This is a genomic window from Deltaproteobacteria bacterium, assembly GCA_016875395.1.
GTDB lineage: Bacteria > Myxococcota_A > UBA9160 > UBA9160 > UBA6930 > VGRF01.
In genome coordinates this window covers 1-56,394 of the sequence record VGRF01000017.1, presented here as the reverse complement: position 1 = coordinate 56,394, position 56,394 = coordinate 1, and the positions used below count along the sequence as shown (strand labels likewise).

Annotated in this window: 55 protein-coding genes and 3 pseudogenes (1 of these 58 only partly in view); 36 read left to right on the top strand and 22 right to left on the bottom strand. The window is 70.8% G+C overall.

Annotated features, from left to right (window positions below):
- Positions 1–850 carry the 3' portion of an FAD-binding oxidoreductase gene (locus FJ091_13870; GenBank protein ID MBM4384437.1) on the top strand. 368 nt of this gene lie to the left of the window's left edge, so the window shows 850 of its 1,218 coding nt (coding positions 369–1,218); its start codon lies beyond the left edge, outside the window; it ends in the stop codon at positions 848–850.
- On the top strand, positions 847–2,112 hold the full coding sequence (locus FJ091_13865) for a 4Fe-4S dicluster domain-containing protein (protein ID MBM4384436.1): 1,266 nt from the start codon (positions 847–849) through the stop codon (positions 2,110–2,112). Before FJ091_13870 ends, FJ091_13865 begins: the two co-directional genes overlap by 4 nt.
- A 10-nt stretch (positions 2,113–2,122) precedes the next feature.
- Here FJ091_13865 and FJ091_13860 read toward each other — a convergent pair whose 3' ends face one another.
- The 9 genes and pseudogenes from FJ091_13860 to FJ091_13820 all read right to left on the bottom strand — a co-directional run bounded on the left by FJ091_13860 (position 2,123) and on the right by FJ091_13820 (position 6,963).
- Positions 2,123–2,848, bottom strand: a complete 726-nt coding sequence (locus FJ091_13860; GenBank protein MBM4384435.1) for a dienelactone hydrolase family protein — start codon at positions 2,846–2,848, stop codon at positions 2,123–2,125.
- Between the two features lie 53 nt (positions 2,849–2,901).
- A complete protein-coding gene (bfr, locus tag FJ091_13855) occupies positions 2,902–3,375 on the bottom strand; it encodes a bacterioferritin (protein MBM4384434.1) in 474 nt (157 codons plus the stop codon).
- A gap of 10 nt (positions 3,376–3,385) precedes the next feature.
- The gene (locus FJ091_13850) at positions 3,386–3,601 is read right to left on the bottom strand and encodes a (2Fe-2S)-binding protein (GenBank protein ID MBM4384433.1); all 216 of its coding nucleotides are present in this window, start codon (positions 3,599–3,601) and stop codon (positions 3,386–3,388) included.
- A gap of 248 nt (positions 3,602–3,849) precedes the next feature.
- Positions 3,850–4,245, bottom strand: a pseudogene (locus FJ091_13845) (DUF1801 domain-containing protein).
- Between the two features lie 62 nt (positions 4,246–4,307).
- The gene (locus tag FJ091_13840) at positions 4,308–4,649 is read right to left on the bottom strand and encodes a hypothetical protein (GenBank protein ID MBM4384432.1); all 342 of its coding nucleotides are present in this window, start codon (positions 4,647–4,649) and stop codon (positions 4,308–4,310) included.
- 35 nt (positions 4,650–4,684) lie between these two features.
- Positions 4,685–4,945 carry a MoaD/ThiS family protein gene (locus tag FJ091_13835; GenBank protein ID MBM4384431.1) on the bottom strand — a complete coding sequence of 87 codons (261 nt, stop codon included), beginning with the start codon at positions 4,943–4,945 and terminating at the stop codon, positions 4,685–4,687.
- The gene (locus FJ091_13830; GenBank protein ID MBM4384430.1) at positions 4,942–6,081 is read right to left on the bottom strand and encodes a glycosyl hydrolase; all 1,140 of its coding nucleotides are present in this window, start codon (positions 6,079–6,081) and stop codon (positions 4,942–4,944) included. The genes FJ091_13835 and FJ091_13830 overlap by 4 nt, the downstream gene beginning before the upstream one ends.
- Positions 6,078–6,494, bottom strand: a complete 417-nt coding sequence (locus tag FJ091_13825) for a DUF1801 domain-containing protein (GenBank protein MBM4384429.1) — start codon at positions 6,492–6,494, stop codon at positions 6,078–6,080. The genes FJ091_13830 and FJ091_13825 overlap by 4 nt, the downstream gene beginning before the upstream one ends.
- Positions 6,494–6,963 (bottom strand): annotated as a pseudogene (locus FJ091_13820) (VOC family protein). Before FJ091_13820 ends, FJ091_13825 begins: the two are co-directional and overlap by 1 nt.
- An 82-nt stretch (positions 6,964–7,045) precedes the next feature.
- Here FJ091_13820 and FJ091_13815 point away from each other — a divergent pair.
- Positions 7,046–8,158: a phosphotransferase gene (locus FJ091_13815; protein MBM4384428.1), complete on the top strand. Its 1,113-nt coding sequence runs from the start codon at positions 7,046–7,048 to the stop codon at positions 8,156–8,158.
- A 9-nt stretch (positions 8,159–8,167) separates the two neighbouring features.
- On the opposite strand, the gene FJ091_13810 is transcribed toward FJ091_13815, so the two are convergent.
- From FJ091_13810 to FJ091_13790, 5 genes are all read right to left on the bottom strand, one after another.
- The gene (locus tag FJ091_13810; protein ID MBM4384427.1) at positions 8,168–8,944 is read right to left on the bottom strand and encodes an SDR family NAD(P)-dependent oxidoreductase; all 777 of its coding nucleotides are present in this window, start codon (positions 8,942–8,944) and stop codon (positions 8,168–8,170) included.
- 89 nt (positions 8,945–9,033) lie between these two features.
- The gene (locus FJ091_13805) at positions 9,034–9,609 is read right to left on the bottom strand and encodes a GNAT family N-acetyltransferase (GenBank protein ID MBM4384426.1); all 576 of its coding nucleotides are present in this window, start codon (positions 9,607–9,609) and stop codon (positions 9,034–9,036) included.
- A gap of 8 nt (positions 9,610–9,617) precedes the next feature.
- Complete coding sequence (locus FJ091_13800) at positions 9,618–11,834, bottom strand: hypothetical protein (GenBank protein MBM4384425.1); 2,217 nt, start codon at positions 11,832–11,834, stop codon at positions 9,618–9,620.
- Positions 11,835–11,895: 61 nt separating this feature from the next.
- Positions 11,896–12,852, bottom strand: coding sequence for a hypothetical protein (locus FJ091_13795; GenBank protein ID MBM4384424.1), 957 nt, complete (start codon positions 12,850–12,852; stop codon positions 11,896–11,898).
- A 220-nt stretch (positions 12,853–13,072) separates the two neighbouring features.
- Positions 13,073–14,623: a 2-isopropylmalate synthase gene (locus FJ091_13790; protein ID MBM4384423.1), complete on the bottom strand. Its 1,551-nt coding sequence runs from the start codon at positions 14,621–14,623 to the stop codon at positions 13,073–13,075.
- Positions 14,624–14,785: 162 nt separating this feature from the next.
- Here FJ091_13790 and FJ091_13785 point away from each other — a divergent pair, with 162 nt between their 5' ends.
- The 3 genes from FJ091_13785 (at position 14,786) to FJ091_13775 (ending at position 17,154) form a co-directional block, all read left to right on the top strand.
- On the top strand, positions 14,786–15,727 hold the full coding sequence (locus tag FJ091_13785; protein MBM4384422.1) for an RluA family pseudouridine synthase: 942 nt from the start codon (positions 14,786–14,788) through the stop codon (positions 15,725–15,727).
- A gap of 83 nt (positions 15,728–15,810) precedes the next feature.
- On the top strand, positions 15,811–16,425 hold the full coding sequence (locus FJ091_13780; GenBank protein MBM4384421.1) for a helix-turn-helix transcriptional regulator: 615 nt from the start codon (positions 15,811–15,813) through the stop codon (positions 16,423–16,425).
- Between the two features lie 219 nt (positions 16,426–16,644).
- A complete protein-coding gene (locus FJ091_13775) occupies positions 16,645–17,154 on the top strand; it encodes a porin family protein (GenBank protein MBM4384420.1) in 510 nt (169 codons plus the stop codon).
- A gap of 52 nt (positions 17,155–17,206) precedes the next feature.
- On the opposite strand, the gene FJ091_13770 is transcribed toward FJ091_13775, so the two are convergent.
- The 6 genes and pseudogenes from FJ091_13770 to FJ091_13745 form a co-directional block, all read right to left on the bottom strand.
- Positions 17,207–17,863, bottom strand: a complete 657-nt coding sequence (locus tag FJ091_13770) for a class I SAM-dependent methyltransferase (protein MBM4384419.1) — start codon at positions 17,861–17,863, stop codon at positions 17,207–17,209.
- A 21-nt stretch (positions 17,864–17,884) separates the two neighbouring features.
- Complete coding sequence (locus tag FJ091_13765) at positions 17,885–18,325, bottom strand: excinuclease ATPase subunit (GenBank protein MBM4384418.1); 441 nt, start codon at positions 18,323–18,325, stop codon at positions 17,885–17,887.
- Between the two features lie 9 nt (positions 18,326–18,334).
- Positions 18,335–19,579: pseudogene (locus FJ091_13760) on the bottom strand (beta-ketoacyl-ACP synthase).
- The gene (gene fabG / locus FJ091_13755) at positions 19,576–20,298 is read right to left on the bottom strand and encodes a 3-oxoacyl-ACP reductase FabG (protein ID MBM4384417.1); all 723 of its coding nucleotides are present in this window, start codon (positions 20,296–20,298) and stop codon (positions 19,576–19,578) included. The pseudogene FJ091_13760 and the gene fabG overlap by 4 nt, the downstream one beginning before the upstream one ends.
- Positions 20,299–20,322: 24 nt before the next feature.
- Positions 20,323–20,736 (bottom strand): 3-hydroxylacyl-ACP dehydratase, encoded by a 414-nt coding sequence (locus tag FJ091_13750; protein ID MBM4384416.1) that lies wholly within the window; start codon positions 20,734–20,736, stop codon positions 20,323–20,325.
- Between the two features lie 17 nt (positions 20,737–20,753).
- Positions 20,754–21,086, bottom strand: a complete 333-nt coding sequence (locus tag FJ091_13745; protein MBM4384415.1) for a hypothetical protein — start codon at positions 21,084–21,086, stop codon at positions 20,754–20,756.
- Between the two features lie 32 nt (positions 21,087–21,118).
- Here FJ091_13745 and FJ091_13740 point away from each other — a divergent pair, with 32 nt between their 5' ends.
- The 4 genes from FJ091_13740 (at position 21,119) to FJ091_13725 (ending at position 25,118) form a co-directional block, all read left to right on the top strand.
- Positions 21,119–22,468: a long-chain fatty acid--CoA ligase gene (locus FJ091_13740; protein ID MBM4384414.1), complete on the top strand. Its 1,350-nt coding sequence runs from the start codon at positions 21,119–21,121 to the stop codon at positions 22,466–22,468.
- Positions 22,465–23,658, top strand: coding sequence for a beta-ketoacyl-ACP synthase (locus FJ091_13735; protein MBM4384413.1), 1,194 nt, complete (start codon positions 22,465–22,467; stop codon positions 23,656–23,658). Before FJ091_13740 ends, FJ091_13735 begins: the two co-directional genes overlap by 4 nt.
- Positions 23,655–24,344 (top strand): beta-ketoacyl synthase chain length factor, encoded by a 690-nt coding sequence (locus tag FJ091_13730; GenBank protein ID MBM4384412.1) that lies wholly within the window; start codon positions 23,655–23,657, stop codon positions 24,342–24,344. The genes FJ091_13735 and FJ091_13730 overlap by 4 nt, the downstream gene beginning before the upstream one ends.
- Before the next feature lie 144 nt (positions 24,345–24,488).
- Complete coding sequence (locus FJ091_13725; GenBank protein ID MBM4384411.1) at positions 24,489–25,118, top strand: hypothetical protein; 630 nt, start codon at positions 24,489–24,491, stop codon at positions 25,116–25,118.
- Here the strand turns inward: FJ091_13725 and FJ091_13720 are convergent, their stop codons facing one another.
- The gene (locus tag FJ091_13720; GenBank protein ID MBM4384410.1) at positions 25,119–25,448 is read right to left on the bottom strand and encodes a tetratricopeptide repeat protein; all 330 of its coding nucleotides are present in this window, start codon (positions 25,446–25,448) and stop codon (positions 25,119–25,121) included.
- Positions 25,449–25,537: 89 nt separating this feature from the next.
- On the opposite strand from FJ091_13720, the gene FJ091_13715 reads away from it, so the two are divergent.
- The 11 genes from FJ091_13715 (at position 25,538) to FJ091_13665 (ending at position 34,412) form a co-directional block, all read left to right on the top strand.
- Positions 25,538–26,281, top strand: coding sequence for a hypothetical protein (locus tag FJ091_13715; GenBank protein ID MBM4384409.1), 744 nt, complete (start codon positions 25,538–25,540; stop codon positions 26,279–26,281).
- The gene (locus FJ091_13710) at positions 26,281–27,198 is read left to right on the top strand and encodes a prenyltransferase (GenBank protein MBM4384408.1); all 918 of its coding nucleotides are present in this window, start codon (positions 26,281–26,283) and stop codon (positions 27,196–27,198) included. Before FJ091_13715 ends, FJ091_13710 begins: the two co-directional genes overlap by 1 nt.
- Before the next feature lie 63 nt (positions 27,199–27,261).
- On the top strand, positions 27,262–28,959 hold the full coding sequence (gene sppA, locus FJ091_13705; GenBank protein ID MBM4384407.1) for a signal peptide peptidase SppA: 1,698 nt from the start codon (positions 27,262–27,264) through the stop codon (positions 28,957–28,959).
- A gap of 62 nt (positions 28,960–29,021) precedes the next feature.
- Positions 29,022–29,444, top strand: a complete 423-nt coding sequence (locus FJ091_13700) for a hypothetical protein (GenBank protein MBM4384406.1) — start codon at positions 29,022–29,024, stop codon at positions 29,442–29,444.
- Positions 29,445–29,571: 127 nt separating this feature from the next.
- Entirely contained in the window at positions 29,572–30,390 is an 819-nt protein-coding gene (locus FJ091_13695; protein ID MBM4384405.1) for an alpha/beta fold hydrolase, read from the top strand.
- 193 nt (positions 30,391–30,583) lie between these two features.
- Complete coding sequence (locus tag FJ091_13690) at positions 30,584–31,195, top strand: sigma-70 family RNA polymerase sigma factor (GenBank protein ID MBM4384404.1); 612 nt, start codon at positions 30,584–30,586, stop codon at positions 31,193–31,195.
- Positions 31,192–32,013: a hypothetical protein gene (locus tag FJ091_13685; GenBank protein ID MBM4384403.1), complete on the top strand. Its 822-nt coding sequence runs from the start codon at positions 31,192–31,194 to the stop codon at positions 32,011–32,013. The genes FJ091_13690 and FJ091_13685 overlap by 4 nt, the downstream gene beginning before the upstream one ends.
- On the top strand, positions 32,013–32,684 hold the full coding sequence (locus FJ091_13680) for a DUF3106 domain-containing protein (GenBank protein ID MBM4384402.1): 672 nt from the start codon (positions 32,013–32,015) through the stop codon (positions 32,682–32,684). Before FJ091_13685 ends, FJ091_13680 begins: the two co-directional genes overlap by 1 nt.
- Before the next feature lie 89 nt (positions 32,685–32,773).
- Positions 32,774–33,334: a pyridoxamine 5'-phosphate oxidase family protein gene (locus FJ091_13675; protein ID MBM4384401.1), complete on the top strand. Its 561-nt coding sequence runs from the start codon at positions 32,774–32,776 to the stop codon at positions 33,332–33,334.
- Positions 33,331–34,005: a spermidine synthase gene (locus tag FJ091_13670; protein ID MBM4384400.1), complete on the top strand. Its 675-nt coding sequence runs from the start codon at positions 33,331–33,333 to the stop codon at positions 34,003–34,005. The genes FJ091_13675 and FJ091_13670 overlap by 4 nt, the downstream gene beginning before the upstream one ends.
- A 32-nt stretch (positions 34,006–34,037) precedes the next feature.
- Entirely contained in the window at positions 34,038–34,412 is a 375-nt protein-coding gene (locus FJ091_13665) for a hypothetical protein (GenBank protein MBM4384399.1), read from the top strand.
- Here FJ091_13665 and thiI read toward each other — a convergent pair.
- A complete protein-coding gene (gene thiI, locus FJ091_13660; GenBank protein MBM4384398.1) occupies positions 34,409–35,869 on the bottom strand; it encodes a tRNA 4-thiouridine(8) synthase ThiI in 1,461 nt (486 codons plus the stop codon). The two genes, FJ091_13665 and thiI, sit on opposite strands and share 4 nt — an antisense overlap.
- A gap of 261 nt (positions 35,870–36,130) precedes the next feature.
- On the opposite strand from thiI, the gene FJ091_13655 reads away from it, so the two are divergent.
- The 15 genes from FJ091_13655 to map all read left to right on the top strand — a co-directional run bounded on the left by FJ091_13655 (position 36,131) and on the right by map (position 56,133).
- Entirely contained in the window at positions 36,131–36,916 is a 786-nt protein-coding gene (locus FJ091_13655; GenBank protein ID MBM4384397.1) for an enoyl-CoA hydratase/isomerase family protein, read from the top strand.
- A gap of 220 nt (positions 36,917–37,136) precedes the next feature.
- Positions 37,137–37,613 carry a peptidoglycan-associated lipoprotein Pal gene (gene pal / locus FJ091_13650; GenBank protein MBM4384396.1) on the top strand — a complete coding sequence of 159 codons (477 nt, stop codon included), beginning with the start codon at positions 37,137–37,139 and terminating at the stop codon, positions 37,611–37,613.
- Between the two features lie 160 nt (positions 37,614–37,773).
- A complete protein-coding gene (locus FJ091_13645) occupies positions 37,774–39,420 on the top strand; it encodes an acetolactate synthase (protein MBM4384395.1) in 1,647 nt (548 codons plus the stop codon).
- Between the two features lie 164 nt (positions 39,421–39,584).
- Complete coding sequence (locus FJ091_13640; GenBank protein ID MBM4384394.1) at positions 39,585–42,386, top strand: hypothetical protein; 2,802 nt, start codon at positions 39,585–39,587, stop codon at positions 42,384–42,386.
- Positions 42,387–42,480: 94 nt separating this feature from the next.
- On the top strand, positions 42,481–43,248 hold the full coding sequence (locus FJ091_13635; protein MBM4384393.1) for an SDR family oxidoreductase: 768 nt from the start codon (positions 42,481–42,483) through the stop codon (positions 43,246–43,248).
- A gap of 344 nt (positions 43,249–43,592) precedes the next feature.
- Positions 43,593–44,546, top strand: a complete 954-nt coding sequence (locus tag FJ091_13630) for an SDR family oxidoreductase (protein MBM4384392.1) — start codon at positions 43,593–43,595, stop codon at positions 44,544–44,546.
- Positions 44,465–45,544: a ketoacyl-ACP synthase III gene (locus tag FJ091_13625; protein ID MBM4384391.1), complete on the top strand. Its 1,080-nt coding sequence runs from the start codon at positions 44,465–44,467 to the stop codon at positions 45,542–45,544. The genes FJ091_13630 and FJ091_13625 overlap by 82 nt, the downstream gene beginning before the upstream one ends.
- Positions 45,505–46,272 carry a 3-oxoacyl-ACP reductase FabG gene (locus FJ091_13620; protein MBM4384390.1) on the top strand — a complete coding sequence of 256 codons (768 nt, stop codon included), beginning with the start codon at positions 45,505–45,507 and terminating at the stop codon, positions 46,270–46,272. Before FJ091_13625 ends, FJ091_13620 begins: the two co-directional genes overlap by 40 nt.
- Entirely contained in the window at positions 46,265–46,723 is a 459-nt protein-coding gene (locus tag FJ091_13615) for a beta-hydroxyacyl-ACP dehydratase (protein ID MBM4384389.1), read from the top strand. Before FJ091_13620 ends, FJ091_13615 begins: the two co-directional genes overlap by 8 nt.
- Positions 46,720–47,997, top strand: coding sequence for a beta-ketoacyl-[acyl-carrier-protein] synthase family protein (locus FJ091_13610; GenBank protein MBM4384388.1), 1,278 nt, complete (start codon positions 46,720–46,722; stop codon positions 47,995–47,997). Before FJ091_13615 ends, FJ091_13610 begins: the two co-directional genes overlap by 4 nt.
- 29 nt (positions 47,998–48,026) lie before the next feature.
- Positions 48,027–48,272 (top strand): acyl carrier protein, encoded by a 246-nt coding sequence (locus FJ091_13605; protein MBM4384387.1) that lies wholly within the window; start codon positions 48,027–48,029, stop codon positions 48,270–48,272.
- A 12-nt stretch (positions 48,273–48,284) separates the two neighbouring features.
- Positions 48,285–49,037: a 1-acyl-sn-glycerol-3-phosphate acyltransferase gene (locus tag FJ091_13600; protein MBM4384386.1), complete on the top strand. Its 753-nt coding sequence runs from the start codon at positions 48,285–48,287 to the stop codon at positions 49,035–49,037.
- Complete coding sequence (locus FJ091_13595; GenBank protein MBM4384385.1) at positions 49,024–49,617, top strand: 4'-phosphopantetheinyl transferase superfamily protein; 594 nt, start codon at positions 49,024–49,026, stop codon at positions 49,615–49,617. The genes FJ091_13600 and FJ091_13595 overlap by 14 nt, the downstream gene beginning before the upstream one ends.
- Positions 49,614–55,190, top strand: coding sequence for an ATP-grasp domain-containing protein (locus FJ091_13590; GenBank protein ID MBM4384384.1), 5,577 nt, complete (start codon positions 49,614–49,616; stop codon positions 55,188–55,190). The genes FJ091_13595 and FJ091_13590 overlap by 4 nt, the downstream gene beginning before the upstream one ends.
- 109 nt (positions 55,191–55,299) lie before the next feature.
- Entirely contained in the window at positions 55,300–56,133 is an 834-nt protein-coding gene (gene map / locus FJ091_13585; protein MBM4384383.1) for a type I methionyl aminopeptidase, read from the top strand.
- Positions 56,134–56,394 lie beyond the last annotated feature (261 nt).

The window sequence follows — 56,394 nt, the reverse complement described above, 5'->3', positions numbered from 1 at the left end:
GACGCTCGGAGGAACTCTCGCGTCGGCCGCGTTCGGCCCGCGCTTCGGTCACCCGCGCGACTTCGTGCTCGGCCTGACGCTCGCGCTCGCGAGCGGAGACGTCGCGAAGTGCGGCGGTCGCGTCGTGAAGAACGTCACCGGGTACGACCTGAACAAGCTGTTCGTCGGGAGCGGCGGCGCGCTCGGAGTGATTACGGCCGCGTGGCTCCGCCTGCGGCCGCGGCCGGAGCGCACCGACGTGCTGCTCGCGCCGGCGCCGCAGGACACCGCGCTCGCGCTGGGCGCCGCGCGCGCTTCCTCTGCGCGCGCCTGCGCGCTGCTCGATGCGACACTCGCTCCCGAGCTCGCAGCGCAGCTCGGCGGCACGCGCGCGTTCGTGCTCGAGCTCGCGGGCGACGCGGCGGCCGTAGAGGCGGATCGCGCAGTGTGGGCGGCAAAGCTCGGCGCGCTCGACGCGCCCGCGAACGCGGTCGAGCTCGTGCGCGCGGCGCAGGGTGGCGGCGCACTGCGCTTCCGCGTTGCCGCGCTGCCGAGCGAAGCGCCCGCGCTGCGCGAAGCGCTGTGCGCCGCCGGCGCGAGCACGCTCGTCTACCCCGCGCGCGGCCTCGTCTCCGCGCGCTTCGAGGCGAGCGACGCGCGCGCCTTCGAGGCGCAGCTCACGGCGGTACGCGAAGCCGCGAAGCGTGCCGGCGGCACGTGGCGGCTCGAAGCAGCACCGCTCGCACTGCGCATCGGCCGCGAAGTATCGGGCGAGGTCGACGCGACGCTCGCGCTGCAGCGTGCACTGAAGCGCGCGTACGATCCTGCGAACGTGCTCAACCCGGGCAGAGAATTCGGCGTGACGCGATGACAGAGAGCGAGCTCACCGGCACTCAGAAAATGCGCGAGCTCTATCCCGCCACGCTCGATTGCGTGCACTGTGGCCTCTGCCTCTCCTCGTGCCCGACGTACCGCGAAACCGGCCGCGAGACGTCGTCCCCGCGCGGCCGCGTGTACCTGATGCGCGGCGTCGCCGAGGGCAAGATCGCGCTCGGCGACGTCGTCGCGGAAGAGGCCTCGCTCTGTCTCGGCTGCCGCGCGTGCGAGACGGCCTGCCCGTCGGGCGTGCAGTACGGCGCGCTGCTCGAGCAGACGCGCGCCGCAGTCGCGGACGCAGGGCTTCGCAGCGGCTTCGCGTACTCGCTCGAGCGCTTCGCGTTGCGCCACGTCGTCCCTAACAAGGGCGTGCTCGGCGCGCTCGTCTCGCTGCTCGGCGCCGCGCAGTCGCTGCGCCTCGATTCGCTCGTGGCGCCGCTCCTCCCCGCGCGCCTGCGCGAAATGCACGCGCTGTTGCCTGCGATCCCGCCGCGGCGCGAGCGGAGACGCCTGCCCGCGCTCAGACCCGCGATCGGAGCGAAGCGCGGACGTGTCGCGCTGCTCGAGGGCTGCGTCATGCCCGAGCTGTTCGGCGCCGTGAACGCGGCCACCGCTCGCGTGCTCGCGCGCACCGGCTTCGACGTGCTCGTGCCCGAACGCCAGGGCTGCTGCGGCGCGCTGCACGCGCACAGCGGCGACGCTGCGAAGTCGCGCGAGCTCGCGCGCTTCAACGTCGCCGCGTTCGCGCTCGAGGACGTCGACGCGGTCGTCACCAACTCCGCCGGCTGTGGCGCCGCGCTGCGCGAGCTCGGGCACTGGCTACCGGGCGAGGGCGATGCGCTCGCGGCGAAGACGCGGGACATCTGCGAGCTGCTCGACGCGGTGGGCATCCCCGAACCGCGGAGCGAGATCGCGGGCACCGCTTGTTACGACGACCCCTGCCACCTCGCGCACGGCCAGCGCGTCGTCGATGCGCCGCGCCGCCTACTCGCGAAGATCCCGGGCCTGCGCGTCGTCGCGCACGACGACCCCGCGAGCTGCTGCGGCGCCGCGGGCATCTACAACCTGACGCAGCCCGAGATGTCGCGCGCCGTGCTCGCGCGCAAGATGGACTCGCTCGCGGCGGCGAGCCCGGACTACATCGTCACGGGCAACCCCGGCTGCCTGATGCATCTCAGCGCGGGCGCGAAGCAGCGAGGCCTAACAGCTCGCGTGGTTCACCCCGTCGAGCTGCTCGATCGCGCGCTCGCCGAGTGATCGCGCGCGGTCAACTCGCGCGCAGGTTCGCCGCGAGAAACGCCTCGAGCTTCGCCCACGCGTCGCGCGCGGCTTCCGGGTGATACGACTCCGCGCGCTCCTCGCAGCAGAAGCCGTGCACCGCGCCCGCGTAGTTCTCGAGCGCGAAGGTCTTGCCGAGCGCGCGCAGCCGCTGCTCGATCGCGCGCACTTCTTCCTGCGGAATGAAGTAGTCGAGCTGCCCGAAGAAGAGGTGCAGCGGGCACGAGATCTTCGGCGCGCGATCGAGCAGCGCGCCGATGCCGCCGCCGTAGAACGGCGCGCTCGCGCGCAGCTCGGGCAGCTCGCACGCGGCGAGGAAGCTGAGCCGCCCGCCCATGCAGAAGCCCGCGACACCGATCGGCCGCGCGCCGACCTCGGGCGATGCGCGCAGGTGCGCGACCGTCGCGCGCATATCGGCGAGGAACTCCTCGTCCTTCAGATTGCGCATCAGGCCGATGGCCTTCTTCAAGTCCGCGTAATCAGCGCGGTTGTCAGGCGCCTGCCGGTGGTAGAGATCGGGCGCGACCGCGACGTAGCCCATTCGCGCGATGCGCTCGACGTCGCGCTCGAAGTTGGCGACGAGCCCGTACGCCTCCATCAGCACGATCACCGCCGAGCGCGCGCCGCCCGCGGCGGGCTTCGCGACGAACGCGGGCATGCGCGCCGCGCCGACGGGGATCTCGATGCGGGAGGTGCTGAGCTGCATCCGTGCCATCGCGATCTCGGGTAGTGGCTCGCTGAGCGGGCGGGGCTCAGCGAAGTGCGCCTCTACTCGTCGATCTGCTCCGCGAGGTAACGCTCTCGACCAACCTGCTCGACGAGGCTCAGCTGCGTCTCGAGCCAGTCGACGCTCTCTTCCTCGTCGATGAGGTGGCGCTCGAGCAGCTCTCGCGTGCCGTTGTCACCCTTGGAGCGCGCCAGCTCGATCGCGGCGTTGTATCGAGCGACCGCGCTCACCTCGAGCTCGAGGTCGAGCTTGTGCTGCTCGATCGCATCCTCCCCAACACGCACGGGGAACAGGCGCTGCAGATTCGGCGTGCCGTCGAGATAGAGGATGCGCTCGATCAGCCGATCCGCGTCCTTCATCTCGCCGATCGACTCCTCGCGCTTCTTCTTCGCGAGGCGCACATAGCCCCAGTTCGCGCACATCTTGGCGTGGATGAAGTACTGATTGATCGCCGTCAGCTCGGCCGTGAGGATCTCGTTCAGGGCTTCGAGGACTTGAGCATCACCGCGGGGCATCCGACCTCCTTCAGGCGTTCGCCGCAGGTTGACCCGCGCTTCCGTTCGCGCGAGCCGCGTGCCGTGCAGTGTGCTCCGCGAGCATCTCCTCGATCAAAGGAACGCAGCCGCCGCAGCGATTCCCGGCGCCGCAGCTCCGCGCGACCTCGCTCGATGTTTCGGCGCCCTGCGCGATCGCCGAACGAACCTCCCTGTCGCGGATCGCGAGGCAGTGGCAAACGAGCATGCACGGGCTCCTTGGGTCGGGGAGGGTGGAGCATAGGTGAAACTGACATTCATTTTCAAGATGGCCGGAAAGCTGATCCGGGCAGGCACGCCCGCCGCCAAACCGGGCGCCGCGCGTGCGGAAGGCCAGCGACTCCGTGGGTCCGCGCGACGGGTGGGATCTGGGTCAGCGCTCCCGGTCGCTCGCGCGCCGCGAGACCGGGAGCCCGCGCTGGGCACGCGAGTTTCTCGGCACGCCTCACGCTCGCCCTCGACGCGGCGCCGCATGTCCGCGTAGGCATCCTCGATCAACCGGCGTAGCGCCTCTTCGTCCACATCACGCCCGGGCCTCAGCTTCACGTGGCGCATGAACTTGCCCGTGCCTTCGAGCAGCCGCGCGGGATCGGCGAGCGATGCGCCGCGAAAGAAGCCCACGTTCACGTGCGCCGTGAACGCGTTCACGTAGGCGAAGCCCGCGTCATCGACGCACGCGGTCGGCGCGCCGTCGTGAATCAGCTCGCGCACGTCGTCGCCGCAGCCGCGCATCAGCTCGAACCAGCGCTGCGCGATCGCGCCGAGCTCGCCGCGGTGTGCGCGCATCCAGGCGTCGACGGCGGGCGAGCGCTTCGCGGCGCTCGGGTAGCGGAGGAGCTGCGTCTTCTTCATCTCGGGGGCACCTCCGCGCACGATCGACCGGATTGCCGGGGGGCCTCGCGTTCCGCGCGATGTCACGACTCCGGGTCGTACATGATCTCGCGAACTTCCTGCGCGCAGCGACACGAGGCGGCGATCCGAGCGGCCCAAGCGAGCGCCTCTTCGCGGGAGGCGACCTCGATGATCGAGAACCAACCGATCACGGCCTTCTTCTCCGGCACGGGCCCCGCCGAGATTGCGCCGTCCGTCGCGACGATGCTCGATCGCTGGCGCTGAATGCCGCCGCCGAAGATCCAGATGCCGGCAGCCTTCGCCTCGCGGACGACGCGATGAGATGCCTCGCCCACCGACGGCCAATCGGCAGCGGGGATGTGGTCCATCGAGCCGTCGTCGAATGAGATCAGGTAGCGAGGCATGGCGCCCATCCTTCCCTGCTCGGTCCCCTCCGCGCTCATCCCCCCGACAGCGCCTGAAAGATGTGCACCTCGTCCCCGCTTGTTAGGGCCGTCGCCAGCGCGCGCGTCTCCACCTTGTTCACGAACAGCCGCATGTGCGGTCTGAGTCGGTCCTGCTCGTCGATCATGCGGAAGCGGATGCCGGGGTACTGGCGATCGAGGTCCGCGAGCAGCTCGGCGAGGCTCGCGCCGCTGGCTTCGACTTCGCTCTTCTGCGCGGTGTAGCTGCGCAGCGGCGACGGGATCGCGACTCTCACAGCTCGAACGCCTCCACGGCGTGGATCTGCGGGAGTTTGCGGCGCAGGCACTGCCAGCTCGCGGCTTCGTCGAAGCTCGCCCACAGCTCACCGTGCGTGGTCGCGAAGTAGAGGCCCACCGGATCGTGCGCGTCGCCGGTCATGGCTTGGCGGCGCACCGTCATCCACGCCTGTTCGCGCGGCAGTCCGGTGTCGCAGCGCGTCCAGCTCTTGCCCGAGTCGCTCGTCTTGTAGACGGCGGGCTTCCCGCCCGGGCTCACGCGCGGCCACACGTCGCTGCCGTCCATCGGGAAGACCCAACAAGTCGCCGGGTCGCGCGGGTGCAGCACCATCGGGAAGCCGATGTCGCCGACGTCGCGCGGCATGTTGTCGCCGATGCGCTCCCACTTTTCGTCGGGGCGATAGAGCCGGTAGATGCCGACGTGGTTCTGCTGGTAGAGCACGTCGGGCCTGAGTGGATGCAGGCGGACGCAGTGCGGGTCTTGGCCGACCTCGGGATACGGGTCCGGTTGGAAGTCGACTCTCACGCCCTTGTTCACTGGCCTCCAGGTCGCGCCGGCGTCGAGGCTCTCGAACGTGCCGCCGAGCTCTCCCGAAACGGAGAGATACATGTGATTAGGGTCTCGCGGGTCGACGAGGATCGAGTGCAGCACCGGCCCGTCGGGTGTGCCGCCGACTCCGGCGACGCCCTTCGAGTAGACGGGGTGATCGTTGTAGCCAGGCATCGGCTCCCACGAGACGCCGCCATCGCGCGTGCGGAAGAGACCCTCGGGCGATGTGCCCGCGAACCACGTGCCGGGCTCGGTCGCGTGCCCCGGCGAGAGCCAGAACACGTGATTCACCGCGAGCGCGCGCTCCCCCTCTGCTGCTTTCCGAAACGCAGGCGGCTGCGCGGCCTCCTTCCAGGTCGCGCCGAAATCCTGCGAGCGAAACACGGTCGGCCCGAGGTGCCCGGTTTTCGCAGCAACGAGCAGCGTGCGCTTGTCGCGCGGATCGAGCACGGCGTGATGGATCTCGTGGCCGAGGAAGTGCGGGCCTTCGAGCTGCCAGTTCGAGCGCGCGGCGTTCGCGCGGTAGAACCACAGGCCTTTGCGCGTCGCGATCGTCAGGAGAATCGGGCCGTTGGCGGGGGTCATCGGGAGCCTCCTCGAGTTTTGGATTTTCTCACGCGCCGCGCGCTCCGTGCGCTGCGGATTTCAGCGATGCGCGCGTGCACGATCCTGCGTACCAGCGCGCTCGGCAGCGGGCGATCGTGCGCGAAGCGAACCGTGCCCTTCGAGAGCGCGTGCTTCGCGAGCGCGGGGCCGAGCGCGCGCCGCACGCCGTGCGTGATCGGGTAGAGCGCCGCGTGCTCCGCCCAGCCGGCGTACCAGAGCAGCGCGCGGTCGCTCCAGCGCAAGCCCGGAATGCCATAGCTGAACACCTCGATCGCGTCCGGCGCCGCAGCGCGCACGAGACTGCGCAGCGACTTCGCGCGGCGGCGCGCGAGCGGTGGCAGCGCCGCGAAGTAAGCGCGCACGCGCGCGGCGTCGATGCTGGGTACGGCCACTACGGCTCACCGCGCGCTGCGCGCTCGAGCGTCGCGAGGTCGAGCTTTTTCATCGGCATGAACGCGGCGACGACGCGCGCCGCATTCGGGCCCGTCATCCACGCGCTCATCTGCCTGGGCACGATCTGCCACGAGAGGCCGAAACGATCGCGCAGCCAGCCGCACTGACTCTCGGCGCCGCCGTTCGCGGTGAGCGCGTTCCACAGCCGATCGATCTCGGCTTGTGTTTCGCAGGCGACGGAGATCGAGCACGCCTCGCTGAGCTTGAAGAAAGGACCCCCGTTCAGCGCCTGATACGGCACGCCGTCGAGCGTGAATTGACGGTCATGACCGAGCCCGCGGGCATCTGCGCGCCTTCGCCGTAATGGCTCGTGGCGGTGATGCGCGAGTTCGCGATCAGCGACGTGTAGAGCTGCACCGCGATCTCGGCGTCGCGTTCGAACCAGAGGCACGTGGAGACGCGCGGCATCGTAAACACCTCCGAACGCAGTCGACGCGATTCTCACACGCGCACACCCACCGCGCGCGGGATCTCCGCTTATCGTGCGCCGATGGCTCCTCACGAGAGCGCGCGCCTCCCGATTCCCGCAACCCCCGACGACGTCGACGCCGCGTGGCTCGAGGCCGCCATGCGTGGCGCGGGCCTCGACGTCGCGCTGCGCAGCGCGCACATCACGCGCATCGCGGTGGGCAAGGGGATGCTCTCGAGCCTCGCGCGCGCGCGCATCGAGTACGCGCGCGGAAGCGGCCCGGCCTCGGTCGTGCTGAAGCTGCCCGCCGCGAACGAGCAGAACCGCGCCGTCGCGATCACCTTCAACAACTACGAGCGCGAGACGCTCTTCTACAAGCTGGCCGCGCAGCGCTCGACGATGCGCACGCCGCGCGTCTTCCACGCGGACCTCGACGGCCGCGAGCGCTTCGTGCTCGTGCTCGAGGACCTGGGCGACTGGACACAAGGCGATCAGGTGCGCGGCTGCACCAGCGACGAAACGCTCGCGTGCATCGACTCGTTGGCGCAGCTGCACGGCGCGTTCTGGGGCAAGGTCGACGGCGGCGACTTCGACTTCGTGCCCAACAGCGCGAACTCGCTGATGTCGCGAGGGCTCTCCGCGGGCGCCGAGGCGATGTACGGGAACTTCATGCAGCTCTTCGGGACCGGCGCGCCGCCGTCGATTCGCGCGCTCGATCATGGCCGCTACTGCGCTGCGCTTCCGCGCATGCAGGCCCTCATGGACTCAGCGCCGCGCACCTGGATCCAGGGCGACTTCCGCCTCGACAATCTCTTCTTCGGAAGCCAGCCCGAGCACGCGCCCGTGGCGGTGGTGGACTGGGGCGGCAGCCTGCGCGGGCGCGGCATTCACGACATCGCGTACTTGCTGACCGGCAGCGTGCCCATCGAGGGCCGCCGCGCGCACGAGCGCGCCTGGATCGCGCGCTGGTGCGCCGAGCTTGCGAAGGTCGGTGTGCCCGCGAGCGACCTCGCGGACGCCTTCGACGACTACCGCCGCGCCGTGCTCTTCATGTGGTGCTACGTCGTGGTGACGGCCGGCAGCCTCGACCCGAACAACCGCCGCGGCCAGGAGTGGATCGACGCGTGGGTCGAGCGTTACTTCGCCGCGTTCGAAGATCTGCGCTGCGCGGAGTTGTTACGGGAGTTCGAGTAGCCCGCGCGACTAGAGAATGCTCCCGCCGTGCACGTCGAGCAGCGCGCCGGTGATGCCGCCGCCCGCCTCGGACGTGAGCAGCAGCGCGACGGCGGCCATCTCTTCCACCGTGTTGAGGCGCTTGATCGCGGCGTCCTGCGCGTAGTTGTCGAGGAACTTCTCGTACGTGATGCCTGCGACCTTCGCAGCCGCTGGGCCCGCTTCCTTCATCAAGTCCGTCTCGACCGCGCCGGGAAGGATCGCGTTGCAGGTGATGCCGATCGGCCCGTACTCGAACGCGACCGCCTTGGTGAAGCCGTTCAGCGCGTGCTTGTTCGTGATGTAGTGCGAGACCGCGGGCTTGTTCGCCTGCTTGCCCTCGACGGAAGAGATGTTGATCACGCGCCCCCAACGCCGCGGGATCATGTCGCGCAGCGCGCGCCGCGTGGCCCAGAACGCGGAGTTGAGGATCCAGTTCTGCGCGTCGAGCCACGCTTCGTCACTGAGGTCCGCGACCGGCGCGTAGCCGGAAGAGCCGCCCGCGTTGTTCACGAGAACGTCGATGCGCCCGAAGCGCGCGATCGTTTCGTCGACGACGCGCTCGACGTCGCGCTGCACGCGCACGTCGCCCGCGACGAAGTGCGCGCGCTCGCCCGCGCCGATCTCGGCGAGCGTCGCCGCGCCCTTCTCGGGCGAGCGCCCGTTCACGACGACGCGCGCGCCCTCGCGCAAGAAAGCTTCTGCGATGCCGCGGCCGATGCCGCGCGTTCCGCCGGTGATGGCCGCGACGCGTCCTGCGAGCTGCACGGGAGGGCTCCGATCGAGGTGAGAGAGCGCCGAGGGTTCCACGGCGCGAGCGGCGACGAAAGCCGTGAGCGAAGCAATCAGCGCGTCCGTTACCGAGTGCTCGCTGCCTTCTTTCTCACGGTCTTCTGCACGACCCAGTTGTTCTTCCCGATTCGTCGATCGCGGTGAAAGCCCTGCTTCTCGAACATTGCGACGGAGCCGTTGTGGAGGAACGACCAGATCGAGCGGCCGCTGATGTCTTCGGGGTAGCTCTCGACTTTGCCGCCGCCGAGGCGAGCGATCTCTTGCAGCGCGCCGCGGAGTGCCGCGGCGGCGACACCCGCGCGACGACGCTCGCGGTCGACGAAGAAGCATGTGATGCGCCAGTCGGGCAGTTGCGTGAGGCCATCCGCATAGGCGCGCTTGTGCTTGATGTTCGGCAGCTCCTCCGTCGGCCCGAACTGACACCAGCCGACGCAGTCGTCGCCGGCGTAGACGAGCGCCGCATGCGCGCGGCCTTCGCGCACGCGCTTCTCCTTCAACGAGCGATTCTTCCCCGAGCGAATGCCCTCCGCGTGAAACGCCATGCACCAGCAGCCGCCCCAGACGCCTTTGTGCTTCTCGACGAGGCGCGCGAAGTCGGGCCACGTCGCGGGAGTCAGCGGCTGAGTCGCGTAGCTCGGCATGGTGCTCCTCACCGATACAAAATCTGATCCGGCGTCTCCTTCGGCATGCGAATGCGCGGGAACGCGCCGAAGCCGAAGTCTTCGAGCCCGCTCTGCACCACGAGCTCGACGGGCAGGATCGATTCGCGCCCGCGCACGATGCCGTACAGCTCGCGCATGCCGCGGAAGGCGTACTCGCCGTCGCCGCTCTGCGCGGGATCGTTTGCGAGGCCGAGACGCGCGCGCTCGAAGAAGCTCTCGCGCTTGGCGTGCGCGTCGAAAGTGGCGTCGCGGTCGACGCGCGCGCGGTGAATCGCGCTCTCTTCGAGTAGCGCGACGATGCGAGCGAGGTGCTCGCTGCTCACTTCGGTGCGGCGAATCTCGGCCGCGCCGTCTTTTCCTTCCGTGCCGACGTACGCGAGCTCGATCCAGCGCCCGCCGATCAGCGTGATGCCGTCGGCGTGCAGCTCGCCGTTCGCGTAGCTGCCGTCGAGCGTGCCCTGCGCGAGCGCGAAGCCGCGCGGGCCCGCGAGCTCGGGGTTCTCGACGAGGTACTGCCGGCTCACCTGAATGCGCTGCGGCGTCGCACGCTCGATCATCTCCTCGACGGTCTCTCGCGCTTCCTTTGCCGCTTCGGTCTCGGGGAAGCGCTCCGCGGCCATCAACAACAGCCGCCCGCGCCCGCCGCGCGTGCGCTCGCGCGCGGACGCGGCCACGAGCTGCTCGGCGGCGCGCTCGCGCAGCTTCAAGAGGTCCTTCTCGCTCAGCTCGCTCATGCCCTCCGCGAGCTCGACCGCCGCGACCGCGTTGCCGCGCGCGTCTTCGTACTCCCGCAGCCACGTGCGCACCTCGCCCGCGTGCGCGCCTTCGGGGTGATGCTCGAGGTAGCGGCGCGCGAGCGCGGCGGCGGCGCGCTTCTCGCTCTTGCCGTACGGGAACGCCATCAGGCGCGAGGGCAGGCCGAGCACGACGCTCGTGAGCATCGGCACCTCCGCGAGCCACTCGATCGGGCGCGGCAGATCGTGGTCGCGCGCGCCGTAGGCGAGCGGGCCGAACAACAGCTGCTTCGCGCTCTCCTTGGTCTTCTCGCGCCGCGCGAGACGAAACGCGCGATACGGGTTCGCGTCGAAGTCGACCAGCATGGCCGCCGCGTGCCGGCCCATCGCGCTGTCGCGCTTGGCGAGCGCCTCGATGCGCTCCAACGCGTCGACCTCGCGGCCCGCCTCGCGCGCCGCGAGTGCCAGCGCGAGCTCGGCCGCCTCACGCGAGAGCGCGTTCGCGCTCGTGAGCAGTGGCTGCGCGACAGCTGTTAGGTCCGCGCCGGGCGCGACGAGCGCGCGCGCGAGCGCCCACTCCTCGGGCGCGAGCGGCGCGACCGCGTCGGCAGCGCGCAGCGTGCGCGCGCGGTTCTCCGTCCACGCTTGGCCCGTCTCGGTCGCGCGCTGAAGCAAGTCGACCGCCTCGGCGTCTTCGCTGCGATAACGGAGCGCGCGCTCGGCGAGGAACGCGGCGAGGATGGGCTCGCCTTGCGCCATCGCCGCTTCGCCTTGGCGCACGGCGCGGTCGACTTGCATCTCGATCCAGCGCAGCTGCGCGGCCTCGATCTTGTCGATCAGCTCGGCGGCCTGCGGCGCGTCGGGCTGCTCCTCGACGAAGTCCTTCCAGTGCTTCAGCGCCTGCCGCTCGCGAGCTGTCAGGGATTCCTCGTCGTGAAGCGCGAGAGCGACGCGCACGAGCGATTGCGTGAGGCGAATCGGGACGAAGAACGGCGTCACGATCGAGCCGCCCATGCCTTCGGCCACCTCGTTCGCCGCGCCGCCCCAACGCTCCATGCGGTCCTCGCGCAGACGCTTCTTCGCGAGCAGGAGCGGATCGTCCGCGATGTCTTGCTCGATGCGCGAGCGCAGCTCCGCCGGCACGTCGCCGCGCTCGAGCACGCGCGCCTGCGCCGTGCGGCGCGCGGGGCCCGCAGGCAGGAGCGCGGCCTCGGCATCGCGCGCGGCGGCAGCGAGGCCGGTGGGCGCGAGCTTCTCGCTCTCGCGCGCGGCCTCGATCGCTTCGAGGCGCTCCACGCTGCGCGCGAGCGCGGCCCCGTCGTTTCGCCAGAGAGATCGCGCGGCGTCGCGCGCGGCGAGATCGGCGTCATCGGGAAGCGGCGCGGAGAGGCGCGGCGCAGGCTCGAGCAGATTGCGCGACGGCGGCGCCGAGGTCGTGCAGGCCGTGCCCAACAAGCAGGCGGCGAGCATTCCAGCGGGATGCCACGACCGGCCCCCGCTCCGGGAGCCTCGAGAGCTCGCAAAGAAGTGCCTAGGGCGTGAAGCGATCACGATCCACCTTCAACGTGAATGCGAGGAAGGCCTCGAGCCGGCGCGCGGCTTCGAGCTTCTCCGTCGCGCCGTCTTGGTTCGAGACGGTCTCGTAGAGGCGCGCTGCGGAGTTCACCAGCTCCTCGAAGCGCTCGGGCTCGAAGCCCGGCGACTCGGGCGGGTACTCCTCGACGTACTCGCGCGCGAGCGTCGCGTACAGCTCGGCGAGCTCGAGCACGTGGCTGTTCGCGAGCTTGCTCTCCTTGTGATCGATCGCGAGTCGCTGCAGCGCGGCGAGTGCGCGCACCGCGCCGTCCGCGAAGAGGCGCCGCGTCGAGACGAGCACCCGCGCCCGCTCGCGGTCGTTGCGCTCGATCTCCTCGCGCACGACCGCGGCGTAGTGTGTGCCTTGCGCGGTCTCGAGCAGCTCCTCGAGCTTGGTGCGCCGCGCGCCGATCTCCTCGATGCGCGCCTCGCGCGCCGCGAGCAGCGCGTCGTCGGAGCCCACCGCGGGCGGCGCCTCGCCGCGCTTCGTCGCCGTAACGAGTGCGTCGCACACGGCGGCGCTGCGCAGCGCCTCCTGCGCGAGCTCGCCCTCGGCCGCCGCGGCGCGGCGATAGCTCTCGGCCGCGACGTCGTAGGCGCGCAGCCGCTCCAGCGCGCGCCCCTTCGCGAAGGGCAACACCTCCGCCCACGCACCGGCGCGGAGCGAAGCCTCGTGCGCGCGCTCGAGATTCTCGAGGCGCAGCAGCGAGCTGCGGTAGACGTTGCGACCCGTGAAGTCGCGCGCGGGCGCGAAGCGATACGTGTCGTCCGAGATGTGGCGCCGCAGCACGGCGTTCACTTCGAGCAGCGACTGCGTCGGCTGATAGCGCGGGTCGGGCTCGTCGCTCTTCGCGAGCGCGGGCGGCGCGAGGCACAGCGCCGAGAGCAAGAGAAGCGCGGGGACGTTCCGCAAGAAAGCAAGGAGGGTTCCGGATCGCGGAACGCTGCTTGACTTACTTGCGGAACGTCCCCGGGCGCGGAGGCCGCAGGCGACGGCGAGCGAGCGCACCCCAAGTCGCGTCACGTCGGAGCGGATCAGCCGCAGCGCACGGCGCCGCCGGCTGCATGCGCCGAGCGCGGAGCAGCGGAGCCAGCGGGGTTCTTGCTCGCGCCCACTCGATGGCCGCGCCTCGTCACGACCGTCTCCGATGATCCGCGAGGAGCTGGTTCAGCATTTTCTCCGTCGCGAGCACGGCGGCGGCGAGCTGGTCGGAGTCGACGCCCATCGTCGACCAGTTCTCCGCGCCGCCTTCGCCGCGCCACGAGATGATCGTCTCGACCAGCGCGTCGGTCTCGCCGCCGGGCGCGATGCGCACGCGGAAGTCGCGCAGCTCCGGCAGCGCGAGGCCGAACTTCTTCGCGGCCTTCGCGAGCGCCTTCATGAACGCGTCGTAGCCGCCGTCGCCCGTCGCGCTCGCGGTCGCGCGCTGCTTGCCGTACGCGAGCGTGAGGTGCGCGCTCGGCGTGGCGTCGCTGCCGACCGTCACCTCGTACGACGCGACGCGCATCAGCTGCTCGCGCGGCGTCTTCAGCACGTCCGCGATCAGAAAGCGCAAATCCTCGGGCATCACCTTGCGCTTCTTGTCGCCGAGCTCGACGACGCGCGCGAGCACCGCATCGCGCGCTTCGGTCGAAAGCTCGATGCCGAGCTTCGCGAGGTTCTGGTCGATCGACGCTTTGCCCGAGAGCTTGCCGAGCGCGTAGGCGCGCTGGCGCCCGAAGCGCGCGGGCGCGAGCCGCGACTCGTAGAGATCGCCCTTCGCGTCGCCGTCGGCGTGAATGCCCGCGGTCTGCGTGAACACGTCGGCGCCCACGATCGGCGCGTTCGCCGAGACCTCTTTGCCCGTCGCAATTTCCACGAGTCGTGAGACAGCCACGAGCTTCTTCTCGTTCACGCCCGTCTTCCACGGTCCGTGGTCGTGCAGCGCCGCGACGACTTCCGCGAGCCGCGTGTTGCCCGCGCGTTCGCCGAGGCCGTTCACGCTGGTGTGCACGCCGCGCGCGCCGGCCTCGACCGCGGCGAGGCAATTCGCCGTCGCGAGGCCGTAGTCGTTGTGGCAGTGGAACTCGAAGTGCACGTCCGGCCAACTCGCGACCATCAGGTCCACGGAGCGCGCGGTGTCGCGCGGTGCCTGGATGCCGAGCGTGTCGGCGAGGTAGACGCGCGCGACGTCGTGCTCCACGAGCGTGCGCATCATCGAGAAGACGTAGTCGGGCGAGTCCTTCACGCCCTGCGACCAGTCTTCGAGGTAGACGTTCATCTTCACCTTGCGCTTGCGCGCGTAGGCGAGCACGTCGGCGATGCGCTTGCGGTGCTGCTCGGGCGGCATGCGCAGCTGCTGGAGACAGTGCCGCTCGGAGCCCTTCGTGAGCAGGTTCATCACGCGCCCGCCCGTCGATTCGAGCCAGTCGATCGACTGCGTGCCGTCGACGTAGCCGAGCATCTCGATGCGCGGCAGCAGATCGCGCTTCTTCGCCCAGGCGCAGATCTGGCGCGCGGCTTCGCGCTCGCCTTCGGAGACGCGCGTGCCCGCGATCTCGATGCGGTCGACGCCCACGTCTTCCAGCAAGGTCTGCGCGAGCTGGAGCTTCTCGGCGGGCGTGTACGAGATCTCCGGCGTCTGCTCGCCGTCGCGCAGCGTCGTGTCCATCACCTGAATGCGCGTGCGTGCGGAGCTGGGCATGGGGGCCTCGGCGTGCGGGAAGCGAGCCAGGGTATCGGGCGCGCGGGCGGACGCGCACCCGGGCTCGCGCACAGGGGACGTACGTGCACCAAAGCGCGCACCTGGGACGTACGTGCACATCGGTGCACATCGCTTCCCAGCTGCGCGTGTGGAGGGCTGCGCGTGAGTCGCCTATGCACGCCGCGCATGCCCGCCGCCCCGCGCACTCTCGAGGTCACGCCGGAGCACGCCGGCGCGCGGCTGGATGCGTTCCTCGCGGATGGGCTGCGCGTCTCGCGCGCGGAGGCGCGGCGTCTGCTCGAGCGCGGGGCGGTCGAGGTCGACGCGCGCGCGGTGGGGCTCGCGGACAAGGGTGCGCCGCTCGCGGCGGGGCAACGCGTCGCGGTGCAGCGCTTCGCGGGGCGCGCGCACGCGGAGCCGATCGCGCAGCCCGAGCTGGCGCTGCCCGTGCTCGCGCGCGGGGCCGGCTGGCTCGCGGTCGCGAAGCCCGCGGGCATGCCGGTGCATCCGCTCGATCCCGGCGAAACGGGCACCGCGCTGAACTTCGTGGCCGCGAAGTTCCCCGAGATCGTGGGCGTGGGCGAAGCGGGACTGCGCAGCGGGGTCGTGCACCGACTCGACGTCGACACGTCGGGCGCGCTCCTCTTCGCCACGGAGCAGGGCCGCTGGGAGCAGCTGCGCGGCGGCTTTCGCGCGCACCGAGTCGAGAAGGTCTACCGCGCGATCGTGCACGGCGGGCTCAGCGGAAGCGGGGAGCTCGCGCTGCCGCTCGCCGTCGCGCAGCACCGGCCCGCGCGCGTGCGCGTCGTCGCCGCGGGCGATCCGCGCTCGCGGCACACGCGCATGACCTGGCGCGCGCTCGAGCGGCTGCGCGACGCAACCCTCGTCGAGGCTCGCCCGGCGACGGGCTTCCTGCACCAGATCCGCGCCAGCTTCGCGCACCTCGGGCATCCGCTCGTGGGCGACTCTGCCTACGGCGCGCCGGCCTCCCCGCACGCCAAACGCCATCTGCTCCACGCGGCATACGTCGCGTACCGCGACGTCGAGGCCCGCTGCCCCGACGCGGAGGATTTCGCTGCGGCGTTGGAAGCGTTCGCGCCGTAGGCGAGCGAGGCGGGCGGCTCGATGCCGGGGGGTGTGAACTCGTTCACAGCGCGATGTGTGATCGAGAACGCAATCTTGCTTGCATGGCCCAGCCGCTCCGATCGTTCCTCTCTCGGCCGTCGTTTCGGGCCCCAGCGGGTGGCCGCTTCGCGACTCCGCACAGCGACTTCAGCTCCGCCTGCTTCGAGTCGCATCCGGACGCCCAGTTCGTGGTCCGCTCGGACGGCGAAATCCTCGGCGCCAACGCCGCCGGGCGGCGATTGATGGCGTCGACGATGGGCGTCGCCGCGATGAACGGTCGCCTTTCCGAGAGCGCCGGCCCGAAGCTGGCCGCGTTGTTCGAGGGGGTGCGCGACGCGATTCGCGATCAGCGCGCGACGGACGAGATGGAGCTCTCGCTCTCGCAGACCGCGGTGTTCGCGATGCGCGCCCTGCCGCTCGGGCCCGCGCTCGATGCGGCGCTGCTCATCGTTCGTCCGCGCGAGCCGCACGTCATCGTTTCGGCGCGCGTGCGCTTCGGGTTCACGGCCTCGGAGTCGCTCGTCGCGGAGCGACTCGCGAGAGGCCTAACAGTTCCGCAGATCGCGCTGCAGCTCGGCATCTCGATCGAGACCGTGCGCTGCCACCTCAAGCAGGCTTTCGTGAAGGCGGGCGTACACCGCCAGGCCGAGCTCGTGGCCGTGATGCTGGGTGGATGAGCCCTCGCAGGTGACGCGCCGCACGTCCGCCCATCTGCGGCGGCCGCGCTTTGTGACGACCGTCGCTCTCCGCGCGCAAATTCATCCCTAACGAGTCGCGCCGTTCGTCCGAAACCTCGGACGACGCCGGCCAGCGTGAACTTCTCGAGCCGCCGAACGTCGTAGCCAACGCGCCGCAATCCGCGGCGACAAGGGGGACCCATGAAGAAGATCTGATTACTGCTCGCAGCTCTCGTCGCCTTCGCGGCGCAATCGGCCTTCGCGCAGGACTACGCACGGCCCGGCGTCTACGGGCAACTCGGCGTCGTCGGCGCGTTCCTCAGCGACTCGGACGAGGCCGCAGTCGGCGCCTCGGGCCGCCTCGGCTACCGGATGACGCCGAACCTCGCGCTCGAGGGTCAGGTCGACTACTCGGGCGACTTCGCGGGCTCTTCGAACGTGAAGCTGAAGTCGACCCTCGTCACGCTGAACGGCAAGTTCTTCCTGATGCAGGAGCAGATCCAGCCGTACCTAATGGCTGGCGTCGGCGGCATGTTCGCGAAGGCGGGCATCACCGGTCTTGGCTCGGGTGACGAGAGCGCGTTCGTCGCGAAGGTCGGTGGCGGCCTCGACTTCTACTTCACGGAGAACGCCGCGTTCAACGTGGAGTCGGTCTACAACATCGGCACCGGCGATCTCTCGGACCTCGACTATCTCGGTCTGAGCCTCGGCGTCAGCTACCGCTTCTAACGTCGGCCCTGTTCGACGCTGCGCCGCTGGAGCGATCCTCCAGCGGCGCTTCTCATTTCTTGCGCAGCAGCGTGAGCCCGTCCGAGATCGGCGTCATCACGCAGTCGACGCGCGTGTCTGCAGCGACCGTGTCGTTGAAGGCGCGAATCGCGCGCGTGTTCTCGTCCTGCGCCGACGCGTCGATCACCGCGCCGTTCCACAGCACGTTGTCGACGCAGATCAGGCCGCCCGAGCGCGTGCGCTTCAGGATCTCTTCGTAATAAGTCGCGTAGTTCACCTTGTCGGCGTCGATGAAGGCGAGGTCGAAGCGCGGCGTCTCCGGCAGCGCGCGCAGCGTCTCCGCCGCTGGCGCGATGCGCAGCTCGATGCGATCCGCGACGCCCGCGCGCTCCCACGCCTTGCGCGCGAGCGCGGTCCACTCGTGCGAGACGTCGCAGCAGAGCAGGCGCCCGCCGGCCGCGAGACCGCGTGCGATCGCGAGCGACGAGTAGCCCGTGAACGTGCCCACCTCGACCGCCTCGCGCGCGCCGATCAGCTTGGCAATCAGCGTGAGAAACGCGCCCTGCTCCGGCGCGACCTGCATGATCGAGATCGGCCCGAGCTTCGCGGTCTCCGCGATCAGCTCACGCTGCACCGCATCCGGCGGCGTCCCGTGCGCGACGAGATAAGCGTGCAGCTCCGGCGAGAGCCCGAGCGATTTGAGCAGCAGATCGGACACGAGGCCTCCTGACTACTTCGCGAGTTTCACCATGCGCCCCGAGAGCGCGACGCTCGCGACGAATGCGCCCGCGACGCAGCGATACTGCGTCGCGCTCTCGAGCTCGCGCCGCTTCGTGATCGAACGCACGTCGACGACCGAGTCGGCGCCGAGGGCACGCGCCTTCGACTGCAGCGCGATCAGCGCAGAGAGAAACGCGATCTGACAGGCCTTCTCGTCCGACTTGTTCGCCGCATTCGTGCTGCGGTTCGCGGGGAAGACGCCGAGGTCTTGCGCAATCGGCGCGTGCACTTCACCGGCCATGAACACCGGCACGTCGAGCACGTTCTCGCGACCAGAGCCCTCGGCCTTGGCCCTCGCGACATCGAGATCGTGGAATGTGTTGCGAGCGCTGGCGGGCGCGGCGGCAAGGCTCCACACGAGTGCCAGCGCGAGGGTCGTCGTCAGGTGCATCGTCGCCTCCTACTCGCGCCACCGGCGCAGGATCAGCGACGTATTCACGCCGCCGAACGCGAAGTTGTTGGTCATCGCGTACTCGCAGTCGAGCGCGCGAGGCGCGCTCACGATGTAGTCGAGCGGCGCGCAGCGCTCGTCGACGCGCTCGAGGTTCAGCGTGTGCGCGAACCAGCCTTCGCGCTGCATCTAGAGCGTGAGCCACGCCTCGAGCGCGCCGCACGCGCCGAGCGTATGGCCGAGCGCGCCCTTCAGCGAGCTGATCGGCACGCGCCCGAGGGCCCCGAACGTGGCTTGGCTCTCGGCGATGTCGCCCGCCTCGGTCGCGGTCGCGTGCGCGTTCACGTAGCCGATCTCGCGCGCGCTGAGCCCTGCGCTGCGCAGCGCGAGCTCGATCGCGCGCTGCATGCCGCCCGCATCGGGGTTCGTGATGTGCACGCCGTCGCAGTTCGTCGCGAACCCCACGATCTCCGCGTGAATGCGCACGCCCCGGGCGCGCGCGCGTTCGAGGCTCTCGAGCACGAACGTCGCCGCGCCCTCGCCGACGACGAGGCCATCACGCTCCGCATCGAAGGGGCGCGGCGTGCGCGACGGCTCTTCGTTGCGCGCGGACGTCGCGTAGAGCACGTCGAAGACCGCAGCGTCGAGCGCGTGATACTCCTCCGCGCCGCCGGCGATCATCACTTCCTGCAGGCCGAATCGAATCGCTTCCACTCCGTAGCCGATGCCCTGGCTGCCTGACGTACACGCGGTGCACGTCGCCTGAATCCGCCCGCGCACGCCGAAGAACTGCGCGAGGTTCGCCGCGACGGTGTGGCTCATGTGCTGCACGTAGTCGTTGGGGCGAATGCCCGAGAGCGTGCGTTCGAGCATGAACTTGCGCGCATAGCTCTCGACCGCAGGCGGGCTGCCCGAGGTCGAGCCGTACGAGATGCCCGTCGCGCCGCTCCCCAACACCTCGTCGCCGATCAGCCCCGCATCCTGCAGTGCGAGCTCGGTGGCGCGCGTGGCAAGCAGCGCCACGCGGCCCATGCTGCGCGTGCGCTTGCGGTCGTAGTGCGCCGGCGTCGCGAAGTCCTTCACGCGCGCCGCGAGCTGCGTGCGCATCCCAGCGATCTCCGCGAGCTCCGGCACGCGCTCGACGCCCGAGCGCGACTCGCGCAGCGCGGCGCTCACGTCTTTCCAGCACGCGCCGAGCGGCGAGATGCCGGCGACCCCCGTAACAACCACGAGACGGGGGGTAAGGCTCGTCACGCGAGGCCACCGTTCACCGAGATCGTCTGCCCGGTGATGTAGGCCGCCTCCGGCGAGAACAGGAACGAGACGAGCGCCGCGACTTCCTCGGGCCGCCCGACGCGCCGCATCGGGATCAGCTTCTCGATCTCCTCGCGCGGCGCCTTCTCGATCATCTCCGTCTCGATCAGCCCCGGCGCCACGCTGTTCACCGTGATCTCGCGCTTCGCGAGCTCGAGCGCGAGCGAGCGCGCGGCGGCATTCAGCCCGGCCTTCGACGCGGCGTAGTTCACCTGCCCGCGATTCCCGATCACGCCCGAGGCCGACGACATCACCACGATCCGCCCGCCCTGATGCGCGCGCACCATCGGCATCACGAGCGGCTGCACCACGTTGTAGAAGCCGTCGAGATTCGTGCGCAGCACGCGGTCCCACGCCTCGGGCTTCATCGCCGGAAACGGCGCGTCCGCGTTCACGCCCGCGTTGCACACGACGCCGTAATAAGCGCCGCCCGCGGCGAGATCCTTCGCCAGCGCTTCGCTCGCCGCCGTGCGATCCGCCACGTCGAACGGCAGCAGGCCGGCCTTCCCGCCCGCCGCGGCGATTTCATCCGCGACGCGCTCGGCGTCTTCGCGGCGACTGCGGAAGTTCAGCGTGAGCGCGTAGCCGTCGCGTGCGAGACGCAGCGCGACAGCGCGGCCAATGCCGCGACTCCCGCCGGTGACGAGGACGCGTCTCACGCGATGACAACCCCGAGTCCGCGATCAATCGCTCGGAGTGAAGCAGCTGATGCGCCCCGCAGCTAGAAGCGTCCCGCTCGCTGCGTCGCGCACCTCGCTGTCGAACGAGACGGGGCCGGTCGCCGCGCCCCACTGGCGCTTCACGCGCACTCGCAGCAGCTGACCGGGTGCGAGCTCGGGCGCGTGCACCTGGAAGCGGCGCGCGCCGAGCAGGAAGCCGATGCGCGGCGCGCCGGCGTCGCTCGCGAAGAGGCGCGCGTGAGCGGCGACGCACTGCGCGGCGAGCTCGAGCGTCGCGTAGCCGGGCACGGCGCCGCGTGCGTCCTGCAGCAGCGCGAGGTCGTCGGCGCACGCCTCGCACACGGTCTCGTCGCCGGCATGCGCGACCACGCGCCGGAGCCAGCGCATCGGCGTTGCGTGCGGGACGAGCGCTTCCATTTCGCGCAGCTCGCTCGTCACGGCCGCGGCGCTTCCCAGTAGTCGAAGAAGTTGAACCACTGAAGCGGCGCGCGGCGACAGAGCCCTTCGAGCCAGCTCGCGTATTGCTGCGCGTAGCTGGCAAGCGCTTCACCGCGAGCATCGCGAGGCAGCTCGATGCGATCGGCGAAGGGGCGCACCTCGACGCGATAGCGGCGCGGGCCGGCGGGCAGCGCACTCATCGTCACGACGGGGCAACGCAGCAGCGCGGCGAGGCGCAGCGGGCCCTCGGGGATGCGCACGGTTCCGCCTAACAGCTGCGCAGGGACGCCCTCCTCGCGCGCGCCGGGTGGGAGCCGGTCCGCCAGCACCGCGACGACGCCGCCCGCCGCGACTTGTTTGCGTGCTGCGATTACGTGCGCGAGCGAGCCCGGAGCTCGAGATCGCGACCTGCGCGCTCGCCGTGCGCTTCGCGGCACTCGGGCCGCGCGCGCGCGTGATCGTCGTCGCGCACAACGGGCCGGCGCTCGCGTGTGCGCTACTCGCCGCGCTGCGCTCGGGCGCCGAGGTGTTAGGGGTCCCGCCGCGCACCCCGCCGGCCGCCCTCGCCGATCTCGCGCACCAGCTTGGCGCGAAGCTCGTGCTCGCGGAGCCGAGGCTCGGCGGCGGGGAGTCGCTCGCGTTCGACGCACTGCTGCGCGCGCCACGAACGATCGACGGCCCGCGCGACTTCTCCGGTGCGGTGCTGCTCACCACCTCGGGCACCACGGGCTTCCCGCGCATCGTGCGCCGCAGCGTGCGCGCGGTCGACTTCATCGCACGCACCTCGGCGGAGGCGCTCGCGCTCGGTCCGGGCGACCGCTCGCTGCTCGCGATTCCGCTGTTCCACTCGTACGGGCTCGATCAGCTGACGGCAGCGCTGCTTGCGGGCGCGCGCGCCGTACTTCACGCGGGCTTCAATCCCGCGCTCGTGCGCCGCGAGCTCGCAGAAGGCGGCATCACGCACCTGCCCGCCGTGCCGACGATGGTCGACGCGCTCGCTCGCCTCGCTGGCGACCAAGCAGCCAGCGCAGTGCTGCGCTGCGTCGTCTCCGCCGGCAGCGCGCTGTCGGAGCGAGTCGCCCGAGCGTTCGAGGAGAAGCTCGGTGTCGCGGTGGGGCAGGTGTACGGATCGAGTGAGCTCGGCACAGTCACCGCGACGCGCGCGGGCGATCCGCTCGGCTGCGTCGGCCGCGCGCTCCCGGGGGTGACGCTTCGAGTGCTCGATCGCGCCGCGCCGAATCCAGAGAAGCCGGTCGCGATCGGCGAGGAGGGCATCGTGGCGGTGGCCGCGCCGTCCCGCTTCGACGGCTACGTCGGAAGCGCGGATGCGCCGGCCGAGCTCGTGAACACGGGCGATCTCGGCCGACTCGACGACGCGGGGCGGCTCTGGCTGAACGGGCGCGCGAGCCTGCTCATCGACGTCGGCGCGGTGAAGGTGAACTCGCTCGAAGTCGAGGCGTTGTTGTTAGGGCATCCCGACGTGCGCGACGTGGTCGTGCTGCCGCTGCCGTTCTCGGATACGGGAGCGCGGCTGCGCGCCGTCGTCGTGCCCGAGCCGGGACGCACGCCCACGCGCGATGCGCTGCGTCGCTACGCGCGCGAGCGGCTGATCGACTACAAGGTGCCGCGCGTGTTCGAGATTCGGGAGGACGTGCCGCGCTCGCCGACCGGGAAGATCCTGCGCGGCGAGCTGTTGCGGGAGCCTCGATGAGCGCTGTCGGCGTGCCCGCGCTCGGTCTCGTGTGCGCGCTCGGCGACTCCGCGGATGCGGTGTGGCGCGGCCTCGTCGCGGGCGACTCGAGCGCGCTCGCGTGGCGCGAGGACCTCACGCCCGGCGCGCGCTTTCGATTCGGCAGCGTGACGAGCGCGCTGCCCGAGGTTCCGCGCGCGGTCGTGCAGCACGACACGCGCGCCGCGCAGCTCGCGCTCGCCGCGCTCGCGCAGATCGAGCGCGAGGCGCGCGCCGCGGTGCTGCGCTTCGGCGCGCTCCGCGTCGGTGTCGTGGTGGGAACGAGCACGGGGGGCATCGGCGAGACCGAGGCCGCGTTTCGCGCGCGCGCCGCAGACGGCGCGCTGCCGCCAGGCTCGCACCTTGAGCGCATCGAGTTCGGCGGCGTCGCCAAAGTGATCGCACACGCGGCCGGCGCCGCGGGGCCTCGCTTCGCGATGTCGACCGCGTGCTCTTCCGGCGCGAAGGCGCTCGCGAGCGCGCGCGCACTCATTGCGAACGACTGGTGCGACGCCGTGATCGCGGGCGGCAGCGATGCGCTCTGCGGCACGACCGCGAACGGGTTCCGCGCACTGCAAGCGCTCGCCGCCGACCGCACGAACCCGATGACCGCGGGGCGCGACGGCCTCGTGCTCGGCGAAGGCGCGGCGCTCTTCCTCGTGACTCGCGAGGCGGCGCCGCTCGCGTTGTTGGGTGCGGGCGAGGCGATGGACGCGCATCACATCTCGGCGCCGCATCCCGAAGGCGCAGGCGCCGAGGCCGCGATGCGCGCGGCGCTCGCGGACGCGCGGCTCGCACCGGGCGACATCGCGTACCTGAACCTGCACGGCACGGGCACGCCGCACAACGACGCGATGGAGAGCCTCGCCGTGGCGCGCGTGTTCGCCGCGCCGCCGCCGTGCAGCTCCACCAAGCCGCTCACGGGGCACACGCTGGCGGCGGCGGGCGCGCTCGAAGCCGCGTTCTGCTGGCTCGCGCTCGCGCGGCGCGAAGGCGAGCGCATCGCGCTGCCGCCGCATGTCGCCGCGGGCGCGCGCGATCCGGCGCTGCCTGCGCTGCCGCTCGCGCAGCGCGGCGAAGGGGTTGCGGCGTCGTGGCCCGCCGCACTGATGTCCACCTCATTCGGCTTCGGCGGCAGCAACTGCGCACTCGTGCTCGGTCACGCGCGATGAAACGCGCGCTCGTGCGCCAGGTCGTCGCGTGGAAGCCGGACGCTGGCGCGCAGGCCGGAGCGCCGGATGCGCGCTTTCTGCCGCCGCTCGTGCGCCGCCGCTGCGACGACGTGACGCGCGCGATGCTGCACGTCGCGCACGAGTGCGCGAGCGCGGCGCAGATCGAGGCATGCGCGTGCGTGTTCGCGAGCCGCCACGCATCGCTCACGGCGCTGGTCGAGCTGCTCGATTCCATAACAACCGGAAGGGCGCTCTCGCCCAACACCTTCAGCCACTCCGTGCACAACGCGCCCGCGGGCGTCTTCTCGGTGTGGGCGAAGAACCGAAGCGCGTGCAGCTCGATCTCCGCCGGGCGCGAGAGCTTCGTGTGCGGGCTCGTCGAGGCGCTCGGCCTGCTGGCGCGCGAGCCCGAACGCGACGTGTTGCTCGTGTGTGGCGACGAATTCCCGCTCGCACCGCTCACGCCGCACGCGGACGTGCTCGCCCCGACGCACGCAGTCGCGCTGCTGCTCGGGGAGAGTGGCGATGGCGCGCCCCTCGTTCTCGCTCTCGACTCGGTGACCGAGCGGGCGGAGAGCCCTGCCGAGCCCGACGAGCTCGCCTTCGTGCGCTGGTGGTCCGGGCCAGAGGCGTCCCTGACTCTCGTTCACGAGACGCGCCGGTGGCTGCTTCGGCGCAGCGGATAGGAAGGAGATTTCCCTTCGCGGAACGCACGTTCCGTTTTGAGGCGCGGTGGACCTGGGAATTTCTCTGCATTTTCAGACGCTTACGAGCCCGGCCTGCTTGGCACCGGGATTGCTGTTGTTCCGAGACGACCAAAAGGGGTTCTCGTGAAGGCAATCGCTGCGCTCGCGCTCGCGTCGTTCCTCTTACTCGGCGCGGGCGCCTCGGCCACCACGCTCAGCTTCGGGACGTGCGTGTCCAACAACAACGCAGGGAACTGTGCGATCGGATCCGCGCAGCTCGCGGTGAGCGTCGCTTCGACCGGGCCGAACCAGGTCTCGTTCACCTTCACGAACGTCGGCCCCTCGGCGTCCTCGATCACGGACATCTACTTCGACGACGGCACGCTGCTCGGCATCGCGAGCATCTCCAGCAGCGCGGGCGTCAGCTTCTCGCAGGGCGCCAGCCCCGGAAATCTCCCGGCCGGCAACAACGCGTCGCCGGCGTTCGTCGCGACGGTCGGCTTCACTGCGGACTCGGATCCGCCCGTACAGCCGAACGGCGTGAACCCCGGCGAGAGCGTGACGATTTACTTCGACCTCCAAGCGGGCGGCACGCTTCAGGACGTGCTCGATGAGCTGGCCGATGGCCGACTCCGCATCGGCGTGCACGTGCAGGGCTACGCGAATGGCGGGAGCGAGTCGCTCGTGAACACGCCGCTGCCCGAGCCGGGCACGCTGGCGCTGCTCACGCTCAGCAGCGTGGGATTGCTGCGCGCCGGCAAGCGCCGCGCGTAGCTACTTCTTCCCCGCCGCCTTCATCGCGAGCTTGGTCGCGAGCGCCTTCTCGTCCTCGGCGCGCTGAATCCAGCCCTTGCGCTGGTAGAAGCGCGAGAGACTCGTGTGCGCGAGCGGGTCGTCCGGGTCGAGTGCGGCGAGGCGCTCGGCGGCGGCGATGGCGCCGTCGAGGTCGTTCGCACGCTCGAGCACCATCGCGAGGCCGTTCCACGCGATCGCGAGCTGCGGGTCGAGCTCGAGCGCGCGCCGGTACGCCGCGGCGGCCACGTCGAGCCGCCCGGCGACGAAGTGCTGAAACGCTTCCTTCTGAGCTGCGCGTGCGTCGGACATGGCGCGCATCCTAGGCGGCGAAACGCAGATCGCTCCGCTGCCTCGGCCGATTCGCGCGCCTAGACTCGTTTTCTTTCGGGGAGTGCGACGTGGCGCAGGAAGTGATCGAGGTCGGCGACTTCGGATGCATCGTCGAGGGCGAGCCGCGCAGCTGGGCGCCGGGCTCGTTCCCGATGCCCGACGGCGGCAGCTGGGTGTATCAGGAGCCGAACGCGAGCGTGATCATCCAGAACGGCGGCCTGATGGTGTCCGCGCTGCCGTTCACGCGCAGCAACGACCACGTGCAGTTCTTCGACAACGCGAAGCACATGTACTTCTCGACGCGCACGTTCGGCGCGCCGGAAGGCGGCAAGCTCACGCTCGAGTGGGAGCAGGCGGCGCGCATCGTGGGCGCGAAGCCGGGCGATCTCTACGACGGCTTCGTGAGCTTCCACCTGCTCGATCTCGCACGCGGCGTCGCGATCAACTTCTTCGTCGGCAACGACCAGTTCGCGACCGTGCACGCGCATCTGCCCTTCCCTGGCACGACGGCGCCGCAGCGCTCGAAGGGGCCGAAGTTCTTCTGCTGGTTCGATGAAAAGAGCGGGCTCGAGCCAGGCGCCTTCCACGAGTACGCGATCGAGCACGACCGCGCGGCGCAGACACTCACTTGGCGCCATCAGGGCGAGGTGGTGAAGCGCGCCGAGAACGTGGGCGAGCTCGGGCCGTTCACGATCGCGCTCGGTCTGATGACCGAGAAGGACATCCAGCCCGGCAAGGGCAGCGTGTCGTGCCACGGCCAAGGCGCGGTCGGGAAGTGGCGGAACATCCGCGCCGTGCTGGAGCGTCCCTGATGGCTTCGTTCGCCACGTTCGTGCGTGCGACGCGCGCGCCGAGCTTGTTCGCGGGCGCGCTGCCCGCGCTCGTGCTCACGGCGCTGGTCGCGGCCGAGGGCGGCGAGATCCACTGGGACCGCTTCGCGCTCACGTTCCTCGGGCTGATCGCGCTGCAGGCCGGCGTGAACGTGGTGAACGATCTGTTCGACGACGCCTCGGGCCTCGACGCGGACCCGACCTTCGCGAAGAACGCGTTCCCGCTCGGCAGCCGCGTGATTCAGTCCGGCGTGCTCTCGCGCCGCGGCATGTGGGCGCTCGCGGCGGCGTGCTTCGGCACTGGGCTCGCGTGTGGCCTTGCGCTCGATCGAATTTTCGAGGGGCACGTCGTGCTCGCGATCGGCGTGGCGGGCTTCCTGTTCGGCTTCTTCTACACCGCGCCGCCGTTCAAGCTCGCCTATTACGGCGCGGGCGAGCCGGTGATCTTCCTCTTGTTCGGCCCGCTCGCGGGCCTCGGCACTTATTACGTCCAGACGGGCCAGTTCAGCACGGCGGCGCTTCTGCTCGCGTGCGTCGTCGGCCTGCTCGACACCGCAATCCTCTTCCTCCACCACTTCCCGCAGCGCGAGGCCGACGCGAAGCACGGCAAGAAGACGCCGATCGTCCGGCTCGGCGCCGAGGGCGCGGCGAAGCTCGTGCCCTGGCTGCTCGCGCTGCCGTTCGCGGTGGTGGGCGCGTCAGTCGCGTTCGGCGAGATCTCGCCTTTCGCGCTGGCGATCTTCACCGCCGCGCCGCTGGCGCTGCGCGCGGCCCGCACCGCGCTCGCGTACGCGCACGATCCGCGGCAGATGATGACTGCGTTCGCGCAGACGATGAGCTTCGCGCTCAGTGGCGGGCTCGCACTGACCGGCGGGCTCGCGCTCTCGTCATTGCTCTGAAAGCGCTGCGCCGGTAAGCCGATGCATTGCGAATGCGCCGCAACCGCGGCGCGCGGAGGAAGCATGCGCCGTTCTCGCCTCGCCCGGATTGCCGGCATCTCGCTGATCGCCGTGCTCGCGCTCGCGAGCTGCGGCGGCGGGCCGCGCATCGAGCAGAACAGCACGCTCGTGCTCACGCTCGAAGGCGCTTACACGGACGGCAGCGACCTCGGGCCGCTCGCGCGCTTCTTCGGCGGCGACGGGCAGTCGCTGCTCGGGCTCTACTCGGCGCTGCGCAAGGCGGAGCTCGACTCGCGCATCGAGCGCGTGGTGGTGCGCGTGCGCGGCCTCGGCGTGGGCTGGGCGAAGGCGCAGGAGATGCGCGGAGCGATCGAGCGGCTGAACGCGGCAGGCAAGCAGACCGTGGCGCTGCTCGAGGTCGAGGGCTTCGGCGCGGGCGGCTACTACGTCGCGAGCGCTGCGAAGAAGGTCGTCGCGACGCCGGCTTCGCGCAGCCCGCTGCTCGGCCTCGCCGCGGAGTACCTCTACTTCGCAGGCCTGTTCGAGAAGCTCGGCGTGATGGTCGAATACGAGCGCGCGGGCGACTACAAGAGCGCGGTCGAGCCGTACACCGCGGAGAAGATGTCCGACGCCTCGCGCGAGATGACGAACGCGCTGCTCGACTCGACGGAGGCTGCCTTCGTCGCGGATGTCGCGAAGGCGCGCGGCCTCGAGCCCGCGCGCGTGCGCGAGCTGCTCGACGAGGCGCCGAGCTCGGCGGAGGAGCTGCTCGCCGCGAAGCTGATCGACCGCGTCGCGCACTACGAGGACGTGGTGAAGGACGAGACGGTCGTGAGCGCCGAGGACTGGGCGCTGATCGAGCCGGCCGCGAAGCCCGCGGCGACCGTCGCCTTGATCCAGGGCGTGGGCATGGTGGTTACGGGCAGCGGCGAGATGACGCCGACTGGCGAGCGCGTGATGGCGGCGGACACGTTCGTCGATGCGGTGCGCGACGCGGTGGAAGATGCGGACGTGAAGGCGCTGCTCGTGCGCATCGACAGCCCCGGCGGCTCGCCGCTCGCGTCGGACCTGATGTGGCGCGCGCTGCGCGATGCGCGCGCGGCGGGCAAGCCCGTGATCGTGTCGATGTCCGATCTCGCGGCCTCGGGCGGTTACTACGTCGCGTGCGCCGCGGACACGATCGTCGCGCAGCCGACGACGCTGACCGGCTCGATCGGCGTGTTCGTGATCCGCCCCTCGCTCGGCGGGCTGCTCGAGAAGGTGGGCATCAGCACGGAGACGATGCAGCGGGGTGCCCGCGCCGACTTGTTATTCGGCAGCGCACCGCTCAGCGAGGGCGCGCGCGAGGTGCTGCGCAAGGACGTGACGGGCGTGTACGACCAGTTCGTGGCGCGCGTGGCCGAGGGCCGCGAGCTCGACGCCGACGCGGTCAAGAAGATCGGCGGCGGGCGCGTCTGGACTGGCGCGCAGGCGAGAGAGATCGGCCTCGTCGACGAGCTCGGCGGCTTCTATGAGGCGGCGGCCGCGGCGAAAAAGGCGATCGGCGTCGACGAGAAGGCGACCATCGCGCTGAAGCCCTTCCCCGCTGCGCCGACTCTCGCCGAGCAGCTCGCGAAGCTGATGCGCGGTGCGCGGATCGAGTCCGCGAGCGCGCCGCTGCGCGCCCTGCCGCGAGAGCTGCGCGAGCTGCACACCCTCGCGACCGAGTTGCCGCTCGGTGCGCCGCTGCTGATCGCCCCCGGCACGCTCGTCCTGCGCTAGCGGAGGAGCGCGCTTTCGCGGCACGCCGCGCGCGTGACAGAATGCGCGGCGGAGGCACCCCCATGCGACTCACCAAGGAGTTCGAGGTAGCGCGCGCGCGCAGCGACGCGGCGGCCGTGCTCGCCGACGAGCGCACGATCCTGAGCTTGTTCGACGGCGCGAAGACCGAGGTCGTGAAGCGCGACGCCAACAAGCTCACCACGCACTCGAAGTTCCGCGCGCTCGGCCGCGACAGCGACGCGACGTTCCACTTCACGTTCGGCGCCGACGGCAACGTCCGCTTCGAGAAAGTCTGCGACGGCAACGTGTGGAAGAAGCTCGAGGGCAAGATCACCTTCGAGGAGCGCGGTGCGCGCACGCGCGTGCGCTTCGAGATGGACGGCGCGACCAAGGGCTTCGTCCCCGAGTTCACGATCAAGCTGCCGCTCGAGCAGCAGCTCGACTCGATGGCGCGCGCGCTGCGTGCGCGCATCGAGAAGGCGTAAGCGCGCGGGAACGGGGCACCGGGGACGTTCCGCAAGTAAGTAAAGGAGCCGCGCTTTCTTTACTTGCGGAACGTCCCCGCATCGCGGTGTACACATCCCCGCCCCGTATCCCGAGGAGCTCGCCGCAATGTCCTTTGTCGCCGCCGCTGACGGCACCCAGCTCTACGCCGAGGCGCACGGCGCCGGCGAGCCGATCATCTTCTCGCCCGGCTACGTGCAGACGCACGAGAACTTCCGCGAGCAGGTAGAGCCGTTCGTCGCGGCGGGGTATCGCGTCGTGCTGTGGGATTACCGCGGGCACGGGCGTTCGCAGGCGCCGGAGGCAGCCAGCGCGTACTCGATCGCGCACGTCGTCTCCGATCTCGGCCGCGTGCTCGACTGGGCGGCGCCGGGCCGGCGCGCGATCTGCGCGGGCCTCTCGTTCGGCGGCCTCGCCTCGCAGCACTTCGCGCTCGCGAACCCGGAGCGCGTTTCGGCGCTGGTGCTGATCGCGACCGGCCCCGGCTTCAAGAACCCCGAGGCGCAGGCGGGCTGGCTCGCGCAGATCGAGCGCATCGCGGTGCGGCTCGAGAAGCATGGCTTCGCGGGCTACGCGAGCGGTCCGGCGCAGCCGCTCTGCATCGGGCTCAGGCCCGAGCTGCCCGCGGCGCAGCGCGCGGGCCGCGAGATCGAGGCGCAGTCGGCGCGCGGCGTCGCCGCGTTCGGCCGCAACGTCTCGGGCCCGGCGCCCGCCACGATCGACCGCCTCGGCGAGATCGCGGCGCCCGCGCTCGTGCTCGTGGGCGAGCTCGACAAGGCCTACCTGCGCGCCGCCGACGTGATGAGCGCGAAGATCCGCAGCGCGAAGTCGGTGACGATTCCGGGCGCGGGCCACTGCGTGAACATCGAGGAGACCGCCGCGTTCAATCGCGCGGTGCTGGAGTTCCTGAACGCGAGAGGCGCCTGAGCGCGGCTTGAGGCGTGGCACGGATCCGCGCCGCTTCGTGCCAGGCCCGAACCGCGTGCGCAGCGAGGCGGCACGTCGTCGCTCCTCTTCCGCGTCACCTCGACTGTTTCCGGGCGCCCGCTAGCTCTCCGGGCACGGCCGAAACCACTCCGCATTCGCGGGGTTGCAGGCTGTGGGCGGAGGACGCGACGCAGTGCACGACGAGGACGTGCGGCTCATGCTCGCGTTCCGCGGCGGCAACGACGCGGCCTTCGAGGCCTTGTTCGAGCGCTGGGCCGGCAAGCTCCTCCGCTTCCTGGAGCGCATGGTGAGAGACACGGCGGTCGCAGAGGAGCTGGTGCAGGAGACCTTCCTGCGCGTCCATCGCGCGCGCTCGCGCTACGAGCCCGACGCGAAGTTCTCGACCTGGCTCTACACGATCGCCTCGAACGTGGCGCGCAACGAGCTGCGGCGTCCCTTCCGCCGCGCGCCCCACGACAGCACCGACGCCGAGCGCGAGGGGGCGCCGCTCGAGCTGGCCGCGGAGGAATCGCCCGTGGACGAGATCGTGAACGCGCGCCGCGAAGGCAGCGAGGTCGAGGCCGCGCTGCAGAAGCTGCCCGAGCGGCAGCGCGCGGCGCTGTGGCTCGCGGCGGTCGAGGGGCTGCCCTACGCCGAAGTCGCGCAGGCGCTCGAAACGAGCGAGTCCTCGGTGAAGGCGCTCGTGCATCGCGCGCGCGTCGCGCTCGCAGAGCAGCTGGCGAGCGCGCGTGAGAAGCTGACCGAGGCGCCGAAGCCTGTGGCTCTACGCGGGGTGACCCGATGACGACCGCTCGCGACGAACAACTCTGCGCGCTGCTCGATGGCGCGCTCAGCGCAGCCGAAGAGCGCGCGCTGCGCGACGAGATCGCGCGCGACCCAGCGCTCGCGGCGCGGCTCGAGGAGCTTGCGCGCGTGGACGCGGCGCTGCGCGCGATTCCGGCTCGGCCGGTTCCGGCCGACCTGCGCGCGCGGCTGCAAGCCAAGCTCGACGCCGACGCGCACGCTCGCCCGCAGCTCAGCGCTCTCCGCGGCGGCGCGCCGCGGCGCCCGCGCATCTCCCTGCGCGCCTGGGGCGCGGGCTTCGCCGCAGCGGCTGCGGCGGCGCTCGCAGTCGTGATCGGGCTTCCCGACGCGGGCCTCGAGCAGCGCAGCGATTCGCCGCAAGTCGCGGATGCGACGCCTCCGCGCGCGAGCGAGCCGAGCACGCCAGCCGAGGACACCGCAGCGCCTGCCGAGATCGCCAAGGAGACGACACCGGAGGCGGCGCCGACGGAGGAAAGCGAGCCGGTGAGCGCGCCGCCCACCCAGAAGATCGCGTCCGCGACGCCTGCACCGAGCGCACCCGAGTCGATCGCAGCCGACGCACTCGGCGAGCAGTCAGACCCGAGTGAAATCGATCTCGAGGCCGAATTCGCCGAGACGGAGATCGCTGCAGAGCCCGTCGAAGAAATCGAGATCGAGGGCGGCCCGCTCACGCTGCTCGTCGAGATGAACGAGGACGAGCACGCCGCGCTTGCGTCGCTCGCGCTCGAAGATGCAGGCGTGGTAGGCGTACTCGACGTGCTGGGTGCGCTCGACGCGCTCGAGGCGGGGGCGTCCTGATGCGCGGGCTCGTCTCCATCGCACGCATCGCGCTCGCCGGCGCGTTGATGCTCGGTGCGCTCTCGGAGCCGCTGCGCGCGCAGGAAGGCGATGCCGCTGCGGGACCGCGCGGCGACGTGCGCGGGAATGCGGCGGAGCCCCGAGCGGGCCGCGTGATTCGCCCGCTCCGAGACGGCCGCGAGCTTCCGCCGCGCCTCGATCGTTCACTCCGCGAGCTGAGCCACGCCGAGCGGCGCGTGGTGCTGCGCAAGCTGCGCCGCATGCCTCCGAGCGAGCGCCTGGATTTCTTCCGCGACTTCGAGCGCAACTCGGAGCACGAGCGCCGCGAACAGGTCGATGCGCTGCGCCGCCGCCCGCGTGAGTTGCCGGAGGCGCTGCGGAATCCCGAGATGCGGCAGCGCCTGCGCGAGATGTCGCCGCAAGAACGCCGCGCCTTCTTCCGGCAGGCGCAGGAGTGGCGCGAGATGTCGCCGCGCGAGCGCGGTCGCATGCGCACGCGGCTCGAGAAGTTCGGCGCGCTCAGCGACTCCGAGCAGCGCGCGCTGGTCGACGAGAAATTCGGCGCGCACAGCCCCGAGCAGCGCGACAAGCTGCTGCGCGACCTGCGCAGTGCCGCCGAGCGCATGCGCGAGCGCCGCGCGCAGCGCGAGGCCGCGCCCGAGACGCCGTAGCGCAGAGGCGGGGAGTCCCGCGGCTCTGGGCCCGGCACGATCGGCGCTCCCGCCATCGCCTACGCTCGCGCCTCCGAAGCGAGGTGCGCATGGCGAAGAAGTTCGATGGGATCGACGACGCGCTCGCGGAATGGATCCGCGCGCAGAAGATGTTCTTCGTGGCGAGCGCGCCGCTCGCCGCGAGTGGCCACGTGAACCTCTCGCCGAAGGGCCTCGATTCGCTCGCGATCCTCGGCCCGCGCGAAGTCGCGTACCTGGATTTCGTGGGCAGCGGCGCCGAGACGATCGCGCACGCACGCGAGAACGGGCGCATCACGCTGATGCTCTGCGCGTTCGAGGGCCCGCCGCGCATCGCGCGCCTGCAAGGTCGCGCGGGCGTGGTCGAGCCGGGTGACGCCGACTTCGCAGGGCTCGCGGCGAAGTTCCCGCCGCGCGAGGGCGTGCGCGCCGTGATTCGCATCGCGCTCTCTCGCATCGCCGACTCGTGCGGCTACGGCGTTCCGCTGATGCGCTTCGAGGCCGACCGCAAGCAGCTGGACGCGTGGGTCGATCGCAAGGGCGCGGACGGCCTGCGCGAGTACCAGCTCGCGAACAACACGCGGAGCCTCGACGGCCTGCCCGCGCTGCGCGCCGAAACGCTGCGCTCGTGAGCAGCCTCGACTTCGAGGTGCTCGCGGCGGAAGAGACCGAAATCGGGCTGATCTGGCTGCGCGATCGCGCAGGCGCGGTCGAGCTCTCGCTCGACCACGAGTTCCTGATGAGCAGCGCGACTACCGCCTCCGAGCGCGCGCTCGCCTCGCGCGCGGTCGCGCTGCACGGCGGCCCCGCGCTGCGCACGCTCGTCGGCGGCCTCGGGCTCGGCGCCACTGCGCACGAGCTGCTCGCGTCGCCGCGCGTTGCGAGCGTGCGCGTGGTCGAGCTGCTCGCGCCGGTGCTCGACTGGCACTCGCGCGGCCTCGTGCCCCTCGCCTGCGAGCTGCGCGCCGACGCGCGCTTCTCCGCCGAGCGCGGAGACGCCTACGCGCTGCTGCTCGCCGAGCCGACGAGTCACTACGACCTGATCCTCGTCGACGTGGATCACTCGCCCGAAGAGCGCCTCGGCCCGAGCAGCGACTCGTTCTACGCCGCGGAGAACCTCGCCGTCGCAAAGCGCTGGCTCGCGCCCGGCGGCGTGCTCGGCGTGTGGTCGTTCGCCGCGAGCCCACGCTTCGAGGCGGAGCTGCGCGCGGTGTTCGCCGATGTGCAGGTCGAGCGCATCGCGTTCGCAAATGGCGTCGACGCCCGTAGCGAAGAAAACTGGCTCTACTTCGCGCGGGCGTAACAAGTGGCGCTGCGCCGACCGATGAAGTGGCGATGCCCGCGCCCGCCGCGCTCCAAGAACTCGCGCACGACCTGGCGCGCAGCTTCCTCGGCTGGAAGCTGCGCGAGGACTACGACGCGCTCCTCGCTCTCGGCGAGGGCGCGCTGCGCATCGACTTGCTCACGGGCGAGACGTGGTGCGACGACGAGCCGCTGCCGCCGCTCTTCATCGCGGGCGAGCTCGCGCGCGAAGTCGCGAAGCGCACCGCGAACGCGCGCCCCGAGCTTGCGCAGCTCGACGCCGCGTTCGCACCGAGCGAGTCGCGCGGTGGCAGCCCGCGCCGCCCGCTGCTCGCGATCAGCTGCCGCGTCACACTGCGCGCGCGCGGCGAGGTGTTCTCGGCGGGAGCGAACAACGGCGGCGCCTAAGGAGTGGCCCGCTCCGCCCAGTTCTTCAGCGCGGCGGTGCCGCCGCGGAAGTGGTACGCGTCGAGGCCCTGCTTGCGCATCAGCTCGGCGAGGTGCGCGCTCTTGAGGCCGAACGCGCACACCGCGACGTAGCGCTGCTCGCCCGAGAAGGCGTGCAGCGCTTCGAGCGCGCGCGCGAAGTCGAGCTGCACGGAGCCCGCGAGACTCCACTGCTTGAACTCGTCGCGCGAGCGCAGGTCGATCACGACCGCGCCCGGCGGGATCGCCTCGACCGCCAGCTCGGGCAGCGCGCTCGCTTCGGGATCCGCGTCGCGCACGTCGACGATCTCGCGAGTCGCGACTGCCCGCGCGAGCAGCGTCGCATCGAGCTTCGCCTCCTCGGCCTCCACCGCCGCGAGAGTCGCGGCGGTCGCGGGGCGGCGCGGCACGAGCGCGCAGTACTCGGCGACCGTCGCGGAGATCGGGCCGGTGCCGATGCGGTGCGCGAGGTCGATGATCTCGTCCTTGTTCGCGCCGACGAGCGGGCGCAGGATCGGCAGCTGCGTCGCCGCGCTGATCGTCGCGAGGTTCACCAGCGTCTGCGACGAGACCTGACCCAACGCTTCGCCCGTAACGAGTGCCGGGCACGCGAGCTCGCGCGCGAGCGCGTCCGCGGCGCGCAGCATCAAGCGCTTCAGGATCACCTGCCAATAGCGCGGCTCGGTCTTCTCCTGCAGATCGCGCGAGACGGCGTCGAAGTCGACGCAGTGCAGGCGCGGGTGCGTGCCGTAGGCCCAGCGCGTCGCGAGCGCGTGCATCACGCGCTGCGTGCCTGCGCGGTGCGAGCGGCCGCCGAGGTTGAAGAACGCGAGCTCGAGCGCGAGGCCGCGGCGCATCATCTGCCACGCGGCGACGGCGGAGTCGAAGCCGCCGGACACGAGCGCGAGCGCGCGCCCCTCCGTCCCGAGCGGGAGGCCGCCCTCGCCGCCGAACGACTCGCTGAAGAAGTACGCATGGCCCTCGTGTACTTCGACCGACGCGGTGACCTCGGGCGTGTCGAGGTCGACGCGCAACGCGTGCGCGCCGAGCTTCGCACCGAGCTGGATCAGCAGGTCGCGCGAGCTGAAGCCGAGATCTTTCGGTTTGCCGACCAGCCGCGCGCGCACGGCGAAGCGCTTGTTACGGACCTTCTCGGCGAACACCTGCTCGCCCCGCGCGACGATCTCTTCGAGCGATTTTCCCGGCCCGCGAATCGCGACCGACACCGACTGCACGCCGAACAAGCGCGCCAGCACCTCCGCGCCGCGCGCATCGGCGAGCTCGACGAAGATGCGGTCGTGCTTGCGGACCAGCGTGTACGCGATGCCCTCGCTGCGCAGGGCATCGCGCAGGTTGCGCAGCAGCTGCGACACAAAACGCCACCGCGTCTCGCGCGCTTTCGTCGAGACTTCACCGGAGAGGCGTAGGAGTACCTGCATGGGTGCAGGTTACGGAGTTGGGAGAGGCGCGCTTTCTCCACGTTGACTTCGCATCGGCCTCGAAGACTCGGCCGCTGCTGCGCGCTCCGCTTGCGGCCTCGGCCGACATGCTCAGGAGGAGCGTTCGACAGCGAGGTTCATTCCAGCGATGTCGCGACTCGTGGCTCCCTTTGGACAGCTCGACGTGCGTGCGACGCAGCGAGGTGAAGGCGAGCGAAGTACACAAGGAGAGAAGCTGAACCTCGACCCTTCGGAGCCACGATGCCCGGAAGAATCCTCAGCCAACTCGAAGCCCCGCTCGCCTGGATCACGATCGACCACCCCGAGCGGCGCAATGCCGTCTCCGCGCACATGTGGGCGGAGCTCGCGGACGCGGCCGTGAAGCTCGACGCGGACCCGGCGGTGCGCGTGATCGTGCTGCGCGGCAGCGGGGAAGTGGCCTTCATCTCGGGCGCGGACATCTCCGAGTTCGAGTCGCGGCGAACGGGCGGCGCGGCGGCGCAGGTGTACGAGGACGGCACGCAGCGCGCGTTCGGGGCGCTCGGGGCGGTGAGCAAGCCCGTGATCGCCATGATTCACGGCTTCTGCGTGGGCGGCGGCGTGGCGACCGCGCTCGCGGCGGACCTCCGCTACTGCGCCGACGACGCGGTCTTCGCGATCCCCGCGGCCCGGCTCGGGCTCGGCTACCACGCCAGCGGCATCGAGGCGCTGACGCAGCTCGTCGGCCCCAGCACCGCGCGCGAGATTTTCTTTACGGCGCGCAGGTATCGCGCGGAAGATGCATTGCGACTCGGGCTCGTGAACGCGGTCTTTCCGAAGGCCGAGCTGGAAGCGCGGGTGCGCGAGATCGCGGCCCAGATCGCCGCGAACGCACCCCTCACCGTGCGCAGCGTGAAGCGCATCAGCCGCGAGCTCGCCCGCGACCCTGGGCAGCGCGACCGCGAGGCCATCCGCGCGTCGATCCAGGAGTGCTTCGACAGCGAGGATTACAAGGAGGGTGTCCGCGCATTCCTCGAGAAGCGCCCGCCCAAGTTCGAGGGGCACTGAGGGTCGCCCCTCGCGCGCTGGCAACGCCGGCGCAACTCAGGCAATTCGGCCTGAGGTGGCCCCGCAACGCCCCCTAATTCGTGACCCGCCTCACGAAAAAACCCTTGCGGCGCTTCGGGTCTGCGTTCATCTTCCGCGCCCGATTCATCCCCGGCAGCGGCACCTCTCAACCCAACCCGCCGCGAGAATCGTCCGGGTTCACCAGGAGTTCCGAAAAGTCATGCGCGTACAGAGTTTCTTGTGGACCGCAGCCCTGATCGTGTCGGTGTCGTTCACCGGTGCGTGTGCAGCGAAGAAGACCGAAACCGCCACCGCAGCGCCGACGGAGTTCACCGAGGATCGCGGCACAGCGCCCGCCCAGGAGACGCCGATTGCCGGCCTCGACGCGGTGTACTTCGACTACGACCAGTCGGTGATTCGCGACGACCAGAAGGCGACGCTCGCGAGCAACGCGACCGCGATCAAGAACATGAGCCTCGGCCGCGTCGTGGTCGAAGGCCACTGCGACGAGCGCGGCAGCGACGAGTACAACCTCGCCCTCGGCGAACGCCGCGCGAACGCGGTGAAGCAGTACCTCGCGGACAGCGGCGTGTCGGCGACGATCGACACCGTCAGCTACGGCGAGGCGCAGCCGGCCGTGCAGGGCAGCGACGAGTCGGCCTGGCGCATGAACCGCCGCGCCGAGTTCAAGAAGTAGTCAGCGCCTAGGCGCTCACTTCGAGCCGGCGCTGGGAGCGATCCCAGCGCCGGTTTCCTTTTGCAGGTTCGACTCTCCGATCGCCTTCGGCTCACTGCGCGTGCCCTGCGCCGCGATCGGTCGCGACGCTGTATCGTCGCCCGATTCCCAAGGAGTCCCCATGCCCGTTCACGGCGGAAAGCTCGCGGCGCGCGCACTCAAGGCTGCCAACGTCGAAGTGATCTTCACGCTCTCCGGCGGCCACATCATGCCGATCTACGACGGCTGCCTCGACGAAGGCATCAAGGTGATCGACGTGCGCCACGAGCAGGCGGCCGTGCACGCCGCCGACGCGTGGGCGCGCTGCAACCCGGGCAAGATCGGCGTCGCCGCGATCACCGCGGGCCCCGGCGTGACGGACGGCGTCACCGGCATCGCGAACGCGTGGCGCGCGAACTCACCGATTCTGATCTTCGGCGGCCAGGGCCCCTTCGAGAACCTGCGCCGCGGCTCGCTGCAGGAGATGGATCACCTCGGCGTGGTTCGCCCGATCACGAAGTACTGCGACGCCGTCTACCAGACCAAGCGCATCCCCGAGTACATCGAGCTCGCGATTCGCCACGCGGTCTCCGGCATCCCCGGCCCGGCGTACCTCGAGATTCCGATGGACGTGTTCATGGGCCAGTGCGAGTGGGCCGACGCGCCGGTGCCGCGCATCAAGACCGAGCCGCCGCGCCTCTCGCCCGATCGCAACGAGGTGCGCGCTGCGCTCGACATTCTGCGCGGCGCGAAGCGGCCCATGGTGATGGCCGGCACGTCGGTGAAGTGGTCGCGCGCGAGCGGCGAGCTGAACCGCTTCCTGAACGAGACGCACATTCCCGCGTTCACGAACGGCATGGGCCGCGGCACGGTGCCGCCGAACTCGCTGCAGTTCGGCAATCGCTCGCGCCGCGACGCGCTCAAGAAGAGCGACTGCGTGATCCTCGCCGGCACGCTGCTCGACTTCCGGCTCGCGTTCGGCAAGACGATCCCCGCCGACGCGAAGATCATTCAGCTCGACATGGACGCGACGCTGATCGGCCAGAACCGCCAGAGCGATGTCGGCCTCGTCGGCAACCTCGCCTGCTCCTTCGACTTGTTACTGGAGGAGATGAAGAACCAAGGTGTGCAGCTCGACTTCAGCGCGTGGCGCGACGAGCTGCGCGCGATCGAGGTCAAGGAAGAAGCGAAGGTCGAGGCGGCGCTGAACTCGAACGAGGTGCCGGTCGATCCGCAGCGCATGTGCCGCGAAGTGCGCGACTGGCTCGCGACGCTCGACGATCCGATCGTGATCGGCGACGGCGGCGACATCGTGGCGACCGCGGCGAAGATCCTGCCCGTGCGCCGCGAAGGCGCCTGGATGGACCCGGGCCCGCTCGGCACGCTCGGCGTGGGCGCGCCCTTCGCGCTCGCGGCGCAGCTCGCGCACCCGAACAAGCGCGTCGTGATCGTGTACGGCGACGGCTCGTTCGGCCTCAACGGCTTCGAGTTCGAGACCGCCGTGCGCCACAAGCTGCCGATCATCGGCATCGTCGGAAACGACGCGGCGTGGGGTCAGATGATGCGGCCGCAGGGCAGCATCTACGGCTGGGATCGTCTCGCGGCGACCGAGCTCGCCTACACGCACTACGAGAAGGTGGTCGAGGCCTTCGGCGGCCACGGCGAGTTCTGCGATCGCCCCGAGCAGATCCGCCCCGCGCTCGAGCGCGCGGCGGCGTCGGGCAAGCCGGCGTTGATCAACGTGATCATTCGCCAGGATCGGGCCTACAAAGGTGGGATTTACGTTTGATCACGCGCCTGGTTGCGCGGGCTCATCCGGGACTCGGTGCTCGGCGGATGCAGCGGGCGGGCTTCGCCCGCCGCTGATCCGCTCGCGCGAATTGCGGCGTGGGGTGCACTCGGTCGTCGTTCGCGGCTGAACGAGTTGAATCGCGCGCCTATCGTGTCGCGCTGATGGGCTCCTCGCGCGACAGCTCTGCCTCGGATTCGCCGCGCCTCGCGCGCAGCGAGGCGATGCCCGAGTCATTAGGGATCGCGCCCGGTGTTCTCGCGCGCTTCGCGTCGCGACTCGGGCCGATCGCGATCGTCGACCTCGAGACGACCGGGCTCGCCGTCGAAGCGGGCGCGGAGATCCTCGAGTTCGGCGCGCTGCTCGTCGATCCCGGCGTGGAGCCGCTCGTCACGCTGACGAGCCTCGTGAAGCCGCGCGGCTCGATTCCGCGGCCGGTGAAGCGGCTCACCGGCCTCGACGACGCGGACCTCGAGAGCGCCCCCGTGCTCGAAGCGCTGCAGGGCGAGCTGCGCGCGGCCCTGACAGGTCGAAGGATCATCGCGCACAACGCGAGCTTCGAGCGCGCGTTCCTCTCGCACTACGTCGAGCCGGCGCTCGCGCACACCGAGTTCCTCGACACGCTCGACCTGCTCGCGCTGACGCACCCCGACGCGCCCGATCTGCGCCTCGAGTCGTTCACGCGCATGCTGTTCGGCACCGAGGAGCGCCATCGCGCGCTCGACGACGCGCTCGACACCGCGCGCGTGATCGCGGCTGCCGGTGAAGGCGCGCGCACCGGCACGGCGCGCTTCGCGGTGGCTCGCGAGGCGCTGGAAGCGTTCGCGCCGGACTCGCCGTGGCTCGCGCTGCTCGAGAAGCCCGAGCGCGCGGTGGAGGTGCGGGTCGAGCCGCCCTTCGTCGCGATCGGCGCGAGCGAGGAGGAGCCCGTCGCGTTCGACGAAGCGGCCATCGCGGCCGTGCTCGCCGACGAAGCGCGCGGGCGCCGCAGCTTCCCGCGCTTCGTCGTGCGCGAGGGGCAGATCGAGCTGGCGCGCCGCTTCGCGCAGAACTTCGAGCGCGACGAGTTGTTGTTGGCGGAAGGCGGCACCGGCGTCGGGAAGTCGCTCGCGTATCTCGCGGCGGCGATTCCGTTCGCGACCGCCGATGGCGACCGAGGGCCGGTCGTGATCTCGACGCGCACGAAGCTGCTGCAGGATCAGCTCGTCGAGAAGGACATCCCCGCGGCCGCGCGCATGCTCGGTCACCCCGAGCTGCGCGCCGTCTCGATCAAGGGCCGCGCGAACTATGCGTGTGCTCGCCGTCTCGGGCAGGTGCTGAGCGAGGGCAGCGACCCGCAGATGTTCCCCGAGGACCGCCTCGCGTACGCGGTGCTCGAAGCGTGCGCGAAGACGCGCCCGCACGGCGAGATCCAGAGCGTGCCCGGCGCGCTCGTGCGCAGGTACCCCGTGCTGCGCGACTTGTTGCGGCGCTCGGTCGCTGCGCGCGCCGAGCAGTGCTCGCGCGAGCAGTGCGCTAAGGAGCGCGACTGCCCGCTCGGCCGCCGCCGCGCAGCGCTCGCGCAGGCGCACCTGATCGTCGCGAACCACGACTTGTTATTGCGCTGGCCGCCCGACTACCCCGCGTTCGCGCACGCGATCGCCGACGAGGCGCACGAGCTCACCGGCGTGGTCGACGAAGTGCTCGCCGTCGCGGTCGAGCCGAACGCGTTGCTGGAGCGCTTCGACGACCTGTTCGGTCGCCCCGCGAGTGGGCGTCGCCCGCGCGGCGAGGCGCTGCTGCCGCCGAAGGAGCGCCGCGAGCTCGACGCCGACGCGCGCGCGTGGCGGCGCGAGCTGTACATGGAGCTGACCGCGCTCGGGAAAGCGCTCTCGGAGCACGCGGGCGAGTACGGCGACGTGCAGCTTCCGCTGCCCGACGGCGCGGACGCCGCCGCCGCTGCGCGCATCGCGCGCCACATCGCGGACACGCTCGACGCGATCGCGGACAAGGTGCCCGAGCTGCCGGAGCCCGCGGTGGGCCGCGCGGCCGACGATCTGCGCGAGCAGGCCCACGCGCTGCGCACCGCCTTCGACGAAGCGCCCGAGCACGTCGCGATGGTGGAGGACGTGGAAGCGCCGTTCGACGCGTGGCGGCTCGTGGTGCGCCCGGTGTCGCCGGCCAAGGAGTTCCACGAGCGCTTCGTCTCCCAGATGCGCTCGTTCGCGGCGGTGTCGGCGAGCCTGTTCGTGCGAGGCGACGCGTTCGCCGCTACCGGCGAGCTCGAGCTCGAAGAGCGCGCCGGCGAGCGGGCGCAGCGCATCAGCGTGCCGAGCCCGTTCAACTACCGCGACCACATGCGCGTCGTCGCGCTGCGCGGAGGCGGCGAGGAGCTCGTGCGCCAAACGAGCGACGTGCTGGCGCTGCTCGCTCGCGAGCTCGGCGGCCGAACGCTCGGCCTCTTCACGAGTCTGCGTCGAATGAACGACGTCGCCGACGAGCTTGCGGCGCGCCTCAAGGAGGACGGGCTCGAAGTGATCGCACCGCGTAGAGACGGCGACGACCCAACGGCCCTGATCACTCGCTTCGCGAACGGCGGCAGCGTGCTGCTCGGCGCGCGGCGCTTCTGGCAGGGCATCGACATCCCCGGCGACGCGCTGCAGGCCGTCGTGATCGAGAAGCTGCCGTTCGAGGTGCCGACGGAGCTCCGCAAACGCCGCGAGCAGCGCCTGTTCGAGCGCGGCATCTCGCCGTTCGAGCGCGCGACGCTCGGCAAGATGCTGCTGCACCTCAAGCAGATGGTCGGGCGCCTGATCCGTACCGAGCACGACCGCGGCATCGTGGTGATCGTCGAGGGTCGCACCGACAAGAACTACTTCCGCCGCCTCGGCGAAGCGCTGCCCGAAGGCTGCAGCGTGCGCGTCGCGCGCTTCGCGGAGCTGCCGAGCGTTCTCGAAGAAGTCGGCATCGTGGGCCGGGCGCGGTAGCGAGGCGCGGCGCGGCGCAGAGCTGCGTCTAGGCCCGGCCTGAGTGCAGCCGACCGTTCGCGTTCAGGGATATCGTCGCAATCCGGAGGCGCTCATGACCGATCTCTCCCGCCGAGTCGCAGTGGTGACGGGCGCCGGCACCGGCATCGGGCGCGCGATCGCGCTGCGCCTCTCTGCGTGCGGCGCGTCGGTCGCGCTGCTCGGGCGCACGCGTGGGACGCTCGAGGCGGTCGCGGGCGAGGCGAAGGGCAAAACGCGCGTGATTCCGTGCGACGTGCAGGAGCGCGCCTCGGTCGACGGCGCTTTCGCCGAAGTCGCGCGTACGCTCGGTCGCCCGCACGTCGTGGTCGCGAACGCGGGCATCGGCGGCCCGAACGATCTCGGCGGCGGCGACCGCTGGGACGCAATCGTGCGCACGAACCTCGACGGCGCGTACTTCACGCTGCGCGCGTTCGAGGCGCAGCTCGCGGCGAGCGCCGGCTACACGCACGCGATCGTGATCAGCTCGTGCGTCGCGCGCTTCGGCGTCGCGGGCATCTCGGCCTACAGCGCGGCGAAGGCCGGGCAGCTCGGGCTCGTGCGCTCGCTCGCGGCGGAGCTCGCGCCCAAGAAGGTGCTCGTGAACGCGATCTGCCCCGGCTGGGTCGAGACGCAGATGGCCGTCGACCGCATGACCGAAATCGGCGAGGGCATGGGCAAGGACTACCGCGCCACCAAGGCCGAGCTGCTCGCCGGCGTCCCGCTGCAGCGCATCAGCGAGCCCGAAGAAGTCGCCGCGCTCGTCGAGTTCCTGTGCGGCCCCGGCGGCGTCTCGTTCACCGGGCAGGCCTTCGACCCGAACAACGGCGCGTGGATGGGCTGACGGCCAGCGGCCATTTGGGGTCTGGCACGAAATGGCGCCGATGCACCGTGTCTACCTCGCGGGCACGCCGTGCTCCCTGGAGGCGCACCGACAGCAGGCGCTCGGGGCCACAACGTGTGCAAAAACCCGAGAAGTTCCGCGGGCCTTCTCGTATCGTCGCGCTCGTTTGGGCGCGCGGGTGCGGGCGGGTACGCAGCTTGCTCTGCTCGCGAGCTGGTTGACACGCGAGTCGCCTCGGCAAATCTCCCGCCTCTTCGCGCCTGACTTCGGGTCAAAATGCGCGGATTCGCGGCGGAGCCGGCCGGCTCGCGCGAGGGATCGCGGCAGCGCAGGCGGAGGGAGCAATGTCCGGACGTTTCTCCGGCGATGACTGGGGCGTGATCCTCGGCGGATCGAGCGGCTTCGGCCTCGCGACCGCGCAGAAGCTCGCGGCGCACGGCATGAACCTCTGCATCGTCCACCGCGACCGCCGCGGCGCGATGAAACGCATCGAGCCCGAGTTCGAGAAGCTGCGTGCGACGGGCGTGAAGCTGATCATCGAGAACGACGACGCACTCGACGCCGAAGTGCGCGGCCGAATTCTCGGCCAGCTCGGCGAGCAGCTCGGCGCGAGCGGGCGCGTGAAGATGCTCCTCCACTCGATCGCGTTCGGGAACCTGAAGCTGATCGTGCCGGAGGTGGCGAAGCCCGGGGCCGGGCTCGCGGTGGCGAAGCTTGCGGAGTCGCTCGGCGTCGCGAAGGAGGCGCTCGCGGGCGCCGTCGACAAGCTCGCGAGCGAAGGCTTCGACGAGCTCGCCGAGCTCTCGACCGCGCCCGCGTATCCGACGCACTCGCTGCTCGATGCCGAAGACTTCGCGCGCACGATTCACTGCATGGGCACGAGCCTGCTCGACTGGGTGCAGGACATCTTCCAGCGCGGGCAGTTCGCCGCCGATGCGCGCGTGTTCGGCCTGACGAGCGAGGGCAACGAAGTCGCGTGGAAAGGCTACGCCGCGGTGTCGGCGGCGAAAGTCGCGCTCGAGGCGACCGCGCGCTCGATCGCGACCGAGTTCGGCCCGCACGGGGTTCGCTGCAACGTGCTGCAGCCCGGCGTCACCGACACGCCCGCGCTGCAAGCGATTCCCGGCAGCGACCGGCTGAAGGCGCACTCGCGGCTGCGCAATCCGCTGCGCCGCATCACCACGCCGCCCGACGTCGCGAACGTCCTCTACTTGTTATGCCTGCCCGAAGCGGCGTGGATCAACGGCACGGTGATCCGCATCGACGGCGGCGAGCGCATCGCGGGGAGCACCACGTGAGCCTCTACATCCACGCCATGGGCCACTTCCACCCGGAGGTGGTGATCACGAACAAGTTCCTCGAGTCGCTCGACATCGGGACGAACGACGACTGGATCGTCGAGCGCGTGGGCATCCGCGAGCGGCGCAGCGCGCTGCCGCTCGAGTACCTCGCGGCGACGAAGAATCGCGACGTGCGCGAGGCCGAGAGCGCGCTGCTCTACACGAACGCGGACCTCGCGCAGCGCGCCGCCGAGATGGCGATGCAGCGCGCAGGCGTGACGCGCGAGCAGATCGGTCTCGTCATCTCGGGCAGCTCGGCGCCGCGCATCTTGTGCCCCGCCGAAGCGAGCTTCGTCGCGAAGCAACTCGGCATCGAGGCGCCGTGCTGGGACGTGAACAGCGCGTGCTCCACGTTCCTGATGCACCTCTACAACTTGTCGCTGATGGATCCGGCGAAACTGCCGGAGTTCATCCTGATCACGCAGACCGAGCAGCTCACGTCGGCGATGGACTACTCGGACCGCTCTTCCGCGGTGCTCTTCGGCGACGGCGCCGCCGCGGCGGTGATCTCGACCAAGGTGCCCGCGCGCGTCGAGGCGTTGTGGCCGGCAGTGGCGTCGGATCCGAGCGGCGCGGACAAGGTGCTGATCCGGCGCACGAGCGTGTTCTCACAGGACGGCCGCGCAGTGCAGATGTTCGCGATCAAGCGCACGCGCGAGGGCTACGAGAAGCTGAAGGAGCAGCTCGCGGAAGAAGGCGGCGATCGGCCGCTCTACTTCGTCGGTCATCAGGCCAATCTGCGGGTGCTCGAGCAAGTGGCGCAGCGCTGCGGCGTTCAGCCCGAGCGGCACTTCTCGAACGTCGAGTGGTTCGGCAACACCGGCGGCGCGAGCTGTCCCACCGTGATCTCGCAGCACTGGGACAAGGTGCCGGCGGGCGCGGATCTCGCGGCGGTCGTGGTCGGCGGCGGTCTCACCTGGGCGCGGGCGCTGCTTCGGTTCGGAGCCGCGGCGTGAGCGACGCGCGCGTCGCACTCGTGACGGGCGCCGGCACCGGCATCGGCGCCGCCTGCGCGCTCGCGCTCGCGGGCGCCGGCTTTCGCGTCGCAGTGCACTACCGCTCCAGCGAGGAGAAGGCGCGCGCGATCGCGGACAAGTGCGGGAGCGAGGCGTTCCTACTGAAGGCGGACCTCGCGGACTCCGCGCAGATCGACGCGCTGATCGCCGAGCTCAAGGACAAGGCCGGCCGCCTCGACGTGCTCGTGAACAACGCCGGCTTCAACGTGAACGCGCCGATGGTCACGATGAAGCTCGAGGACTACGACGCCGTCGCCGCGATCGAACGGGGCACCTGGTATCTCACGAAGGTCGCGCTGCGCCGCTTCCTGATACGCAGCGACGACGCGCGCATCATCAACATCTCGAGCGTGGTCGGGCACACGGGCAACCCGGGGCAAGCGCCGTACACCATGGCGAAGGCCGGGCTCGACGCGCTGACCAAGTCGCTCGCGCAGGAAGTCGCGGGCCGGAACATCCGCGTGAACTCCGTCGCGCCCGGCTTCATCGACACCGAGATGACGCACGAGCTGCCCGCGGAAGTGAAGCAGCACATCCTCGGGCGCATCCCGATGGCGCGCATGGGGACTGCGGAGGAAGTCGCGGAAGTTGTTACGTGGCTCGCGACCAAGGCGAGCTACGTGCACGGCACCGTCATCCACGTGAACGGAGGGATGTACGGTGGGTAGGAAGCTCACGACCGCCGAAGCGCTCGCGCGCGTGCCGCAGCAGGAGCCGTTCCGCTTCGTCGACGAATTGTTGGAGCTGAGCGAGGAGCGCGCGGTCGGCCGCTATCGCTGGCGACCCGAGGCGGATTTCTATCGCGGGCACTTCCCTGGCAACCCAGTCACGCCTGGCGTGCTCTTGATCGAGTCGATGGCGCAGTGCGGCGTCGTGCCGATCGCGCTTCAACGCCTCTATGCCGAGTTCGACGACGCGGAGGCCGCGACGTACCAGACGTTCTTTACCGACGCGCAAGTGGACTTCTCAGGCGTCGTGCGCCCTGGCGACGTCGTCACCACCGAGTCGCGCGTGCTCTTCTATCGCCGCCGCAAGATCAAGGTCGAGGCCACGATGAGCGGCGCGGATGGGCGCATCGTGTGCTCGGGGCAGCTGTCGGGCATGGGAGTCGCGCGATGAAGCGGCGCGTCGTGGTCACGGGCATGGGCGTGATCGCGCCCAACGCGAACGGCCTCGGCGCGTTCGACGCCGCCCTCCGCTCGACCAAGAGCGGCCTGCGCACCGTCGACTTCATGGTGAAGCACGGCTTTGCCTGCACGGTGGGCGGCGTGCCCGAGGGCGTCGAAGAGCTCGCGAAGTCGCTCTTCACCGAGGAAGAGCTGCTCGCGATGAACGCGATCCATCGCTACGCGGCGATCGCGAGCGTGGAAGCGTGGGCCGACGCGGGGCTGCCTCGCCCGAAGTTCGGCGACGAGCACGTGAACTGGGACACCGGCGCGGTGCTCGGGACCGGCATCGGCGGCATGGACACGGTGGGCGACCGCGTGGTGCCGCTCGTGAACGACAACAAGGTGAAGCGCCTCGGTTCGACCTCGGTCGAGCAGGTGATGGCGAGCGGCCTCTCGGCGCGCGTGTCCGGGATCCTCGCGCTCGGCAACCAGGTGACGACGAACTCGAGCGCGTGCGCGACCGGCGCCGAGGCGATCGCGATGGGCGTGGAGCGCATCCGCGCGGGCCTCGCGGAGCGCATGCTGTGCGGCGGCGCCGAAGTGCCGACGCCGTACAACTGGGCCGGCTTCGATGCGATGCGCGTACTGAACCGCAAGCACAACGACGCGCCCGAGGCGGCGTCCCGGCCGCTCTCCGCGAGCGCGGGCGGCTTCATCCCGGGCGCGGGCGCCGGCGTCGTGATCGTGGAGAGTCTCGACGCGGCTCGCGCACGAGGGGCGCGCATTCACGCCGAGGTGTTAGGGGCCGCGACGAACTGCGGCGGGCACCGCGGCGGCGGCTCGATGACCGCGCCGAACCCCGAAGGTGTGAGGCGCTGCATCAGCGCCGCGATCGCCGACGCCGGCATCGCGACGAGCGAGGTCGACGCGATCAGCGGCCACCTCACCGCGACCGGGGCCGATCCGCGCGAGGTGGCGTCGTGGTCCGCGGCGCTCGGCCGCGGCCCCGAGAGCTTCCCGTGGATCACGTCGACCAAGTCGCTGATCGGCCACACGCTCGGCGCCGCGGGCGCGCTGGAGTCGATCGCCGCCGTGTTGATGCTGCGCGGCGGCTACGTGCACGGCTCGATCAACTGCGAGGACGTGCACCCCGAGATCGCGCCCTTCGCGGCGTCGATTCCGCACGAAACGAGAACGCTTCCCGGCTTGCGCACGATCATGAAGGCGGGCTTCGGCTTCGGCGACGTGAACGCCGCCCTCGTGCTGCGCAAGTGGAATGACTAGTCCCAGGCGCTCAACCAAGGGGAGAACGAATGCAGGCCAGTGAGATTCAGTCGCGCGTGATCAAGATCCTGACGCCGTACGTGAAGGACGCGGCCGCGCTCTCGAGCGCGAGCGCGGCGACGAACATCCTCGAGGACCTGAAGGTGAACTCGGCGCGTCTCGTCGACGTCGTGCTCGCCTTCGAGGACGAGTTCGACATCGAGATCGCCGACGAAGACGTCGACACCGTCAACACGATCGGCGACTGCGTCGGCTTGATCTCGCAGAAGCTCTAGCCGGCATTCGCGTTGGCGGAAGGCCTGGCTGCGAGCGACGTGCGTGCGCTGCGTGTGCAGCGGGCGGTGTCGCGCGCCCTCTCGCCGCTGTGGATCCCGATCTTCGTCAGCCTGATGGCGTTCGCGTTCCGCTGGCGCGTCGCGAACGCCGCCGAGCTGCGCCGTCAGTACCGCGAGCTGCGCACCCAGTCGCACGCGCCGCTGCTGATCTGCGCGAATCACCTGACGATGCTGGATTCGTTCGTGATCGGCTGGGCGCTCGGCGACTCGCTCTTCTACTTGCGTCACTTCTCGTCGATTCCGTGGAACACGCCCGAGCGCGTGCACTTCGCGTCGACGTGGTGGAAGCAGCTGCTCACGTACGTGCTCAAGTGCGTTCCGATCAGGCGCGGCTCCGACCGCAAGGAAGTCGCGCTCGTGCTCGACAAGGTGGAGTACCTGCTGAAGAGCGGTGAAGCGGTGATGGTGTTCCCCGAAGGCGCGCGCTCGCGCAGCGGGCGTGTCGAGGTGGAGAACGCGGCGTACGGCATCGGCCGCATCGTTTCGTCGGTGCCGGGCTGCCGCGTGTTGTGCCTCTACCTGCGCGGCGACGGCCAGCACGGCATGACGGACGCGCCGGCGCGCGGCGAAGTCTTCCGCGGGCGCATGGCCGTGCTCGAGCCGAAGAGCGATCAGAGCGGCCTGCGCGGCTCGCTCGACATCGCGCGCCAAGTCACGGCGAAGCTCGCCGAGCTCGAGAAGGAACACTTCGATGCTCGGCAATGACGTGGTGGACTTCGCGCACCGCGGCACGCAGCCGGGCGCGCAGAATCCGCGTTTCGACGCGCGCGTGTTCTGCGAGCGCGAGCGCGCGCTGATCGCAGGCGATGCGACGCAGCGCGTGCGCTGGGTGCTGTGGGCCGCGAAGGAGGCGGCCTACAAGGCCGCGAAGAAGCTCGACCGCGCCACGGTGTGGGCGCCCTCGCGCTTCGAGGTGACGCTGCTGTCGCGCGAGCGCGGCAGCGTGGCGCACGGCGAGCGTCGCTTCGCGTTGTTCGTCGAGGAGCGCGCGGAGTGGGTGCACGCGCTCGCGAGCGACGATGCGAGCGCGGAGTCCGCCGCGCGCGGCGTCAGGGAGCTCGCGAGCGACGACGCCTCCGCGGAAGCGCGCGCGTTCGCGTGCGGCGCGCTCGCCGCGCAGCTCGGCGCCGACGCGGGCGAGCTCTCGGTCGCGAAGCGCGGGCGCATCCCCGTGCTGTGCGTGCGCGGTGAGCCCGCGCGCGCCGATCTCTCGCTCTCCCATCACGGGCGCTTCGTCGCGTTCGCGTGCGCGCTCGGCGCCGAGAGCGTGAGGCTCGCATCGTGACGCGCATCCAGCCGATCCGCCGCCTCGCGATCGTGAATCGCGGCGAAGCCGCGATGCGCTGCATTCGCGCGGTGAAGGCGCTGCGCGCACAGGAAGGCGCGGAGATTCTCGCCGTCGCGCTCTACACCGAGATCGATCGCGACGCGCCGTTCGTGCGCCACGCCGACCTCGCGATCGCGATGCCGGCGCCGCGCGGCGAAGTCGCGGCGTATCTCGATCACGACGGACTGATCACGGCGCTGCGCAAGGCCGAGGCCGACGCGGTGTGGCCAGGCTGGGGATTCGTCTCCGAGCACCCCGCGTTCGTAGAGCGCCTGAACCGCGAGGGCATTCGCTTCCTCGGCCCCTCGCCCGACGCGATGCGCGCCCTCGGCGACAAGATCGGCTCGAAGCACCTCGCCGAGAGCGTGAGCGTGCCCGTGACACCTTGGAGCAAGGGCGTCGTCGAGAACGAAGCGGACGCCGAGCGCTGGGCGACCGAGATCGGCCTGCCGGTCGTGATCAAGGCCTCCGCGGGCGGCGGCGGGCGCGGCATACGCGTCGTCGACTCGCTCGATCAGGTCGCGCCCGCGTTTCGTTCCGCGAGCTCCGAGGCGAAGAACGCCTTCGGCGACGGGCGCCTCTTCATCGAGGCGAAGGTCACGGGCGGGCGGCACATCGAGGTGCAGATCGCGGGCGATGCGCACGGCAACGTGCTCGCGGTCGGCTGCCGCGACTGCTCGGTCCAGCGGCGCCACCAGAAGGTGCTCGAGGAAGCGCCGCCGCCGGGGCTCTCGCCCGCAGTGCGCAGCGCGCTCGAAGCGTGCGCCGCGAAAGTCGCGAAGCACGTCGGCTACGTAGGCGTCGGCACCGTCGAGTTCCTCGTCGAGGGCGAGAGTTATTACTTCCTCGAGATGAATCCGCGGCTCCAGGTGGAGCACGGCATCACCGAGGAGCTGACCGGCCTCGATCTGGTGCAGATCCAGATCCGCATCGCGCGCGGCGAGTCGCTCGCGGGCGTGAAGCTGCGCGAGCACGGCTGGGCGATCGAGGCGCGCGTGTGCGCCGAAGACCCCGATCAGGGCTTCCTGCCCGCGCCCGGCCGCATCGCGCGCTTCGATCCCGCGCTCGGTCCGCGCATTCGCGTCGACACGGGCTACGTGCAGGGCAGCACGGTGCCCGCCGCGTTCGACTCGCTGATCGCGAAGGTGATCGCGACCGGCGCCGATCGCGAAGAAGCGCGCGCGCGGCTCGCGTCCGCGCTCGACGACTTCGACCTCGTCGTCGAGGGCGGCGCGACCAACAAGGGCTGGCTCGCCGAGATCCTCGACCACGCCGACTACCGCAAGGGCGCGGTCGACACGACTTGGCTCGATCGCTTCGGACTCGCGCGCGAGCGCAACGACGAGCTCGCCGCGCCGGCGCTGGTCGCCGCGGGCATCCTCGCTTATCAGGCCGCGCGCGCGCAGGCGCGGCTCAACTTCTACGCCGAGGCCGCGTTCGCCGCGGATCGCGTGCCCGTCTCGAGCGGGCAGCAGATCGACCTCGGCTTCGGCGGCGAGCAGTACCGCCTCGACATCTACGCGATCGGCGGCTGGCGATACCGCGTGCATCTCGATGGCCACGCGCTCGCAGCGGGCCTGCGCGAAGAGGGCGAGCACACCGCGCGCTTGCAGCTCGGCGAGCGCGTGTTCCGCGTGCTCTACGACGTGGGCGGGGCGAACCTGCGCGTCGAGCTCGAGGGGCGCGCGTTCCGCTTCGACGAGCAGTCGGCGGGCCAAGTGCGCGCCGCGGCGCCCGCGATGGTCGTCGCGGTGCACGTGCAGCCGGGCGACACGGTGACCGCTGGCCAGACGATCGGCCTGCTCGAAGCGATGAAGATGGAGGTCGCGTTCGACGCGCCCGTCAGCGGAGTTGTTACGGAAGTGCTCGTGCGCAAGGGCGCGAAGGTCGCGGCCGGCGACGTGCTGCTCGTGATCGAGCCGAAGAAGGACGAGGCGGGCGCGGCGAGTGCGCCGAGCGTCGCGCGGCTCGCGCTGCCCGACATCGCGGATCCGCTCGCGCCGCTCTTCCGCGAGAAGGGCGGCGACCCGCTCGGGGCGCCCGACCTCGAGGCCGCGGCGAACGCGCAGCCGCCGCAGCGCCGGAGCGCGATCGCCGCGATCCGCGACGAGGCGCGCCGTGCACTGCTCGGTTACGACGTGAACCCCGCGCGCGCCGACAAGCTCGCCGAGTTCCTCGAGGCGGCGCTGCCCGATGGCCTCCCCGACCCGTTCTACGCCGAGCTCGCCGAGATTCGTCACGAGCTCTCGCTCACCGCCGATGTCGCGCGGCTCTTCATTCGCTCGCCCGCTGCGTCGGTTTCCGGCGAGCTCGGGCCCTCGAACGACGCGCGCATGCGCATGTTCGCGCGGCGCACGCGCGCCGGCGGCGCCGGCATCGCCGCGGAGTTCCTCGATCTCGTGCGAGCGGCGCTCGCTCATTACGGCGTCGAGAGCATCGATCACAGCGACGCGCTCGAGCGCGCGGTGCTGCGCCTGCTCGCTTCGCAGCAGCAGCCCGAGCTGCGCGACCGCCTCGCGCTGGCGATGCTGCGCCGCGCGGCTTCGCTCGCGCGCCACGGCGTGCCGCTCGCGCAAGATGCGCGCCTCGCCGCGGCGCTCGATCTGCTCGCGGGCATGCGCGGCCTGCTTTCGAACGCCGTCGCCGACGCCGCGATCGAAGCGCGCTACGTGATCTTCGAGCAGCCCGAAGCGCTGCGCCTCGCCGAGCGCACGAGCAAGCAGGTGAACGCCTACCTCGACGCCGCGGAGGCGGAGCCGACCGCGCCGCCGGCGGAAGTGCTGCTCGATCTCGCCGGCGTGCCGCGCGCGACGTTCGACCGCGTGGGCGCGTGGATCGCCGACGCCGATCCGCGCCGCCGCGCGATCGCGCTCGCCGCGCAGCTGCAGCGCGCCTACGCGCCCGAGGAGGCGATCGCGCAGGTCTCGTTCCGCGAGTCGGGGCGCTGGATAGAGCGCATGGACTTCGCGGGGGGTCGCGTGGTGTTGGGGGCGACCGCGTCGCTTGCGGATCTCGCCGACACGCTGCGCGTGGTGGTGCGCGCCGCCGAGTCGTCGCGCGAGAGTCACGACTGGCCCGCGGTGTTCGCGCTCGAGCTGTTCGCCGCGCTCGGTGAAGACGAGGAAGCGCCGGACGTCGCCGCAGTCGTTACGCCCGTGCTCGCGGGCTCGCTCGCCGCGGGGCGCGTCACGGTCACGCTCGTCCGCCCCAGCGGCCCCGATCTCCACTTCACGTTCGTGCCCACGCCGAACGGCTTCGCCGAAGACGCGAGCCTGCACGGCCTCCACCCCGAGGCGGCAAAGCGCGTCGACCTCGGGCGGCTCGTGAACTTCGCGCTCGAGCGCCTGCCCGCGAGCGAGGGCCTCTACGCGTTCTGGGGCAAGAGCCGCGAGGACGCGAGCGACGAGCGCATGTTCGTGCTCGGCGATCTGCGCTCGCGCTCGCCCGATCCGGGCCGCGAGGCGGCGCTGCACGTGCCCGCGTTCGAGCACATGTTCTTCGAGGCGACGCGCGCGCTGCGCAACCACCTCGCGCTGCGCGATCCGCAGCGGCGCCTGCAGTGGAACCGCATCGCGATCTACCTCGCGCCCGAAATCGTGCTCGAAGCGAGCCTCGCCGATCGCCTCTCGCGCAAGCTCGCGCCGGCGACGCGCAACCTCGGGCTCGAGAAGGTGATCGTGCGCTTGCGCACGCTCGACCGCGCGAAGCCGGACGAGCCTGCGACGCCGCGCGAGCTGGTGATCGCGAATCTCACCGGCTCGAACCTCACGCTCGAGATGCGCGAGCCGCGCACCGGCGCCCTGCGCGTCGCTTCGGCGTACGAGCGCAAAGTCGTCGACGCGCGCCGCCGCCGGCTCGTCTACCCGTACGAGATCGTCCGGATGCTGACGGGCTCGCACGGCGACGCCGCGGGCGAGGGCGAGCTGCCCGTGGGCACCTTCGAGGAATGGGATCTCGACGCGAGCGGTGCCGCCGCGCCCGTCGCGCGCCCCTACGGCCGTAACGACTGCGCGATCGTGTTCGGCGTCGTCAGCACGCCCACCGAGAAGGTGCCCGATGGCATGTCGCGCGTGCTCGTGCTCTCGGACCCGACGCTCGGCATGGGCTCGCTCGGCCCCGAGGAGTGCAGCCGCATCGTCGCGGCGATCGATCTCGCCGAGCAGCGCGGCATCCCCGTGGAGTGGGTGCCGGTGTCGAGCGGCGCGCGCATCGCGATGGACAGCGGTACGGATAATCTCGACGCCACCGCGCGCGTCGTGCGCCGCATCATCGAGTTCACGCAGCAAGGCGGCGCCATCCACGTGATCGTGACGGGCGTGAACGTCGGCGCGCAGAGTTATTGGGACTCGCTCGCGACGATGCTGATGCACACGCGCGGCGCGCTGATCATGACGCCGGGCGCGTCGATGGTGCTGACGGGCCGCGCGGCGCTCGAAGCCTCGGGCGCCGTCAGCGCCGAGGACGAGCAAGCGATCGGCGGCTTCGAGCGCATCATGGGCCCGAACGGCGAGGGCCAGTACTACGCCACCGACATCCGCGACGCGTATCGCATCCTGTTCGAGCACTACCGCTTCACGTACGTCGTGCCCGGTGAGCGCGGGCCGCGCGCGCAGCGCACGAGCGACCCCGACACGCGCGACGCCGGCGCCACCGCGACGCCGGGCGGCGACTTCGCGCGCGTGGGCGAGATCTTCGACGACGCCACCAACCCCGGTCGCAAGCGCCCCTTCGCGATGCGCCCGGTGATGGCCGCGCTGATCGACCAAGACAGCCCGCACCTCGAGCGCTGGCGCGCGTGGGTGGGCGCAGAGACCGCGATCGTGTGGGACGCGCATCTCGGCGGGCAGGCAGTGAGCCTGATCGGCATCGAGAGCACGTCCCTGACGAGAGAGGGCTATCGGCCGCCCGACGGTCCGTCGACCTGGACCGGCGGCACGCTCTTCCCGCTCTCCTCGAAGAAAGTCGCGCGCGCGCTCAACGCGGCGAGCGGCAACCGCCCCGTCGTGATCCTCGCGAACTTGTCAGGCTTCGACGGCTCGCCCGAGTCGATGCGCAAGCTGCAGCTCGAGTACGGCGCCGAGATCGCGCGCGCGGTCGTGAACTTCGACGGCCCGATCTCCTTCATGGTCGTGTCTCGCTACCACGGCGGCGCCTACGTCGTGTTCTCGCGTGCGCTGAACTCGCGCCTGCGCGCCTCCGCGCTCGAAGGCTCGTTCGCGAGCGTGATCGGCGGCGGGCCCGCGGCCGCGGTGGTGTTCGCGCGCGACGTGCGCGCCCGTGCCGCCGCCGACCCGCGCGTGCGCGCCGCGCAGCCCGGCCGCAACGCGAGCGAGGAGGCGCGTGCGCGCTTCGAGAAAGTGCTCGAAGAGGTGCGCCTCGAGAAGCAGGCCGAGCTCGCCGAGGAGTTCGACCGCATCCACTCCGTTCAGCGCGCGAAAGATGTGGGCTCGCTCGAATCCATCGTGCCCGCGCGCGAGATGCGCGCGTTCCTGATCGCGCAGCTGCGAGAAGAGGCGCGGCGTCCCGGTTGAGCTCGGCTCGGCTTCGCTAGCGCGTTGACCTCGAGGCCGACCGGGCGCGGCTCAGCCTCGGGCGTCATCACGCCGCTATGTTGGTCAACCTTCGCCTTAGGGAAGTCGCATGCGTTTGGGTCGAGGCAAGCAGAAGCAAGAATCCGCGCCGCGCGGTCGCAGTGGTGTGATTCCGCTGCTCGCGCCGCACGAGATCGAGCAGATGCGCGCGGCAGGCCGGCTCGCGGGCCGGCTCCTCGACGAAGTGGCGAAGCGGATCCGCCCCGGCCTCGACACGCTCTCGATCGACAACTTCATCGACGAGTTCACGCGCGACCACGGCGCCGTCTCCGCCACGCTCGGCTACGGCCATCCGCCCTACACGCGCTGCAGCTGCATCTCGATCAATGACGTCGTCTGCCACGGCATCCCGGACGCCAAGACGATCCTGCGAGATGGCGACATCGTGAACGTCGACGTGACGCCGAAGCTGAACGGCTACCACGGCGACAGCTCGCGCACGTTCCTCGTCGGCGACGTCGCGCCGAAAGCGCGCCGCCTCGTCGCCGACACCTACCACGCGCTGTGGCTCGGCATCCGAGCTGTTAGGCCAGGCGGCACCACGGGCGACATCGGCTTCGCGATCCAGCAGTTCGCCGAAGCGCAGGGCTACGGCGTCGTGCGCGAGTTCACCGGCCACGGCACCGGCAAGATCTTCCACACCGCGCCGACGATCTTTCACTACGGCAAGCCCAACAGCGGCGAGCGCCTCGCGCCCGGCATGACCTTCACGATCGAGCCGATGATCAACCTCGGTCACTGGAAGACGGAAATCCTCGAAGACCGCTGGACCGCGGTCACCGCCGACGGCTCCCTCTCCGCGCAGTTCGAGCACACCGTGCTCGTGACCGCGGACGGCGTGGAGCCCCTGACGCTGGGCGAGGGGGAGAAGGCGCCGGTCTAGTAGTCCGCGCGACCGACACCGCGGAAGGTTCTCGGTAGACGGAGCCCAAAGATGCCCGACTGCGTCTGGTTCTTCGCGTCCCTTGGATTCAGCGTTGTTCGCGCGTCGGTCTCGATGCGGATCTTCACTAGGTCTGACCTGCTGGCATTTCTCGGACCAACGGTCTCTAGAGAACGGCCCCTGGTTGCTCTGTTGATCGACCTCGCGCGGCAAACTCTGCCGGCGTGAGATTGCCGAGGCTCGAGTGCGGACGGACGGTGT

Bases quoted from the DNA above. Each gene is read 5' to 3' on its own strand.
- FJ091_13865 (MBM4384436.1), top strand. From the start codon at position 847: ATGACAGAGAGCGAGCTCACCGGCACTCAGAAAATGCGCGAGCTCTAT.
- FJ091_13860 (MBM4384435.1), bottom strand. From the start codon at position 2,848: ATGGCACGGATGCAGCTCAGCACCTCCCGCATCGAGATCCCCGTCGGC.
- bfr (MBM4384434.1), bottom strand. From the start codon at position 3,375: ATGCCCCGCGGTGATGCTCAAGTCCTCGAAGCCCTGAACGAGATCCTC.
- FJ091_13850 (MBM4384433.1), bottom strand. From the start codon at position 3,601: ATGCTCGTTTGCCACTGCCTCGCGATCCGCGACAGGGAGGTTCGTTCG.
- FJ091_13840 (MBM4384432.1), bottom strand. From the start codon at position 4,649: ATGCCTCGCTACCTGATCTCATTCGACGACGGCTCGATGGACCACATC.
- FJ091_13830 (MBM4384430.1), bottom strand. From the start codon at position 6,081: ATGACCCCCGCCAACGGCCCGATTCTCCTGACGATCGCGACGCGCAAA.
- FJ091_13815 (MBM4384428.1), top strand. From the start codon at position 7,046: ATGGCTCCTCACGAGAGCGCGCGCCTCCCGATTCCCGCAACCCCCGAC.
- FJ091_13805 (MBM4384426.1), bottom strand. From the start codon at position 9,609: ATGCCGAGCTACGCGACTCAGCCGCTGACTCCCGCGACGTGGCCCGAC.
- FJ091_13800 (MBM4384425.1), bottom strand. From the start codon at position 11,834: ATGCTCGCCGCCTGCTTGTTGGGCACGGCCTGCACGACCTCGGCGCCG.
- FJ091_13790 (MBM4384423.1), bottom strand. From the start codon at position 14,623: ATGCCCAGCTCCGCACGCACGCGCATTCAGGTGATGGACACGACGCTG.
- FJ091_13780 (MBM4384421.1), top strand. From the start codon at position 15,811: ATGGCCCAGCCGCTCCGATCGTTCCTCTCTCGGCCGTCGTTTCGGGCC.
- FJ091_13765 (MBM4384418.1), bottom strand. From the start codon at position 18,325: ATGCACCTGACGACGACCCTCGCGCTGGCACTCGTGTGGAGCCTTGCC.
- FJ091_13750 (MBM4384416.1), bottom strand. From the start codon at position 20,736: ATGGAAGCGCTCGTCCCGCACGCAACGCCGATGCGCTGGCTCCGGCGC.
- FJ091_13735 (MBM4384413.1), top strand. From the start codon at position 22,465: ATGAGCGCTGTCGGCGTGCCCGCGCTCGGTCTCGTGTGCGCGCTCGGC.
- FJ091_13730 (MBM4384412.1), top strand. From the start codon at position 23,655: ATGAAACGCGCGCTCGTGCGCCAGGTCGTCGCGTGGAAGCCGGACGCT.
- FJ091_13720 (MBM4384410.1), bottom strand. From the start codon at position 25,448: ATGTCCGACGCACGCGCAGCTCAGAAGGAAGCGTTTCAGCACTTCGTC.
- FJ091_13710 (MBM4384408.1), top strand. From the start codon at position 26,281: ATGGCTTCGTTCGCCACGTTCGTGCGTGCGACGCGCGCGCCGAGCTTG.
- sppA (MBM4384407.1), top strand. From the start codon at position 27,262: ATGCGCCGTTCTCGCCTCGCCCGGATTGCCGGCATCTCGCTGATCGCC.
- FJ091_13700 (MBM4384406.1), top strand. From the start codon at position 29,022: ATGCGACTCACCAAGGAGTTCGAGGTAGCGCGCGCGCGCAGCGACGCG.
- FJ091_13695 (MBM4384405.1), top strand. From the start codon at position 29,572: ATGTCCTTTGTCGCCGCCGCTGACGGCACCCAGCTCTACGCCGAGGCG.
- FJ091_13685 (MBM4384403.1), top strand. From the start codon at position 31,192: ATGACGACCGCTCGCGACGAACAACTCTGCGCGCTGCTCGATGGCGCG.
- FJ091_13680 (MBM4384402.1), top strand. From the start codon at position 32,013: ATGCGCGGGCTCGTCTCCATCGCACGCATCGCGCTCGCCGGCGCGTTG.
- FJ091_13675 (MBM4384401.1), top strand. From the start codon at position 32,774: ATGGCGAAGAAGTTCGATGGGATCGACGACGCGCTCGCGGAATGGATC.
- FJ091_13665 (MBM4384399.1), top strand. From the start codon at position 34,038: ATGCCCGCGCCCGCCGCGCTCCAAGAACTCGCGCACGACCTGGCGCGC.
- thiI (MBM4384398.1), bottom strand. From the start codon at position 35,869: ATGCAGGTACTCCTACGCCTCTCCGGTGAAGTCTCGACGAAAGCGCGC.
- FJ091_13655 (MBM4384397.1), top strand. From the start codon at position 36,131: ATGCCCGGAAGAATCCTCAGCCAACTCGAAGCCCCGCTCGCCTGGATC.
- pal (MBM4384396.1), top strand. From the start codon at position 37,137: ATGCGCGTACAGAGTTTCTTGTGGACCGCAGCCCTGATCGTGTCGGTG.
- FJ091_13645 (MBM4384395.1), top strand. From the start codon at position 37,774: ATGCCCGTTCACGGCGGAAAGCTCGCGGCGCGCGCACTCAAGGCTGCC.
- FJ091_13640 (MBM4384394.1), top strand. From the start codon at position 39,585: ATGGGCTCCTCGCGCGACAGCTCTGCCTCGGATTCGCCGCGCCTCGCG.
- FJ091_13635 (MBM4384393.1), top strand. From the start codon at position 42,481: ATGACCGATCTCTCCCGCCGAGTCGCAGTGGTGACGGGCGCCGGCACC.
- FJ091_13630 (MBM4384392.1), top strand. From the start codon at position 43,593: ATGTCCGGACGTTTCTCCGGCGATGACTGGGGCGTGATCCTCGGCGGA.
- FJ091_13625 (MBM4384391.1), top strand. From the start codon at position 44,465: ATGCCTGCCCGAAGCGGCGTGGATCAACGGCACGGTGATCCGCATCGA.
- FJ091_13610 (MBM4384388.1), top strand. From the start codon at position 46,720: ATGAAGCGGCGCGTCGTGGTCACGGGCATGGGCGTGATCGCGCCCAAC.
- FJ091_13605 (MBM4384387.1), top strand. From the start codon at position 48,027: ATGCAGGCCAGTGAGATTCAGTCGCGCGTGATCAAGATCCTGACGCCG.
- FJ091_13595 (MBM4384385.1), top strand. From the start codon at position 49,024: ATGCTCGGCAATGACGTGGTGGACTTCGCGCACCGCGGCACGCAGCCG.
- map (MBM4384383.1), top strand. From the start codon at position 55,300: ATGCGTTTGGGTCGAGGCAAGCAGAAGCAAGAATCCGCGCCGCGCGGT.